This window comes from Caballeronia sp. SL1002, from assembly GCF_057814995.1.
In genome coordinates, this window is record NZ_JBYMUW010000004.1 from 457,751 (window position 1) to 512,340 (window position 54,590).

At 62.6% G+C, this 54,590-nt stretch carries 58 protein-coding genes, 1 pseudogene and 1 CRISPR repeat array (1 of these 60 cut by a window edge); of the genes and pseudogenes, 24 read left to right on the forward strand and 35 right to left on the reverse strand.

Annotation, left to right across the window (positions count from 1 at the left end; translation table 11 throughout):
* The 7 genes from AC3D25_RS23550 to AC3D25_RS23580 all read right to left on the reverse strand — a co-directional run.
* Positions 1 to 2: a 2-nt sliver of a porin gene (locus tag AC3D25_RS23550; RefSeq protein ID WP_488890880.1), read on the reverse strand. It extends 1,141 nt beyond the left edge of the window; only 2 of the gene's 1,143 nt are visible here; only part of the start codon is in view: it crosses the left edge, with 2 bases visible at positions 1 to 2; the stop codon falls past the left edge of the window.
* Between the two features lie 61 nt (positions 3 to 63).
* Positions 64 to 1,308: a 3-(3-hydroxy-phenyl)propionate transporter MhpT gene (gene mhpT / locus AC3D25_RS23555; protein WP_488890881.1), complete on the reverse strand. Its 1,245-nt coding sequence runs from the start codon at positions 1,306 to 1,308 to the stop codon at positions 64 to 66.
* A gap of 97 nt (positions 1,309 to 1,405) precedes the next feature.
* Positions 1,406 to 3,313 (reverse strand): feruloyl-CoA synthase, encoded by a 1,908-nt coding sequence (locus AC3D25_RS23560; protein ID WP_488890882.1) that lies wholly within the window; start codon positions 3,311 to 3,313, stop codon positions 1,406 to 1,408.
* A gap of 11 nt (positions 3,314 to 3,324) precedes the next feature.
* A complete protein-coding gene (locus AC3D25_RS23565; protein ID WP_488890883.1) occupies positions 3,325 to 4,776 on the reverse strand; it encodes an aldehyde dehydrogenase in 1,452 nt (483 codons plus the stop codon).
* Positions 4,777 to 4,816: 40 nt separating this feature from the next.
* Positions 4,817 to 5,647: a p-hydroxycinnamoyl CoA hydratase/lyase gene (locus tag AC3D25_RS23570; protein WP_488890884.1), complete on the reverse strand. Its 831-nt coding sequence runs from the start codon at positions 5,645 to 5,647 to the stop codon at positions 4,817 to 4,819.
* Positions 5,648 to 5,809: 162 nt separating this feature from the next.
* Complete coding sequence (locus AC3D25_RS23575) at positions 5,810 to 6,280, reverse strand: MarR family winged helix-turn-helix transcriptional regulator (protein ID WP_488890885.1); 471 nt, start codon at positions 6,278 to 6,280, stop codon at positions 5,810 to 5,812.
* A 132-nt stretch (positions 6,281 to 6,412) separates the two neighbouring features.
* Positions 6,413 to 6,682 carry a hypothetical protein gene (locus tag AC3D25_RS23580; RefSeq protein WP_488890886.1) on the reverse strand — a complete coding sequence of 90 codons (270 nt, stop codon included), beginning with the start codon at positions 6,680 to 6,682 and terminating at the stop codon, positions 6,413 to 6,415.
* Between AC3D25_RS23580 and flhD (AC3D25_RS23585) the strand changes: the two genes are divergently transcribed.
* Together flhD (AC3D25_RS23585) and flhC (AC3D25_RS23590) are read left to right on the forward strand one after the other, a co-directional pair.
* Entirely contained in the window at positions 6,681 to 6,998 is a 318-nt protein-coding gene (flhD, locus tag AC3D25_RS23585; protein ID WP_488890887.1) for a flagellar transcriptional regulator FlhD, read from the forward strand. The two genes, AC3D25_RS23580 and flhD (AC3D25_RS23585), sit on opposite strands and share 2 nt — an antisense overlap.
* 19 nt (positions 6,999 to 7,017) lie before the next feature.
* Positions 7,018 to 7,647: a flagellar transcriptional regulator FlhC gene (gene flhC, locus AC3D25_RS23590; RefSeq protein WP_488890888.1), complete on the forward strand. Its 630-nt coding sequence runs from the start codon at positions 7,018 to 7,020 to the stop codon at positions 7,645 to 7,647.
* A gap of 13 nt (positions 7,648 to 7,660) precedes the next feature.
* Here flhC (AC3D25_RS23590) and AC3D25_RS23595 read toward each other — a convergent pair whose 3' ends face one another.
* The 3 genes from AC3D25_RS23595 to AC3D25_RS23605 all read right to left on the reverse strand — a co-directional run bounded on the left by AC3D25_RS23595 (position 7,661) and on the right by AC3D25_RS23605 (position 9,909).
* The gene (locus AC3D25_RS23595; RefSeq protein WP_488890889.1) at positions 7,661 to 8,182 is read right to left on the reverse strand and encodes a DUF6622 family protein; all 522 of its coding nucleotides are present in this window, start codon (positions 8,180 to 8,182) and stop codon (positions 7,661 to 7,663) included.
* A gap of 18 nt (positions 8,183 to 8,200) precedes the next feature.
* Positions 8,201 to 8,632: a DUF3293 domain-containing protein gene (locus AC3D25_RS23600; protein ID WP_488890890.1), complete on the reverse strand. Its 432-nt coding sequence runs from the start codon at positions 8,630 to 8,632 to the stop codon at positions 8,201 to 8,203.
* 758 nt (positions 8,633 to 9,390) lie between these two features.
* Positions 9,391 to 9,909 (reverse strand): hypothetical protein, encoded by a 519-nt coding sequence (locus tag AC3D25_RS23605; RefSeq protein WP_488890891.1) that lies wholly within the window; start codon positions 9,907 to 9,909, stop codon positions 9,391 to 9,393.
* Between the two features lie 14 nt (positions 9,910 to 9,923).
* Between AC3D25_RS23605 and AC3D25_RS23610 the strand changes: the two genes are divergently transcribed.
* Entirely contained in the window at positions 9,924 to 10,427 is a 504-nt protein-coding gene (locus AC3D25_RS23610; protein WP_488890892.1) for a RidA family protein, read from the forward strand.
* Positions 10,428 to 10,732: 305 nt separating this feature from the next.
* Positions 10,733 to 12,736, forward strand: a complete 2,004-nt coding sequence (gene pdeR, locus AC3D25_RS23615; RefSeq protein WP_488890893.1) for a cyclic di-GMP phosphodiesterase — start codon at positions 10,733 to 10,735, stop codon at positions 12,734 to 12,736.
* Positions 12,737 to 12,774: 38 nt separating this feature from the next.
* On the opposite strand, the gene AC3D25_RS23620 is transcribed toward pdeR, so the two are convergent.
* From AC3D25_RS23620 to msrB, 4 genes are all read right to left on the reverse strand, one after another.
* Positions 12,775 to 13,641 (reverse strand): crotonase/enoyl-CoA hydratase family protein, encoded by an 867-nt coding sequence (locus AC3D25_RS23620; RefSeq protein WP_488890894.1) that lies wholly within the window; start codon positions 13,639 to 13,641, stop codon positions 12,775 to 12,777.
* A gap of 426 nt (positions 13,642 to 14,067) precedes the next feature.
* Positions 14,068 to 14,775 (reverse strand): peptide-methionine (S)-S-oxide reductase MsrA, encoded by a 708-nt coding sequence (gene msrA / locus AC3D25_RS23625; RefSeq protein ID WP_488891066.1) that lies wholly within the window; start codon positions 14,773 to 14,775, stop codon positions 14,068 to 14,070.
* 65 nt (positions 14,776 to 14,840) lie between these two features.
* Positions 14,841 to 16,640 (reverse strand): cytochrome c biogenesis protein DipZ, encoded by a 1,800-nt coding sequence (locus AC3D25_RS23630; RefSeq protein WP_488890895.1) that lies wholly within the window; start codon positions 16,638 to 16,640, stop codon positions 14,841 to 14,843.
* Between the two features lie 47 nt (positions 16,641 to 16,687).
* Positions 16,688 to 17,209 (reverse strand): peptide-methionine (R)-S-oxide reductase MsrB, encoded by a 522-nt coding sequence (gene msrB, locus AC3D25_RS23635; protein ID WP_488890896.1) that lies wholly within the window; start codon positions 17,207 to 17,209, stop codon positions 16,688 to 16,690.
* Between the two features lie 191 nt (positions 17,210 to 17,400).
* On the opposite strand from msrB, the gene AC3D25_RS23640 reads away from it, so the two are divergent.
* Together AC3D25_RS23640 and AC3D25_RS23645 are read left to right on the forward strand one after the other, a co-directional pair.
* On the forward strand, positions 17,401 to 18,144 hold the full coding sequence (locus AC3D25_RS23640) for a response regulator transcription factor (protein WP_488891067.1): 744 nt from the start codon (positions 17,401 to 17,403) through the stop codon (positions 18,142 to 18,144).
* Positions 18,141 to 19,628, forward strand: a complete 1,488-nt coding sequence (locus AC3D25_RS23645; protein WP_488890897.1) for a sensor histidine kinase — start codon at positions 18,141 to 18,143, stop codon at positions 19,626 to 19,628. The genes AC3D25_RS23640 and AC3D25_RS23645 overlap by 4 nt, the downstream gene beginning before the upstream one ends.
* A 17-nt stretch (positions 19,629 to 19,645) precedes the next feature.
* On the opposite strand, the gene AC3D25_RS23650 is transcribed toward AC3D25_RS23645, so the two are convergent.
* Both AC3D25_RS23650 and AC3D25_RS23655 read right to left on the reverse strand, forming a co-directional pair.
* Positions 19,646 to 20,191: a cysteine hydrolase family protein gene (locus tag AC3D25_RS23650; protein WP_488890898.1), complete on the reverse strand. Its 546-nt coding sequence runs from the start codon at positions 20,189 to 20,191 to the stop codon at positions 19,646 to 19,648.
* Between the two features lie 198 nt (positions 20,192 to 20,389).
* A complete protein-coding gene (locus AC3D25_RS23655; RefSeq protein WP_488890899.1) occupies positions 20,390 to 21,748 on the reverse strand; it encodes a TAXI family TRAP transporter solute-binding subunit in 1,359 nt (452 codons plus the stop codon).
* A 310-nt stretch (positions 21,749 to 22,058) separates the two neighbouring features.
* On the opposite strand from AC3D25_RS23655, the gene AC3D25_RS23660 reads away from it, so the two are divergent.
* The 5 genes from AC3D25_RS23660 (at position 22,059) to AC3D25_RS23680 (ending at position 25,591) form a co-directional block, all read left to right on the forward strand.
* A complete protein-coding gene (locus AC3D25_RS23660) occupies positions 22,059 to 22,799 on the forward strand; it encodes a response regulator (protein ID WP_488890900.1) in 741 nt (246 codons plus the stop codon).
* Positions 22,783 to 24,084 (forward strand): ATP-binding protein, encoded by a 1,302-nt coding sequence (locus AC3D25_RS23665; protein ID WP_488890901.1) that lies wholly within the window; start codon positions 22,783 to 22,785, stop codon positions 24,082 to 24,084. Before AC3D25_RS23660 ends, AC3D25_RS23665 begins: the two co-directional genes overlap by 17 nt.
* Before the next feature lie 64 nt (positions 24,085 to 24,148).
* Positions 24,149 to 24,727, forward strand: a complete 579-nt coding sequence (locus tag AC3D25_RS23670) for a DUF4337 domain-containing protein (protein WP_488890902.1) — start codon at positions 24,149 to 24,151, stop codon at positions 24,725 to 24,727.
* Between the two features lie 306 nt (positions 24,728 to 25,033).
* Positions 25,034 to 25,351, forward strand: coding sequence for a flagellar transcriptional regulator FlhD (flhD, locus tag AC3D25_RS23675; protein WP_488890903.1), 318 nt, complete (start codon positions 25,034 to 25,036; stop codon positions 25,349 to 25,351).
* Between the two features lie 27 nt (positions 25,352 to 25,378).
* Complete coding sequence (locus AC3D25_RS23680; protein ID WP_488890904.1) at positions 25,379 to 25,591, forward strand: hypothetical protein; 213 nt, start codon at positions 25,379 to 25,381, stop codon at positions 25,589 to 25,591.
* 473 nt (positions 25,592 to 26,064) lie between these two features.
* Here the strand turns inward: AC3D25_RS23680 and AC3D25_RS23685 are convergent, their stop codons facing one another.
* Entirely contained in the window at positions 26,065 to 26,529 is a 465-nt protein-coding gene (locus tag AC3D25_RS23685; protein WP_488890905.1) for a hypothetical protein, read from the reverse strand.
* Positions 26,530 to 26,882: 353 nt separating this feature from the next.
* Between AC3D25_RS23685 and AC3D25_RS23690 the strand changes: the two genes are divergently transcribed.
* Entirely contained in the window at positions 26,883 to 29,114 is a 2,232-nt protein-coding gene (locus AC3D25_RS23690; RefSeq protein ID WP_488890906.1) for a TonB-dependent receptor, read from the forward strand.
* Positions 29,115 to 29,160: 46 nt separating this feature from the next.
* Here the strand turns inward: AC3D25_RS23690 and AC3D25_RS23695 are convergent.
* Positions 29,161 to 29,724: pseudogene (locus AC3D25_RS23695) on the reverse strand (superoxide dismutase).
* Between the two features lie 494 nt (positions 29,725 to 30,218).
* On the opposite strand from AC3D25_RS23695, the gene AC3D25_RS23700 reads away from it, so the two are divergent.
* The 3 genes from AC3D25_RS23700 to AC3D25_RS23710 are packed head-to-tail and all read left to right on the forward strand — an operon-like array spanning position 30,219 to position 33,348.
* Positions 30,219 to 30,752, forward strand: a complete 534-nt coding sequence (locus AC3D25_RS23700; RefSeq protein WP_488890907.1) for a DUF3302 domain-containing protein — start codon at positions 30,219 to 30,221, stop codon at positions 30,750 to 30,752.
* Complete coding sequence (locus AC3D25_RS23705) at positions 30,752 to 31,885, forward strand: HlyD family secretion protein (protein WP_488890908.1); 1,134 nt, start codon at positions 30,752 to 30,754, stop codon at positions 31,883 to 31,885. Before AC3D25_RS23700 ends, AC3D25_RS23705 begins: the two co-directional genes overlap by 1 nt.
* A 2-nt stretch (positions 31,886 to 31,887) precedes the next feature.
* On the forward strand, positions 31,888 to 33,348 hold the full coding sequence (locus AC3D25_RS23710) for a TolC family protein (RefSeq protein ID WP_488890909.1): 1,461 nt from the start codon (positions 31,888 to 31,890) through the stop codon (positions 33,346 to 33,348).
* A 53-nt stretch (positions 33,349 to 33,401) separates the two neighbouring features.
* Here the strand turns inward: AC3D25_RS23710 and tatA are convergent, their stop codons facing one another.
* Together tatA and AC3D25_RS23720 are read right to left on the reverse strand one after the other, a co-directional pair.
* Positions 33,402 to 33,569 carry a Sec-independent protein translocase subunit TatA gene (gene tatA / locus AC3D25_RS23715; RefSeq protein ID WP_488891068.1) on the reverse strand — a complete coding sequence of 56 codons (168 nt, stop codon included), beginning with the start codon at positions 33,567 to 33,569 and terminating at the stop codon, positions 33,402 to 33,404.
* 30 nt (positions 33,570 to 33,599) lie between these two features.
* Positions 33,600 to 35,000 carry a glycosyl hydrolase gene (locus AC3D25_RS23720; protein ID WP_488890910.1) on the reverse strand — a complete coding sequence of 467 codons (1,401 nt, stop codon included), beginning with the start codon at positions 34,998 to 35,000 and terminating at the stop codon, positions 33,600 to 33,602.
* A 528-nt stretch (positions 35,001 to 35,528) separates the two neighbouring features.
* Here AC3D25_RS23720 and flhD (AC3D25_RS23725) point away from each other — a divergent pair.
* From flhD (AC3D25_RS23725) to AC3D25_RS23745, 5 genes are all read left to right on the forward strand, one after another.
* Positions 35,529 to 35,846: a flagellar transcriptional regulator FlhD gene (gene flhD, locus AC3D25_RS23725; RefSeq protein ID WP_488886821.1), complete on the forward strand. Its 318-nt coding sequence runs from the start codon at positions 35,529 to 35,531 to the stop codon at positions 35,844 to 35,846.
* Between the two features lie 14 nt (positions 35,847 to 35,860).
* Positions 35,861 to 36,505, forward strand: a complete 645-nt coding sequence (gene flhC, locus AC3D25_RS23730) for a flagellar transcriptional regulator FlhC (RefSeq protein WP_488890911.1) — start codon at positions 35,861 to 35,863, stop codon at positions 36,503 to 36,505.
* A 139-nt stretch (positions 36,506 to 36,644) separates the two neighbouring features.
* Positions 36,645 to 36,887 (forward strand): hypothetical protein, encoded by a 243-nt coding sequence (locus AC3D25_RS23735; RefSeq protein WP_488890912.1) that lies wholly within the window; start codon positions 36,645 to 36,647, stop codon positions 36,885 to 36,887.
* 423 nt (positions 36,888 to 37,310) lie between these two features.
* Entirely contained in the window at positions 37,311 to 37,514 is a 204-nt protein-coding gene (locus tag AC3D25_RS23740; protein WP_488891069.1) for a cold-shock protein, read from the forward strand.
* Positions 37,515 to 37,762: 248 nt separating this feature from the next.
* Positions 37,763 to 38,206 carry a response regulator gene (locus tag AC3D25_RS23745; protein WP_488890913.1) on the forward strand — a complete coding sequence of 148 codons (444 nt, stop codon included), beginning with the start codon at positions 37,763 to 37,765 and terminating at the stop codon, positions 38,204 to 38,206.
* An 18-nt stretch (positions 38,207 to 38,224) separates the two neighbouring features.
* Here AC3D25_RS23745 and AC3D25_RS23750 read toward each other — a convergent pair whose 3' ends face one another.
* A complete protein-coding gene (locus AC3D25_RS23750) occupies positions 38,225 to 39,109 on the reverse strand; it encodes a lipid A biosynthesis lauroyl acyltransferase (protein ID WP_488890914.1) in 885 nt (294 codons plus the stop codon).
* A 149-nt stretch (positions 39,110 to 39,258) separates the two neighbouring features.
* On the opposite strand from AC3D25_RS23750, the gene AC3D25_RS23755 reads away from it, so the two are divergent.
* The 4 genes from AC3D25_RS23755 to AC3D25_RS23770 all read left to right on the forward strand — a co-directional run bounded on the left by AC3D25_RS23755 (position 39,259) and on the right by AC3D25_RS23770 (position 41,137).
* Positions 39,259 to 39,528 carry a hypothetical protein gene (locus tag AC3D25_RS23755; protein ID WP_488890915.1) on the forward strand — a complete coding sequence of 90 codons (270 nt, stop codon included), beginning with the start codon at positions 39,259 to 39,261 and terminating at the stop codon, positions 39,526 to 39,528.
* Positions 39,529 to 39,610: 82 nt separating this feature from the next.
* Entirely contained in the window at positions 39,611 to 39,796 is a 186-nt protein-coding gene (locus tag AC3D25_RS23760) for a hypothetical protein (protein ID WP_488890916.1), read from the forward strand.
* Positions 39,797 to 40,063: a DUF1488 family protein gene (locus tag AC3D25_RS23765; protein ID WP_488890917.1), complete on the forward strand. Its 267-nt coding sequence runs from the start codon at positions 39,797 to 39,799 to the stop codon at positions 40,061 to 40,063.
* A gap of 639 nt (positions 40,064 to 40,702) precedes the next feature.
* The gene (locus tag AC3D25_RS23770) at positions 40,703 to 41,137 is read left to right on the forward strand and encodes a phasin family protein (protein ID WP_488891070.1); all 435 of its coding nucleotides are present in this window, start codon (positions 40,703 to 40,705) and stop codon (positions 41,135 to 41,137) included.
* Positions 41,138 to 41,146: 9 nt separating this feature from the next.
* Here AC3D25_RS23770 and ccmI read toward each other — a convergent pair whose 3' ends face one another.
* From ccmI to AC3D25_RS23840, 14 genes are all read right to left on the reverse strand, one after another.
* Positions 41,147 to 42,028 (reverse strand): c-type cytochrome biogenesis protein CcmI, encoded by an 882-nt coding sequence (gene ccmI / locus AC3D25_RS23775; protein WP_488890918.1) that lies wholly within the window; start codon positions 42,026 to 42,028, stop codon positions 41,147 to 41,149.
* A complete protein-coding gene (locus tag AC3D25_RS23780; protein WP_488890919.1) occupies positions 42,025 to 42,645 on the reverse strand; it encodes a cytochrome c-type biogenesis protein in 621 nt (206 codons plus the stop codon). The genes ccmI and AC3D25_RS23780 overlap by 4 nt, the downstream gene beginning before the upstream one ends.
* The gene (locus AC3D25_RS23785; protein ID WP_488890920.1) at positions 42,642 to 43,187 is read right to left on the reverse strand and encodes a DsbE family thiol:disulfide interchange protein; all 546 of its coding nucleotides are present in this window, start codon (positions 43,185 to 43,187) and stop codon (positions 42,642 to 42,644) included. The genes AC3D25_RS23780 and AC3D25_RS23785 overlap by 4 nt, the downstream gene beginning before the upstream one ends.
* Complete coding sequence (locus AC3D25_RS23790) at positions 43,184 to 45,178, reverse strand: heme lyase CcmF/NrfE family subunit (RefSeq protein WP_488890921.1); 1,995 nt, start codon at positions 45,176 to 45,178, stop codon at positions 43,184 to 43,186. The genes AC3D25_RS23785 and AC3D25_RS23790 overlap by 4 nt, the downstream gene beginning before the upstream one ends.
* A complete protein-coding gene (gene ccmE, locus AC3D25_RS23795; protein ID WP_488890922.1) occupies positions 45,175 to 45,642 on the reverse strand; it encodes a cytochrome c maturation protein CcmE in 468 nt (155 codons plus the stop codon). Before ccmE ends, AC3D25_RS23790 begins: the two co-directional genes overlap by 4 nt.
* A complete protein-coding gene (gene ccmD, locus AC3D25_RS23800) occupies positions 45,632 to 45,838 on the reverse strand; it encodes a heme exporter protein CcmD (RefSeq protein WP_488890923.1) in 207 nt (68 codons plus the stop codon). The genes ccmE and ccmD overlap by 11 nt, the downstream gene beginning before the upstream one ends.
* A complete protein-coding gene (gene ccmC / locus AC3D25_RS23805; protein WP_488890924.1) occupies positions 45,835 to 46,575 on the reverse strand; it encodes a heme ABC transporter permease CcmC in 741 nt (246 codons plus the stop codon). Before ccmC ends, ccmD begins: the two co-directional genes overlap by 4 nt.
* A complete protein-coding gene (gene ccmB, locus AC3D25_RS23810; RefSeq protein ID WP_488890925.1) occupies positions 46,572 to 47,240 on the reverse strand; it encodes a heme exporter protein CcmB in 669 nt (222 codons plus the stop codon). Before ccmB ends, ccmC begins: the two co-directional genes overlap by 4 nt.
* The gene (gene ccmA, locus AC3D25_RS23815) at positions 47,228 to 47,908 is read right to left on the reverse strand and encodes a heme ABC exporter ATP-binding protein CcmA (RefSeq protein WP_488890926.1); all 681 of its coding nucleotides are present in this window, start codon (positions 47,906 to 47,908) and stop codon (positions 47,228 to 47,230) included. The genes ccmB and ccmA overlap by 13 nt, the downstream gene beginning before the upstream one ends.
* The gene (locus tag AC3D25_RS23820) at positions 47,905 to 48,519 is read right to left on the reverse strand and encodes a NapC/NirT family cytochrome c (protein WP_488890927.1); all 615 of its coding nucleotides are present in this window, start codon (positions 48,517 to 48,519) and stop codon (positions 47,905 to 47,907) included. Before AC3D25_RS23820 ends, ccmA begins: the two co-directional genes overlap by 4 nt.
* 9 nt (positions 48,520 to 48,528) lie before the next feature.
* Complete coding sequence (locus AC3D25_RS23825) at positions 48,529 to 49,032, reverse strand: nitrate reductase cytochrome c-type subunit (protein ID WP_488890928.1); 504 nt, start codon at positions 49,030 to 49,032, stop codon at positions 48,529 to 48,531.
* A gap of 10 nt (positions 49,033 to 49,042) precedes the next feature.
* On the reverse strand, positions 49,043 to 51,553 hold the full coding sequence (napA, locus tag AC3D25_RS23830) for a periplasmic nitrate reductase subunit alpha (RefSeq protein WP_488890929.1): 2,511 nt from the start codon (positions 51,551 to 51,553) through the stop codon (positions 49,043 to 49,045).
* The gene (locus tag AC3D25_RS23835; RefSeq protein ID WP_488890930.1) at positions 51,525 to 51,860 is read right to left on the reverse strand and encodes a chaperone NapD; all 336 of its coding nucleotides are present in this window, start codon (positions 51,858 to 51,860) and stop codon (positions 51,525 to 51,527) included. Before AC3D25_RS23835 ends, napA begins: the two co-directional genes overlap by 29 nt.
* A gap of 73 nt (positions 51,861 to 51,933) precedes the next feature.
* On the reverse strand, positions 51,934 to 52,110 hold the full coding sequence (locus AC3D25_RS23840; protein ID WP_488890931.1) for a periplasmic nitrate reductase, NapE protein: 177 nt from the start codon (positions 52,108 to 52,110) through the stop codon (positions 51,934 to 51,936).
* A 481-nt stretch (positions 52,111 to 52,591) separates the two neighbouring features.
* A CRISPR array of direct repeats spans positions 52,592 to 54,450; the repeat unit is 28 nt; unit sequence GGTCTATCTCCGCGTGCGCGGAGGAACC.
* Positions 54,451 to 54,590: the final 140 nt, after the last annotated feature.

Consider the following 54,590-nt stretch of genomic DNA (forward strand, 5'->3'; position numbering starts at 1 on the left):
ATTGCGGAGTCTCCAGACCGTTTTGTTTGTGTGTTTGTTTTTATGAAAGTGTTGGCGAGGCCGTCAGTCGTTTGCGCGCGGCCTGCGGATCAGCAGCAACGCGGCGGCCGCCGCAATGAGCGTCACCGGAATGCTTGCGCCGATCACCACCGACGAACTGCGGCCCATCGCGAGCAACTGGCCGGCCGCGAGCGGACCGACCACCGAGCCGATGCGCCCGACCGCGACTGCTGCGCCCACACCGGTGCCGCGCATCGCGGTGGGATAGAACGCGGCGGACAGCGCATACAGCACCGATTGCCCGCCGATCACGAACATGCCCGCGAAGAACGCGGACGCCGCAAGCGCGCCGAAGCCGGGCGCGACCGAGAGCGCCGCGAGCGACGCGATGATCCCCGCGTACATGCCGGCGACGACCAGCGCCGAGCGCATCCGGTCCATCAACATGCCGATGCAGAGCGCGCCCAATCCGCCGCCGACGTTGAACGCGATCTGCACCAAGCCGACTTGAGGCCGCGTAAGACCGCGCGCGGCCATGAGCGAAGGAAGCCAGTTCAGGAGGAAGTACAGGACGATCAGCGTGCAGAAATAGCTGACCCAGATTTGCACGGTGGACAGCCCGCGCGTGCCGCCGAACAGCACGTGCCCGACGGGTGCGGGCGTCACGCTGCCGTCTCGCGAGGCCTGCGAAAACGCCTTCGATTCAGGCAGAAACGCGAACAACAGCGGCACGAGAATCAGCGGGCCCGCGCCGCCGACATAGAAAATATGCCGCCAGTCGGTGTCGCCCGCGCTCATCACGCCGATCACCGAGGCGATCACGCCGCCGAACGGAATCCCGCAATACATCACGCTCACTGCCGTGCTGCGCGCACGCGGCGAGACCGACTCGGACGACAGCGCGATCAGGTTCGGCAACGCGCCGCCGAGTCCGATACCCGTCAAAACACGCACGATCACCAGCGTGTGAAAGTCGCTGACGAGCGCGGTCGCGATCGAGAGCAGGCCGAACAGGCACGCCGACAGAATCAGCACGCGCTTTCTTCCGATGCGATCCGCAAGCCGTCCGCCGAACATTGCGCCGGGCAAGAGGCCGAACGTCCCCGCGCTGAACGCCAAGCCCATTTGCGCGACGGAAAGACCGAATTCGCGCGCCATGCGCGGCGCGGCGACGCCCACCGATTGCAGGTCGAGCCCTTCCAGCAGCGCGACCGCGAAACACAATCCGAGGGTGATCGCCGCATTGGTGCGGGCGGGCGATCCGAGGGCCACGGTGTCTCCCGCCGAGCCGGTTTCGAGTGATTTCATATCAGGCATCCTGATTAAGAGGGCGAGTTTCGACGTCCATTTCCACACAGATGACACGCAGATGCCACGCAGATGGAAACGGCGGCGAGGTTTTCTTTTAGTTGCGGAGTGCTGCGATGACGCGTGGATCGGCTGGGTCGGGCGCGTGCATCGCGTCGATCAGCCCGTCGCGATGCTTCTGCACCGCGCGCTGATTGATCGAGCCTTTGTCGGTGATTTCACCGAGATCGAGCGATGGAGGCGTGTCGAGCAGCAGCAGGCGCGCGACGTAACTTGCGCTTCCCGTGGCCTCCCGATTCAGGCGCGTCAGCAAATCGCGGAAAAACGCGACGACCGGCGCGGCCTGCAGCACGTCCTCGATGCTTGTGTCCTTCGGCAACGCGGCGAGACGCCGGCAATCGTCGATACGCGGGAACACGAGCAAGCCGATCTCCGCACGGTTGATGCCGGTCACGACCGCGTCCTGCACGAACGGCGCGCCCGCCGACACCACGCGTGCGCGCAGCGGCCCGACGCTCACGAACGTGCCGGAACCGAGCTTGAAGTCCTCGGTGGTGCGGCCATCGAATTGCAGGCCGAGTTCGGGGCGTTCGGGATCGACGAAGATGGCGGCGTCGCCGCTGCAATAGAAGCCTTCTTCGTCGAACGCGGGCTCGGCGCATTCGTCGCGTCGCCAGTAGCCGCGCATTACGTTCGGGCCGCGAAAGCGAAGTTCGTGCTTGCCGTCGACGGGCGCGAGCTTCGTCTCGCAGCCCGGTGCGGGCAGGCCGATATAACCGGCGCGCATGATCGGCCCGGTCGTGAACAGACACGACGGCGAGGTTTCCGTCATGCCGAGTCCCGCCATGATGCGAATCCGCTCGCCGCAGTGCGCTTCCGTCACGCGTTCCAGCCGGTCCCACGCTGCTTGCGAAAGCCCCGCGCCGCCGAAGAAATAGAGCTTCACGCGAGCGAAGAAAGTCTGCCGGAGAGGCGCATCCGTTTCGAGCGCGATGGCGAGTTCTTCCCAGCCCTTTGGCACGTTGAAGTACGCGGTCGGCGAGATTTCGCGGAGATTGCGCAGCGTTTCCTCGAACTTGCCGGCGACCGGTTTGCCGTCGTCGATATAGAGAGAGCCGCCGTTATACAGCGCAATGCCGACGTTGTGACTGCCACCATACGTGTGATTCCAAGGCAACCAGTCGACGAGCACCGGCGGCTCCTTCGCGAATTCCGGGAAAGTCTGCAGCAGCATCTGCTGGTTGCTGCACAGCATGCGGTGCGTGGTCGGCACGGCTTTCGGCAGCTTGGTCGAGCCTGACGTGAAGAGAATCTTCGCGATGGTGTCGGCGTGGACGTTCGCGTGCGCCGCGTCGAGGTCGCGCGGCGCATGCGTGAGCAGCGTGTCGAAAGCGATCGAGCGATGCGTGGCTTCGTTCGTTACCACGGTCGTATCGCGCGGTACGACGGCGTCGATTGCGCGCGAAAACGCAACGTGATCGCCCGCATAAACAAGGCCCGGGCGCAGCAGATCGAGCATGTAGCGCAGCTTGCCGAAATCGCTGGAAACAAGCGAATACGCGGGCGATAGCGGCGCGAACGGCACGCCCGCGAGCATCGCGCCGAACGACAACTGCAGATGTTCGAGATCGTTGCCCGAGAGAATCGCGAGCGGCCGGGACGCGGACAGGCCGAGGTCCAGCAGCGCCTGTCCGATTGCGCGCGCGCGTTCGAGCATCTGCGAATACGTGATCTCGATCCACGCGCCGTCAGCGCCCCGACGCGCGATCAGCACGCGGTCCGGATGCGCGGCGGCACCGCTCACGAGCCGGTCCGTGAGCCGCGATGGATAGTCGCGCAACGGCTCTTGCGAGCGCAGATACCAGGTGTTGCCTTCTTTCACGATATCGGTCGCGGCCGTGCTGACGGCCACGTCCCGATAGCGCGCGCCCACAGTGGGATTAACGCTTGTCACGTTGTTGTCTCCTGCAAACCTGATGGCGGCCGCGCCTTTCTGCGAAGGCATCGGCCGTGACGCTAGACCGGGTAATGGCGCGGCGTAGTCTGGATCGTGATCCAGCGCAAGTCGGTGAATTCCGCTATCGACGCCTTGCTGCCGAAGCGTCCGTAACCGCTGCTTTTCACGCCGCCGAACGGCATTTGCGCTTCGTCGTGGACGGTCGGGCCGTTGATATGGCAGATGCCCGATTCGATGCGTTTCGCGACGGCGAGCGCGCGCGAGATATCGCGGCTGAAGACGGCGGCCGAGAGACCGAACTCGCTGTCGTTCGCGACGGCGATGGCTTCGTCGTCGTTGTCCACGCGCTGCACGGTGACCACCGGCCCGAACGATTCCTCGCGATAGAGCCGCATTTCGGGCGTGATGCCGTCGACGATGGCCGGCTGCATGATCGCGCCCGACGTCGTGCAACCGGCGGGAAGCCGCGCGCCTTTTTCGTGGGCATCCGCGATGAGCGCCGCCACGCGTTCGACCGCGCGCGTGTCGATCATCGCGCCGAGCACGCTTGCCGGATCGAGCGGATTGCCCGCGACAAGCGAACGCGCCTTTGCCGTGAGCTTGTCCACGAAAACTTCCGCGATCCCGCGCGCGACGATCACGCGCTCCGTCGACATGCAGATCTGCCCTTGATTGAAGAACGCGCTGAACGCGACGCCATCGACGGCGGCGTCGAGATCGGCGTCGTCGAGCACGATCACGGGCGCCTTGCCGCCGAGTTCCAGCAGCACCGGCTTGAGATGTTCCGCCGCGAGCTTCGCGATGATCCGTCCGACGTGGGTCGAACCCGTGAAGTTCACGCGCCGCACATGGCGATGCGCGATCAGCCGCTCGACAATCGCGGGCGCATCGTCGGGCGCGTTCGTCACGATATTCACGACGCCGTCGCCGAGGCCCGCTTCGTGCAGCACATCGCCGATCATCGCGTGGACAGCCGGGCATTGCTCCGACGCCTTGAGCACCACCGTATTGCCGCACGCGAGCGGCATGGCGACGGCGCGCGTCGCGAGGATCACCGGCGCATTCCACGGCGCGATGCCGAGCACGACGCCGCACGGCTGACGCACGGCCATCGCCAGGTTGCCGGGCACATCGGACGGAATCACGCTGCCGTCGATCTGCGTGGTCATCGCGGCGGCTTCGCGCAACATATTTGCAGCGAGCATCACGTTGAAGCCGTACCAGTTCGGCATCGCGCCCGTCTCGGCGACGCCCGCGGCGATGAAGTCGGCGGTGCGCGCATCCATCAGATCAGCCGCTTTCAAAAGGCGCTTGCGGCGCTCGGTCGGCGCAAGTGCGGCCCAAGCGGGAAACGCGGCGTGGGCGGCGTCCACGGCGGCATCGGCATCCGCTACGCTCGCGGCGGCGGCCCGCGTCGCGATTTCGCCGCTCACCGGATTGCGCCGTTCGTACGTCGCGTGTCCGGCGGCCTTCTGCTTTTGGCCGTTGATCAACAGGTCAATCTCGTTCATCGGCGTGTCTCCTCTGATATCAATCGATCGAGCCGTCAATTTAGCGCTTGTACGCCTGGAGGCCCGGCTTGATCGACTTGTCGTCGAGGAATTGCTTGAGGCCTTGTTCGCGGCCGCGTTCCGGGTCGCGCAATTGCGCTTGATCGAGTTTGGCGTACAGGTAGTCCTCGCTCTGTTCCCACGTCAGTTCGCGTGAACGCTTGAAGCCGTGCTTCGCGGCGCGCAGGACGACCGGGTTCTTTTCGAGCAGCTTGGCGGCGAGGGCGAGCGTTTCGTCCCGCAGACGTTCAAGCGGCACGCTGCTGTTGACGAGGCCCATGTCGGCCGCTTCGACGCCCGTGAAGGTGTCGCCCGTCATGATGTAATGCAGCGCGCGGCGATGGCCGACCGTGTCCGCCATCGCTTTGCTCACCAGATTGCCGGGCGGAATGCCCCAGTTGATTTCGGAGAGGCCGAACACGGCTTCGTCGGCGGCGATCGCCAGATCGCACGCGACGAGCGGCGAGAATCCGCCGCCGAAACACCAGCCGTTCACCATCGCGATGGTCGGCTTGGCATACATGCGCAGCCGTCGCCATTGCCATTCGGAAGCATCGCGGCGAATCTTTTCCTGCAGGATTTCCGGGCCTGCATCGACTTCGCGGAAGTATTCCTTCAGGTCCATGCCCGCAGTCCAAGCCGAGCCAGCGCCGGTCAGGACCAGCACTTTCGCGGCGTCGTCGAGTTCGACGGCGTCGAGTACCTGCAGCATTTCCGCGTTGAGCGTCGGACTCATCGCGTTGCGCTTTTCCGGACGATTCAGCGTCACCCATGCAATGCCGCTCTCGACTTTCACGTCCACGGTCTTCCAACGGCCTTCGTAAGTGCTCATGTCAATTCCCTGATGTTCCCTGATGATTTAGCCGGAATGGCGGCGATGGAAACCTTCGTTCATCACCCGCCGACGACTTCATTTAATATCAGGTAGCCTGATAAAGCAAGCGTACGCGATTGAGTGAAAACACCTAGTTCGCGTTGGGAAGGCCGGGAGAAATCAGTCGCGCAGATTGCGGACGAAGAGTTCGAGGTGGTGCTGAACCGTGGCGGCCGTGTCGGCGCCGATGCCGGCGAGCATCTGTTCTTCGAGTGCGCGCACGGCCTTTTCGCATTGACGCAGGACCTGGCGGCCGTCGTCGGTGAGTTTTAGCAGCAGGATGCGGCCATGCGAGGGATCGGGTTCGCGCACGATCCAGCCGCGCGAGGCCATGACGTTCATTACCTCGTTGGCCGATTGCGGCGTGATGAACGAGCGTTCGGCGAGTTGCGCGTTCGACGCCTGACCGCGCGCGTCGAGCACGGAAAGCGCTGTGAATTGCGCGAGCGTCAGACCCGACGGCGCGAGTGCCTCCGTCATCCGGCGGCGCAAAATGCGGTCGAGACTGCCGATCACATAAGTAAGCCGCGAACGGGAAGCGCGCTTTTTCGCGGGCGCGTCGGGGAGGGCCGAATCGGGTTTTGCGGTCATCGTGGGAGCGTGGTCGTGTTTATGCCGAATCTTAACGTGCGCGCCGTGCGGCGCGCGGCGCAGCTGACTTGGAGTAAATTTGACCGGGCGTGCGGATCGGAGCGATGCTTGGCTGTCGGCTCCAAGTTTTCCTCAAGAGTGCCAAATAATGTTGTTTTTCTGCGCTGCTTTTGGATCGAAAACGCCCGTACTTTCAAATACACAGAAGAATTGAGTGAATCTTTTACCGTTGTTTTTTTTCAACCTCCGAAATAATTTCTGACACCCATTGATCCAGTTATCACCAATCGTTACAATCCGTTTCACAGTGTTGTTACGAGTTGTAACGATCTGAGGCAAACGTAAAAATACATCGGCAAAAAATGCCGAAAACGTTCGGGGTTTTATCGGAAGCTGGAACATGAACGGTCGTGAAACGCTGGATTCGATCCGCGAAATCAATTTGTCGTACATCATGCTCGCTCAGCGCATGCTGCGCGAAGACCGCGCCGTCGGCATGTTTCGGCTCGGTTTGTCGGCGGAACTGGCCGACTTGCTTTCCGGCTTGACGCTGGCTCAGGTCGTGAAGCTCGCCGGTTCCGATCAACTGCTGTGCTTTTTCCGCTTCAACGATCACTCGATGCTGTCCGCTCTCACGCAGCCCGCGAAACACGCGAATATCGCGTCGACGCACGCCGCAATTCTGCTGGCCGGCCAACCCGCCGAACAGTTCGCTTAAGAGAGAGACGGAGCGAGCCATGTTGAAGAAAAGCCTCACCGAAGACGCACAAGAAGTGTTTCGCGCCATCGCCCTGATCGAACTGGGCGCGCGGATGCAGGTGCTCGAAAGCGAATTGACGCTGTCGCGCGACCGGATGATCCGGCTGTATCGCGAGGTGAAGGGCATGTCGCCGCCCAAGGGCATGCTGCCGTTTTCGGCCGACTGGTACATGACGTGGCTGGCGAACATCCACGCATCGCTGTTTTACAACACGTATGTGTTTCTGAAGAAAGAGGCGGGCTGTTCGCACCTCGATGCTTTGACTAAAGGGTATCGGCTGTATCTCGAACACTGCACGCATAGCGGTGTCGAGGCGGTACTCGATTTGACGCGGGCCTGGACCTTAGTGCGCTTTTTCGACGCCGACATGTTGCAGATGACGCGGTGCTGCCGCTGCACCGGCAAGTTCGTGGCGCACAAACATGATTTGCAGAACAACGTGGTGTGCGGGGCCTGCCAGCCGCCGTCACGCGCGGGGAAGACCAAGAAAGCGGCGGCCGCCCGTGAGGCTGCGGCGCTGGAACTCGTCGCCGATCAACCGGTTGACGTCGCGCTGCTGGCGAGCGTGGCTCATGCGCATCCGGGCGGCATCGGGCTTGCTGCCTGACAATCGGTTCGCACTACACCGAGTTGCCCAAGCCGGTTTCGGACGCGCTCCGAAACCGCTTCACATAGATTAAAAACCGGCCGGCGAAGATTCCCGCTACCGCGCCTGAAATCAGACCGTCGAAAATGACGATCGGCGAATCGATCCCGAGTCCGCTCGATGTCGCCAGTTTGAGTCCCACATAAAATTTCGACGCGAAGGTCACGACGATCAGGATCATCGGCACGATCGATCCCGGCAGCGTGACGGTTTTCTGTGCGGGATCGACCGTGAAGCGCGTTCTCGCCGCGATCGCGATGCCCGCGAGAATGCCGAACGCCGCGCCGATCGTCCAGGCGAGCGCCGTCTTCCATCCGGCGGCGAGTTCGCGCACGAGATGCATGATTCCCCAGACCGCGAAGACGACGGGGATGATCGCCAGTTTCGACAACGGCGCGGTGCCGCCCTGCATCGCCTTGATGCCGCGCGAAAGCAGATAGATCAGAAGTATCCAGACCCACACCGGCGTACCGCGCAAGATCGCTTCGATTGACATCGTCGCTGCTCCTATCGATCACCGTAGAAGTACGAGTTGCGCCACTGCGTCGGCGCCGGACCAGAGTATTGCGTTCTGCGCATATCGCTGGCCGAGTGCCTTGGCCGCTTCGAGCGTCGGTCCGAGAACGAGAAAGCTCGGTTCCCCCGGCCAGTCGTTGGCTGGATGCTGGCCGATTCCATCGTAGAACAGTAGCCCGCGTTGGGTCAGGTCGAGCGCGAGTGCATGCTGACGCCGCACGTTCGACGATGCGTCGGATGCCTGCTCGCCGAGCGGATTGCACGCCGTCACGAACGCGCTCGACGCAACGCCGGATTGCTTGTGAAGCGCAGCGAGCGGCGCATTGAATTCGTCGATCCTGAGCACGATCGGCGGGGTCGTGTAGACGTGGTACAGCGTTTCCCGATAAGCCCGGATCGTGTCCGCCGGAATGGCCGATACAAATGACAAGACGTTCTCCGGCCGTGCAATGTCATCGAATGATAAGGCTGCAGGGCGGCGTTCGCCAAGCGCGCTCCCGGGCATCAAAATCACGGCTACGCTAGCGCACGAGTAAGAAACGGAAAGACGTCGAGACGACGAATTTCGGGCACGATCTAGCGCCGAAAAAACGTCGAATCCAGCTTGGATTTAGTAAGTTTTGCGATCCATTGAGAACAGAGGCAGTCCTTATGGACCGGGCAGTTGCACTGATCGAAAGTGCTGGCTTACGCGTGCTTACAGGCCCGGTTTAGCGCGCTTTAGCCCCGATGCGCCGAGACCCGGCCGGATTAAATATTCTTCCTGTGCTGCCGTTAATCGCGTTGAAACCTGCAGATTGTGGGTTTATTGGTGCGCTGGACTGCTCGAATGCGGTACTCGGAGCAGTTCGTTCAGGCGCGCTCCTCATCGCCATTCAATAAAAGCTAACCACCAAGATGATCAAGTATTCCGCTTCGCTCACGTCGCTGGCTATCGCAGCATTGTTCTCGCTGAGCGCGATCGCCGCGTTTGCCGCGCCCGTTTCGTCTTCGTCGTCTTTGCCGTCCGCGCCGGTTGCCGCGAACTTGCCCGCGCTGCCTGGCTTGCAATCGGGCCAAGCAATCTGCGCGCAGACAGAAACGGATGGCCGCTGCTTGCTCGGTCGCTAAGCGGCTTGTCCGTCGATATCTTGCAATGGGCGCGCGCCTAAAGCTTCGCCCTTAGGGCATCGCCGTAAGCGCCGCGGCTTAGTGGCCGCCGTCGACGCTTGCGCCTGCGGGCGCACGACCGTTCGCAACATCGCGAGCGTAATCGACGAGAATGCACCAGGCTTTCTCGGCCGTGTCGGCGGGACGGATCCAGGTCGGTTTGAAGGTGGCGCGGGTCGGTTCCCATTCCGCGATTTTCGTCAACACGACCTGACCGACATAGCCACTTCGCGCACTGCGCTCGACATAGACCTGAACCACAACGCGGTCATACAAGAAGGTGTTGCCGGTCATCTTCTGCTTCATAGTCAGTCCTCCATTCTCTAGATCTATTCGACGCGCCGCCGCGACCGACCGCGCCGCGCTCCTCTTTGGCCTGGCACGCGCGCGCCGCGTGCGCACGCCGCTCAGCCGACCGTGATAGAACGGACGGCCGGCCGCGAATATTCCTGACGCACGATGAATTATTTTTTGCGGCCGGCGTTGTCGAATAGCATTCGTCTTAACGAAGGCTTTGCCGGCATCGATATCGCGTGCCGTCCATTCAACGTATTTCAAAGGAGCCAAGCTGCATGAACCGACCGTTCGATTCTTCCAATCCCGATTTCGAATTCGACACGCCCGCGAAGCGTCTGCATGCACTCGGCCTCGTGCTGCCGCAAGTGCCGCCGCCGCGCGGCGCGTTCAAGCCGTTTTCCCGCGCGGGATCGATCGTGTATCTGGCCGGTCAGATCTGCGAGTGGGAGGGCGAGGTCCGCTATGCGGGACGGGTCGGCGAGGTCCATGACCTGCAGAGCGGCCAGCGCGCGGCCGAATTGTGCGGGCTGAATCTGCTCGCGGCGCTGCAACTCGCGCTCGATGGTGATTTGGACCGTGTCGTGTGCTGTCATCGGATGGGCGGATTCGTGCATTGCACGCCGGGCTACCCGGATGTACCGAAGGTGATCAACGGTGCGTCCGATCTGATGGCGGCGGTGTTCGGCGAGCGCGGACGGCATGCGCGCACAGCGGTCGGTGTAGCGTCGCTGCCGGCGGGCGCGAGCGTCGAAGTCGATGCCATTTTCGAGGTGCGCTGAGATAAAGAAGAAGGCTGCATTAGCGGTTGCATAAGCGGCCCCCCAAACACCGCCCCGAATTCAAGATCGCGGATTTGCGGCCGTTATACATGGGCATACCTGGGGCGAGAAAGGCGCGCGCGGTTCGATGACACGGACGGTTCGCGCATATAAATCAAGGCTCTGCGGTATGATGTGAAGGAATGTAAGGATGGGTTTACAGCGCGATCGAGACGCTAGGAAAAACCCACTGGGAGGCCGACGTTCGACTTGTAACCGCTGTGCCGGTCCGCTGACCGGCAGACTTTTTCCGTGGCGTTTCGCTGATGATCGACGATCCTGACTTCTCTGTCCTGCAAGCGCACTTCGGTACCGCCAGCCCGTGCTGGCGTCTGCCGAACGACAGCAATGCGCTCGAACTGGCCGCTGTGCGCGGCCCGGCGACGGTCAGTGTCGAACTCGATTCGGCGCAGGCGGCGCTCGTCAGGAAGCTGACCGGCGTGACTTCGCACATGGTGCTGCGCATCGGCATCTTCGGAACGCCGCTCAAACTTCACCTCGTCGGCAAGAAAATCAACGGCAGCGAATGGGCGGGCACGGCGTCCGCTTACGCCGATACGCCGTCGGTCGCGCGCGATCTCGTCAACGGTCTGGCGTTCGCCGAGCAGGTCGTGTCGGAAGTGAACTCGCTGGTCGTCATTCTCGACGGGCGTGGCCGGGTTCAGCGTTTCAACCGGCTTTGCGAAGAAGTGACGGGCATGCGCGAAGAAGACGTGATCGGCAAGAGCGCTTATGCGCTATTCATGTCGGAAGGCGAGGGAACGGCGTCGCGCAGCAATGTCGATACGTTTTTTTCCAGCGGCCAGCCGTATCAGGTCGAACGGTATATCAACACGGTCAAAGGTCCGCGTCTTTTTCTGTTCCGCAACAAGTTCGTGCAGAGCGGCAGCGGGATCGACGAGCGCTTTCTGATTTGTTCGGGGACGGATATTACCGAGGAGCGCCGCGCGCAGACGCTCCTGGTCGAACAGGCGAATACCGACACCCTGACGGGTCTGCTCAATCGCAAGGCCATTCACGAAGAGATCGAAGCGGCCATTGCAGCGGACGGCGACAGTGACGATCACCTCGGTATCCTGTTCCTCGATCTCGACAACTTCAAGACGGTGAACGATCACTACGGTCATGTGGTCGGCGACCGGCTCATCAAGGAAGTGTCCGCGCATATCAAGAGTTGCCTCGCGCCCACGGATACACTCGCGCGCCTCGGCGGCGACGAATTCCTGATCGTGTCGCGGCGGTCCACCGTGGCCTCGCTGGAGGCGACCGCGCAGCGCATTCTCGACAGCTTGCGCATGCCGTTCGATTTCGGACTGATCCAGCTCTATACGGGATGCTCGATCGGCATCGCGCTTTATCCCGACCACGGCGACCGGCTTGAAACGCTGATCCGCAGCGCCGATACGGCCATGTACGTCGCGAAGGACGCGGGCAAGCACACGTACCGCGTGTTCGCCGCGGAGATGAACAAGCGCGTGGCCGAGTACATGTGGCTCGATACGAATTTGCGCCGCGCGCTCGAAGAAGACCAGTTGCTGCTGCTTTATCAGCCGAAAGTCTGCGTCAAGACCGGCGTGGTGGAGAGCGTCGAGGCGCTGATTCGCTGGAAATCGCCGGAGCGCGGCATGGTGTCGCCGATGGAATTCATCCCCTATGCGGAAGAATCCGGCCTGATCGGCCCGCTTGGCCGCTGGGTCATGCGCGCGGCGGCTGAGCAAGCAGTGCGGTGGAAAAAGCAGGGCGCGAATATTCGTATCGCGATCAACGTGTCGGCGCGTCAATTGCGCTATCCGGACATCGTCACGCATTTCGCGGAGACGTTGGCGGACGCGGGACTCGATCCTTGCGTGATCGATATCGAGTTGACGGAAAGCTGTTTGATCGAAGACGAAGCGGCGGCGCTTGCGCTTATCAAGCAGTTCCGGATGGTCGGCGCGGAAGTGCATCTGGACGATTTCGGCACCGGTTATTCGTCGCTATCGCAGCTAGCGCGCATTCCGCTCGATGCCATCAAGCTGGACCGGAGTTTCATCAAGGGCATCGACACCAATACGCGCTCGCAGGCGCTGGTCCGCTCCATGGTGGCGATTGCGCAGGAACTGGATCTGGATGTCGTGGCGGAAGGCGTCGAAAGCGACGCTGAGGCGAATTTCCTTAAGGGCGTCGGCGTCGATTACGTACAAGGGTTTTATTACGCGCGTCCAATGGCGGCCGATGATCTTGGCCCTTGGCTCGATGCCGCTAAAGGAAAGCTCAGGCGCATTGCCTGAACTTTCGCATCCGCTAAGCTGCTGCGGGACTTAAGCCTTTAGCCGACGGCTCTGAACTTCGAGACGCGCCGGTTTTGCAAAACCACCAGCCGTTCCATGAACGCGAGATCCTTTTCCTCAATGGTAAAGGCCGCGCGAACCCAGTCTTCGGTAATTTCCATCAGCTCGGTGCGTGAAAGTCCCACCACGCGCTGACGCGCCTTGACCATCGCGCGAATGCCGTTCAGCTTGGGCCGCATACCGTCGATAAACGTGCGCGTTGCGAGGAACGCGTCGCCCGCCGAGAAGGTCCGCTCGACGATGCCATGATGCGCATACCATTCGCCGGTATGCGATTCGCCGGTGCTGATGAGTTCTTCCGCAATTTTCATCGACGACTTCCTCTCGATCAGCGAATAGCCGCCCATGCCCGGGAACAGGTTGAACGCGATCTCGGGGAAGCCCATCTTGATGTCGTTTTGCGCGAGCACGAAGTGGTGCGCGAGTGCCGCTTCAAAGCCGCCACCAAGCGCCGTTCCTTCCACCATCGCAATGGAAATGGCGCCGGTGCCGAAGCCCGTATAGATCTCGTGCAGACCGTCGATACAGGATCGCGCATAGGCCATCAGATGGTCGCGGCGTCCCGAGCGGATGACATCGACAAAGAAGCTCAAGTCACCGCCGACGTTGAAGATTTCCGGCACGAGCGAACCCGTTACCCAGAAATCGAAACGCAAGCCCGATTCTCGCGCGGCGCGCGCGAGATCGATAATGTCGCTGACGAGTTCCTGCGTAAAGCAGGGACGCGGGCGGGACCGAAGCATCATCCACATGATGTGGCGTTCTTCCTCGTAGTAAGCGGAAATTTGCGAAAGCTCACCGGCTTCGGTGAACGGGCGGCAAGCGGGGTGATTGAAAATAGTCATGGCCTTAATCCTCGAAAAAATTTAATTGATGTGGTCTTGGTGAAGCCATGACAGGCTAAAGCAGGTTATTAAAAAACAGCACGGGGCTTAAGACACACACAACACGCTTTTTCGAAAATAAAGATCGTCTAGAAGAGAGTTTCTATAGCGCTCTGCTAGCCAGGCATTTTGACCCGAATGGAAATCGTGCTAAGTGCTTTAGCGCGGTTAAAGAGACGCGCGCGTTTGCATCTGCTTGGTGCGATCCAGAACAGAGCGGTTTTATCTTTTGGTTTCTATCTTTTGAGCCGTGCTGCGCTCGAAGAAGGGCAGAAGACGGCGAGCGATGCAAGAGGCGCGCGACCCGGAGCGGGTCGCGGCAAGGCGGGAATTGTGTCGGTAAAACTTGCTAGGAGGAGAACGCTTAGACGGCTGATCCGCTAAGCGTCATAAAGCAGCGGTCTTAACCAGCACCGGATCGTTGCGATACACATCGGGGAACATCTTCTTCAGGTAGTCCACCTTTGGCATGTCGTTGATCACGATATACGGCTGACCCGGATGCCGCACCAGAAAGTCCTGGTGATAAGTCTCCGCCGGATAAAAGCCCTTGAAGTCCTCTACCCGCGTGACGACCTTGGCCGGATAGACGTGCGCGTGATCGAGTTGCGCGATATACGCCACGGCGACAGTGCGCTGTTCTGGATTGATGGGGAACACAGCCGACCGATACTGCGTGCCGTGATCCGGACCCTGGTAGTTCAACTGCGTCGGATTGTGCGCGACGGAGAAGAAAATCTGCAGGAGATGGCCGTAGGTGATCTGAGCCGGATCGAAGGTGATTTGCACCGATTCTGCGTGGCCCGTGTCGCCGCCGCTCACGGTTTCGTATTGCGCGGTCCCGGCCGCGCCGCCGGTGTATCCCGAGGTGACGAGCTTCACGCCGCGCACATGTTCGAACACGCCCTGCACGCCCCAGAAGCAGCCGCCCGCGAACACGGCGGTTTCGCTGTGCGTCGCGCCCACTTTCTCGTCCTGCGCCGGCGGCGGAATCTTGGTGGCCTCTTCGGCCGAATTGGCGACGCGATGCCACGCCGCCGCGCTCACCGCGAGCGCGACGCAGCCCGCGATTCTGGTCGTCGATGAACGGTTCAGGCCGAACAAGTTGCCGATGGAATGCTTGGTCACGATGGTCATCCTATGGAGTGCTTTGAGCGATTTCAGCCGAACGTGAAGGCATAAGCCTCGACGCCCGGGTCCAGGAATTCGATGGCGAAGGTCCGGTCGCGCACCTCGCCGGTTTGGCGCACCAGTTGATACAGTCGCTGCCCGTTGACGACGCCGCTGCCATCGGCGGCGATGTCGGTGCCGTGCGCCTCGCCGGGCGCGGCCCCGTCGACGCTCACGCGAAATCGCACCGGCCGTCCGTCGGCGCCCGGACCGAGCACGAGATGCAGGTCGCGCGCGTGAAAGCGATACACGATGCGCCCCGACTCGCTCGCGAGCGTGGCGTGCTCCGCGCCGACTTTCCAGGTTCCGGCGAGGCCCCAGTCGTTGACCGCCGGTTTCGCGGGCGCGGCGTAGGTATGCACCGCGTCTTCCGCTTCACCGCCCAGCGAGGCGAAATTTTCCGCGCGCTGGTAGCCGATATACGTTTCCGGCGACTTCACGTCGGCTTTGTCGGCGGCCATCTGCACGCCTTGTGCGCTCACGTTCATCATGCCGCCCGAGCCAGCCGCGGCTTTTGCGGCATCCGGATGACCTGCTTCGGCGAGCAACTGCTGAATGACCTTTTCCGATTCGGCATAGTCGCCCTCGCCAAAATGGTGATAACGGATCTGGCCTCGCGCATCGACGAAATAGTGCGCCGGCCAGTACTGGTTATTCAGCGCGCGCCAGAGCGCGAAGTTGTTGTCGATCGCCACCGGGTAGTCGATGCCGAGATCGTGCGTCGCCTTCTTCACATTGTCGATATTGCGCTCGAACGCGAATTCCGGCGCGTGGACGCCGATCACGACCAGTCCCTGATCCCGGTATTTCTGCGACCACGCCTTCACATAAGGCAGCGAACGCAGGCAGTTGATGCACGAATACGTCCAGAAATCGACCAGCACGACCTTGCCCCGCAGATCCTGTGCGGTCAGCGGCGGCGAGTTCAGCCATTGCACCGCGCCGGTCAACGGCGGCAGCACGCCTTCGACGGGCAGCGGCGCGGTGGCATCGTCGGGCGTTTTTTGCGCGGTGCGCATCATCGCGCCGGCCGGAGCGACGTTGGCTTCCGGTGCGGGACGCGCGCCGGGTGACAAACGCGCCACCAGCTTTTCCTCGATCCCGCTCGTCGCCACGGTTGAAACGCGAGCGAGCACACCGGTGTCAAAGCCGAGCGTGATCGCCGCGACGCCGCACAACATGGCCGCGCCGACCCCGCGACGCACCCATTCGCCCGCGCCGAGCGAGCGCTTCATCGCCGCGAACACCCGCCCGCCGATCAGGAGCGCCACTGCGAGCGAAGTCGCCGCGCCGGCTGCATAGGCGATCAAAAGCAGCGTCGTGCCGACGCTCGCGCCGCGCAACGCAGCGCCCGTCAACACGAGGCCAAGAATCGGGCCGGCGCACGGCGCCCACAGCAAACCGGTCGCGACGCCGAGCACGAACGACGCGGCGGGGCGGCCTTGACGGCCGTCATCGCGGGCGAAATCCGAAAGCCGGTTGCCCGCGTTCACGAGCGGGCGCATCAGGTGTTCGGCGAATTTCGGCAGCAGCAGCGTCAGCCCGAATACGCCGAGCAGCGCGATCGCGAGCCAGCGTCCGTACTGGTTCGCCTGCGCGACCCAGCCGCCGCCGACCGCCGCGAGCGTCGCCACGGCGGCGAAGGTCAGTCCCATGCCCGCGAGCAGCGGCAGGCCGCTGCGCACGAACGGCTGATCGGCGCGGGCGAACACGAATGGCAGCACCGGCAAGATGCACGGACTGAGGATGGTGAGCGCGCCGCCCAGGTAGGCAAGAACGATGAGTAACATGATTTTTTCCGGCGTCTATAAGGAGTGGTTCGCGAGAGGGCGATGCGTCAGGCGGCGGCGGGCGCGAAGCTCATCGCGAGGCCGTTCATGCAGTAGCGCAGGCCGGTCGGCTTCGGGCCGTCGTCGAAGACGTGGCCGAGATGGCCGCCGCATCGCACGCAGTGCACTTCGGTGCGGGTCACGCCAAACGATCCGTCCACGCGCGTCGCGACGGCGCGATCGAGCGGCGCCCAGAAGCTCGGCCAGCCGGTGTGGCTGTCGAATTTGGTGCGCGAGGCGAACAGGTCGAGCCGGCATCCGGCGCACGAAAAGATGCCCGCGCGATGCTCTTCGTTGAGCGGGCTGCTGTACGGCCGTTCCGTGCCTTCGTCGCGCAGGACGGTGTACTGTGCCGGAGTCAGCAAGCGCCGCCAGTCGGCGTCGGAATGGCTGACCGCGAAGACGGGCGTAGCTTTCGCGTCGCTCGCGGGCGTCGCGGCGAACGCGCTCCAGCGGCCCGTGGCGGCGGCGGTAGCGACCGCCGCGACCGCCGCGCCGCCGGAAAAGAGAAATCGTCTGCGGTTCTGCATGGTGAGCTCCTTGCTGCCGACGGGCAGGATGTGGAGGCATCGTAGGGCGCGCGCGGTGTCGAAGTCCTCACGAAAAGTTAAATTAAATGTGATAACTCGTTCGCCGGAAATTTTGCAGAATGATCAAAATGACGAATCCGCCGTTCGGCTTCCACCTTCAACCCGCGACCCGATCGCGCACGACACCTCACATGGATCATCCGAAGCGCGTTTTGATCGTTGAAGACGATGTAGACATAGCCAATGTCCTGAGCCTGCATTTGCGCGACGAGCGCTATGAAGTCGTACACAGCGCCGATGGCAACGAAGGTCTGCGTCTTTTGGAGCAGGGCGGCTGGGACGCGCTGATCCTGGATCTGATGCTGCCCGGCGTCGACGGTCTGGAGATTTGCCGCCGCGCCCGCGCGATGACCCGTTACACGCCGATCATCATCACGAGCGCGCGTTCCAGCGAGGTGCACCGTATTCTCGGCCTCGAACTGGGTGCGGACGATTATCTCGCCAAGCCGTTCTCGGTCCTCGAACTGGTCGCGCGTGTGAAAGCGCTGCTGCGGCGCGTCGATGCGCTCGCGAAGGATTCGCGGATCGACGCGGGAACGCTCGAAATCGGCGGCCTGACGATTGATCCGCTGACGCGCGAGGCGACCGTGGAAGGGCGCCGGATCGAACTGACGCCGCGCGAATTCGACCTGCTGATTTTCTTCGCGCAGCATCCGGGCAAGGTTTATTCGCGGATGGATCTGCTTAATGCCGTGTGGGGCTACAGCCACGAGGGTTACGAGCACACGGTGAACACCCACATCAACCGGCTGCGCGCGAAAATCGAGGCCGATCCGGCGCAGCCCGTGCGCATCCTGACCGTGTGGGGACACGGCTACAAGTTCGCGCCGCCGGGTGCGTCGTCCGATCAGCCGTTGAAAAAGGATCCGACGTGAACCTGACGCTCACACAGCGCTTGTCGATCGTGTTCGCCGTGCTGCTGCTGGCGTGCTGCGGCGCGTCGGCGTGGCTTCAGGTCCGTTCGAGCGATCTGCACGAAAAAGAAGTCGTTCAGGGCTTGTCGCGCGGGCTCGCCGCGCATATCGCGCGCACCGCGACGCTGATGGACACGAATGGCTTGCGGCCCGACGCCGTGCGCCGATTATTCGGCCAGTTGATGGTCGTGAACCCGAGCGTCGAGGTTTATTTGCTCGATAACGACGGACGGATCGAAGGCGACGACGCGCCGCAAGGCCATTTGAAGCGCGAACGCGTGGACCTCGCGCCGGTGCGGCGGTTTATCGCGGGCGACGCATTGCCGATTCTCGGCGACGACCCGCGCAGCGCGAGCGCGCGCAAGGTGTTCAGCGCCGCGCCGTTGCGCGCGAACGGCGGCGTGCCGTCCGGTTATATCTACGTGGTGCTGCTCGGCGAAGAGCACGACGCGTTCGCGGCGCGCGCCGCGGCGACGTCCGTATTGCGCACGACGTTATGGTCGATGGCGCTCGTCGCGCTGCTCGGACTGGTGGCCGGTCTGGTGGCGTTTCGGCTGATTACGCGGCCGTTGCGCCGTCTCACCGAGGCCATGCGCCGCTTCGACGCCGACGGCGCGCCGGACACGCAACCCGAAGTGCCGCGTTCGTCGCCGGCGGGTCAGCGCGACGAAATCGCCGTGCTCGAAACGGCGTTCGCGCAAATGGCGGGGCGGATCGGCGAGCAATGGCGCGCGTTGTCCAAGCAGGATCAGCAGCGGCGCGAACTCGTCGCGAATATTTCGCACGATCTGCGCACGCCGCTGACGTCGTTGCATGGCTACCTCGAAACGTTATCGCTGAAAGCCGACACGCTCGGCGAGACGGAGCGGAAGCGCTACCTCGCGATCGCGCTGGCGCAGAGCGTCAAGGTCGGGCGGCTCGCGCAGGCGCTGTTCGAACTGGCGCGGCTCGAACATGGAATCGTTCAGCCGGTGCTGGAGGATTTTTCGCTGGTCGATCTATTGCAGGACGTGTTCCAGAAATTCGAGTTGTCGGCGGAGGCGCGCCACGTGCATCTGCGGGCGAATATTCCGCCGCGCCTGCCGAACGTCGCGGCCGATCTTGGGATGATCGAACGTGTTCTGACGAACCTGCTCGATAACGCGATCCGCCATACGCCCGCCGAAGGTTTTATCGACGTCGATCTCGCGCAGCGCGATGGCAAGATAGCCGTGACGATCAGCGATACCGGTCCCGGCATTCCGGCCAACCTGCGCGATGTGCTGTTCCAGCGCCCGTTCAGTTCCGGCGGCGCGCATCGCGGCGGCGGCCTGGGCTTGCTGATCGTGCAGCGGATGCTGCAGTTGCATCACAGCCAGATACGGCTCGTCGATCGCGCGGAAACCGGCACGACGTTCTGCTTCGAACTCGCGCCGGCCGTTGCGATGACGGCGAACGGGGCTTAACGACGCTTGAGCGATGCTCAATGAAACGCGCAATCCGCCGCGTTCAGAAGCGTCGCGAACGGGCCGCTCAGCGTCAGGTTGTGATGCTCGATAATCGCCTTCGCGGAGAGCACCGCCGAGTCCATGCTGGTGTGTGCATCCGCGATCAGGATCGGCCGGATGCCGAGATCGGCGGCGGCGCGGCAGGTCGTGTCGATGCAATACTCGGTCTTCATTCCCGCGATCACCAACTCGCCAATTCCCGCTTCCACGAGCCACGCTTGCAAGCCAGTGCCGTGAAAGCAATTGGGGCGGGTTTTATCGAACACGATATCCGTTGCGGCGTTCACGGCGAGTTCGGGCAGCAATTGACTGAGCGGGCTGCCCGGCTCGATCGGCGAGCCTTTCGGGCCGGTATGGCGAGCCGCGAAAATGGGCGCTCCTGCGTCGCGCGCGCGGGCGATCAGATGGTTGATATTGTCGATGATACGGCCGCCTTCATGAGGCGCGACCGGACCGCCGAACATGCCGCGCTGCATGTCGATCACCAACAGCGCGCGACGCGGGGAATGACGCTCTGACATGATGCTTCTCCTGAAATGCCGGCAACGGACGGAGAAACATCAAGGCCCCGTCCATCGCTGGCGGGGCCTTGGGGAAATACGCTTGACGCTAGCTCACGTATCGACCTCACGACCCGCCATAAGCGGTTGTCGTGGTGGTAGCCGTGGTGAGTGCGATCGGGTTCATGTGAAGCATGATGCGTGATGCTTTTCAACGCGTCAAGCGTGTGCTCGTCCGCTCGTGCGCGCCGCTTCGCTCAGACGCGTCCGCACGAAGCCCACATGCTCGCGCAATACGTAGAACGCGTCGGCGTGCGCGAGCGGCATGCGCAGCGTGTTCAGCGAAGTCTCGATATGGTCGAGTTCGGCGAAGAGGATCTGGCGCTCGGCGTCGGTCGGATGCGCGAGCGCATCGCGCTCTATCGCGATCAACGCGCCGTAGTAGCGGTAAATGCGCGATCTGACGCGCCACTGATACAGCGCCGGGACCACGCGCAGCGCGGGAAACAACAGCACCGCAACCGGCACGAGCAGAAAAAGCAGCCGGTCGCCGAGACTCGCAATCCAGAACGGCAGCGTCCGGTAAAGCAGACCTTTGCCGGACTTGTAGTAACGCGCGGCGTCGTCGCTGATACGGTATTCGTGCGGCATCGGGCTCGGAAACTGGCCGCCGTGCTGCAAGAGTCCCGGCTTGCGATGAACCTCCTGCGCCGCTTCGATCAGCAAATCCGAGATCGCCGGATGCAGGTTGGACCGCGCGATGATCTCGACGGTCGGACTGATCAGATGCACGGTCTCGGGCGGTATCTTGCGGCCGAGATCGAGCACGCCGGGCGGCAGGTCGATTTCGTCGAGGTACGGGAACTGGCGCGTGTAGGCGCTCGCCTCGGTAAAGTCCATCACCGATACACCCGGCACGCGAAGCAGCCGCAGCATCAGCGCGCGCGTGGCCGAATCGCCATTGAGCATGGCCGCGTCCACTTCGCCCGCGACCAGTTGCGTCGCCGCCTGCAAGCCGTCGCTCGGAAGCAGCGTAGTGCTGCCGCCCGGCTCGATCCCGTTTGCTTCCAGCAGCTTGAGCGCGAGCACGCGCGTGCCGCTGCCTTCGCGGCCGATCGCGATGCGCTTGCCCGCGAATTGCGACAGGCGCGTCATGCCGCGTCCGCGATAGAACACTACGACCGGCACGTAGAACACGTTGCCGAGCGACATCAGCGAATCGGACGCGGCGCCTGCGGACACACCGCCCTGCACGAAGGCAAGATCGACGTGCTGCTTCGGATCGAGCAGACGCTGCAGGTTTTGCGCCGATCCATCCGACGCGAGCACGTTGAGCGTGATGCCGTTGCGCGCGAGGATCTTCCGGTATTCCTCGGCGGTCAGCCACAGCGAACTGTCGGGCGGACCCGCGCTCATCGTGATGGTGCGCGGCGGCGCGGGATCCACGAGCCACACGACGAGCGCGATCGCCACTGCGAAAACAAACACGAACGGCCCGAACGTCAGCGTCAGGTCGCGCAGCGCGGTCGCGAAGTGATCGCGGTGAAGGTGCAGGCGCGGCGGGCGAGGTTGCTTCATCGGAGATCCATTCAGATAAGCCGGAAACGGCGCATGAATTTCCATTCCCTCGCGGCGGACGGCCGCCTTACAACGCCCTTAATTCGCCCGGCGCGCTGGGAATGGACGCCGCAGCGCCTTCATTCCACAGATACCACTTGTCGGAACGAATCCCAAGCCCGATGCACGTCAGCGTTCAGCCCGCGGTCTTGCTCAAGCCACCATCCCGCCGCCCGAAATAACGGTTAAGACGCCGTAACACGTATCGATCTGCGATCGTTTATAGTCAGTCGATCCCAGTCCCTTACTCGCTTGCGCGAGCGTCCAAGTCATGTCCCAAGGCGGCACCCGCATCCTGATAGTCGACGACGACGCCGCGCTGCGCGATCTCCTGCGCGTCTTTTTCGAGGAGCACGGGTTCGCGGTCCTGCTCGAACGCGATGGACGCAACGTGACCGCGGTGGCGGCGCGCGAGCGGCCGTCGATCATCGTGCTCGATCTCATGATGCCCAACGTCGACGGGCTCGCCGCGCTCGCGAATCTGCGCGCGAACGACGACACCACGCCGGTGATCATGCTGACCGCGCGCGCCGACGATATCGACCGCGTGATCGGACTGGAGATGGGCGCCGACGACTATCTGGGCAAGCCGTTCATGCCGCGCGAACTGCTCGCGCGCATCAACGCCGTGTTGCGCCGGCAAGGTCCGGCTGCAGCGGCCGGGCCGGGCGTGCCACGCGCGGAAACGGCGCGTTTCGGTCATTTCGAACTCGATTTCGATACGCGCACGCTGACGCGCGACGGCGAACCGCAGCGCCTCAGCAACAGCGAATTCGGCCTGCTCAACGTGTTCGTGCGGCATCCAATGGAAACGCTTTCGCGTTCGCGCCTCCTCACGCTCTGGCATGGCGCGCACGCCGACCTGACCGAACGCGGGATCGACGTGCCGATCTGGCGGCTGCGTCGTCTGATCGAAGACAATCCGTCGCAACCGCGCATCATCCAGACGATGCGCGGCATCGGCTATATGTTCGTGCCGCCCAAAGCCACCGACGATGCCCCCGATTCGTAAGCTGTTCGCGCCGCTCAACACGATTTTCGGCAGGCTGGCGCTGCTTTCGGTCGGCTTGCTGGTCATGACGCAACTGACTTCGCTGGTCATTATCGGGCGCGAGCGCGGGCTGATCGAAGCGGATCACGTCGGCCGCCTGGTGCGTCTCGCGCTCGATACGCCGCCCGGCGCGGCGGGGCGCGCGGCGAGCGAGCACATCGCGGGCGTGCTCGGACTGCGTTTTATCGACGTCGCGCCGCTCGCCTCGCCGGATAGCTGTCCGGCGCCGTGCATGAACACGAGCGGGCCGTTTGAAGTCGCGCTGCGCGCGGGTTTGCCGCCGCAAAGCCGCGTCGTGTTTTCGCCGGCGGCCAACGCGGTGTGGGTCCGCTACGGGCCGTCGCCGCGCTGGATCGTCGTCCCGGCGAGCGCGCCGCGCGTGAGCAGGATGGTCGGCGCGAACCTTTCCATGCTGTTCTTCGCGATCACCATCGCGCTTTTTGGCGCGTGGCAAATTCAGAAACCGGTGCGCCGTCTCGCGCGCGCGGCGCGTGAGTTCCGGCTCGGGCATCATCCGCCGGATGTTCGGGCGGACGGTCCGGCCGAAGTGAAAAGCCTGATCGGCGATTTCAACGAAATGGCGCGCGCGCTGTCCGACGCCGAGCAGGAGCGCGCGGTCATGCTCGCGGGCGTCGCGCACGATCTGCGCGCGCCGATCACCCGCATCCAGATGCGCGCGGATCTCGTGACGGACGCAGCCGCGCGCACGGGCTTTCTCCACGACGCCGAATCGCTCGCGCAAATCGTCACGCAGTTCCTCGATTTCGCCCGCGATACCGACGCCGACGCGAACGCGCCGTGGGTTTCGGTCGATGCGTTCTGCCGCGCGCACTACGCGGACAACGAAGCGCATGCCGAGGGCGAGGTGCTTTTCGAGCTCGATCTCCACGCGGGCGATGCGTTCCGGCTGCCCGCCATCGAGCTGGACCGCATCCTGTCCAACCTCGTGGAAAACGCGTTCACCTACGGTGCACCGCCGCTGCGCATCGCGACGTCACGCGAACACGGGCGCGACCGGTTGAGCGTCCGCGATCACGGCGCGGGCATGCCCGAGGCGCAATTCGCCCGCGCGCTGAAACCGTTCGTGCGTCTCGATCCGGCGCGCGGCGGCGACGCACATTGCGGCCTTGGACTCACGATCGTGCGCCGTCTCGCGCGCCGCTATAACGGCGACCTTTCGATGCACAACGCCGAAGGCGGCGGCCTCGCCGTCGTGCTCGATTTTCCGGCGCAGCGCGATTTGTAATCGGTGCAGAGGCGGCGTGCTACCGAGCTAAGTTATGCTGCTGGCTTTTTGCCGAAGAACGCCTATGTCCGACGAATTCGAAGTACACGGCCCTCACGACCACGCCGTTGAACATGCCGGCGCGCACGGCGCCGATCCAAGCGCCGCGTCGATCGCCGTGATGACCGCGATTCTCGCGTCCATCGGCGCGATCTCCTCGTATCAGAGCGGCGCGAACGAGAATCTGGCGCTGTTCTACAAGAACGAAGCCGCGATCCACAAGACAGAAGCCGCCAACCAGTGGGCCTACTATCAGGCGAAGGGCGAAAAGCAGAATCTCGCGGAACTGGGCGCGGCGCTGAGCGAATCGTCGCCGCCGCTGCACGCGCGTTTCACCGCCGATGCCGCCCGCTATAAATCCGACAAAGAACCGATCCGCGCGCACGCCGAGGCCGTCGAGAGGGAAGTCGAGAAGGACAACGCGCAAAGTGAAGCGTTGCTTCATCAGCACCACCGCTGGGCGCAGGCGACCACGCTGATCCAGATTTCCATCGCGCTCGCCGCCATTACGCTGCTGACGCGAAAGCGCTGGCTGCGGCGCGTGGCGATCGGTGCGGCGACTTTGGGTGTTGTTACCTGCGCCGCTGCTTTTCTCGGGATGTAACCGGAAGCGGAGCGCACCAAAAAGCTATAAGGGCCGGTCCACGTGAAAGCGTCGACCGGCCCTTTTTGCTTTTTGCGCACGACCGGACAGTTTCAGAACTGCGCGCAACCAATATCCATAAGGGTTTGCGCGGTTTCTGCGACATTTGGGGCGAATTGGGGAATTGTTACCGGCACGTGTTTTCACCAAGTAAAAAAAGTCGAAAACATGGTTGTCAATCGTTTGCGCGCGTTCTAAACTTGTTGCAATTTGTTACTAAACGTAACGCAGAAATTACCGAATCACTTGAAGGAAGTCGGAGCAGCCATGGAAAACGTTGACACGCAAGACTCGATCCGCGAAATCAATTTGTCGTACATCATGCTGGCGCAGCGCCTGTTGCGCGAAGACCGCGCGGTGGGCATGTTCCGTCTGGGTCTTTCCGGCGCGATTGCCGATATCCTGGCGAATCTGACGCTGGCGCAGGTCGTGAAACTGGCTGCATCGGACCAGTTGCTGTGCTTTTTCCGCTTCAACGATCACACGATGCTCGGCGCGCTCACACAGCCTTCGAAGCGTTCGGATGTTGCGCCGACGCACGCAGCGATTATCATGGCGGGATTGCCGGCGGCCCAGTTCGCCTGAAACCCCGTAGCAGCAACCCGAGTTTTGATGGACGACGAACACGCACTTCGACAAATCGACCCCGCGCTCTATGAAGACGCGCGCGCGGTCGCGGCCGGTGTAGCCGCAATCCGACGATTGCAGAACAAGTCGTTGCCGCGTGATTTCGCGCCGGGAACGCCCGCGTGGGAGGCGGCGGCGCTTGAGTTCGCCACCGATCTGCAGCGCGCGCTCGACGCCCATCCTCCTCTGCGCTCCTGAATATCTCCGTGCTGCGCTCTGCAGCATCGCTTTAGTTACCGTTAAACCGAAAAAAAAGCCCCGTCGCGGATTTACCGCGACGGGGCAGTGCTTCGCATTACTGCTGGCAACTACATGGTACTTCGTCGATGGGTACTGCGTTCCGGCCACAGCGGGACTACACGGGTTACTGCGTTACGTCGCTACCTGCATCTACCTCGGTACGTCTTTGCATCTGTACGTCTTTATTTCTTTACTCGACACGCTACGGCTTACTGCGAGAAACCATTCCACACCACAAGCGGCACTTCGGTACTTCAACTTCATCACGGTACTCAATTGCACATCACAAGGGTCCAGCGGGTAAATCAAATCTGTGTCGCGGGCAATGCGTCGTTCTGCATCACGGAAACCATTTTATCCATCATCGCCGTCATGCAATCCGTCGATCAGACCCGCTGCGCGCAGGCTTTTCGAGCAATTGCGCGGAGGCTTTAAGCGCGCTTCTTTTGCGGCGCGCGGTAGCGCTGGCCGGTCCTGAAACAATCCAGCCGATCGCTCGCGACGGCCAGCGCCGAGACCGGAGCGGCGTGAAGCTGGGCGTCGTGCAGATTCGCGATCGCGGCGAAGCGCACGAAACTCGGCTCATCGAGACGCCATTCGCCGGTGCTGTTGCCCGCGTCGAATACGGTGGAAATCGCCTGTTCGGCCATCACGCGCTCCTCGTCCGACATTTCGCCGTAACCCGCGTCGACGAGAAAACCCGTCAGCAGCAGCATTTCGGTGAGCGTCTGCGCGGCTTCGAGATAACCCCGGCCCGTGCGCATGAGTTCGAGTGCGCAGCGGTAATGCGTCGCCAGTAAATCGGCTTCGCAGGCGGGCATCGGAAGCAGCCAGGTTTTAGCGGCGCGCGCACGCGAGGCTTGGGCATTACGCAAAATCGGAATCGGACGTGCCATTCGGATTAATTTCGAAGGGTGAATAAAACGATGTTTACTGGTTATCGAACCGGCGGCGCGTTTCTGAAGGGCTTTTTTTTAATTCGCGCAAACGATTCACACGGCCCTGCGGATTTCGGCGCTCGAATCGGTCATGGTCAGGACCTAGCACCTGCAATTAAAAAAGTGTTTACACGTTGATTGCGCACCCTTACACTTCGATCCTCAAACGCGAATGCAAGTGATTCGCATTACGAGGTGCTGCTGCGGGATCTTGAGCAGTGCCCCGAGCCGTGTCCTTAAGCCGTGCCGCCGTGTTCGCATTTCATCCGCGACCGGTTTCTTTTTCTCGCCTGTCCACGCCAATCGAACTTATGTCTGCTCTTCTCAAGACGCGGACGCGTCTGCTCGCGTCCGTCGGTGCCCTCTATTGCGCAAGTTTCGCAATGTCGACTCACGCATTCGCCCAAGCCGCGCCCGCTGCGGCGTCCGGCGCGAGTCCCGCGGCTGCCGACGCGACGCTGCCTGCCGTGGTGATCAATGCGTCGCCTTCGGACATGCAGACCACAGCGCTGCCGTCGTACAAATTCACCGCGCCGCTCATCGACACGCCGCGTTCAGTCACGGTCATTCCCGAAGAATTGATCAAGCAAACCAACGCGACGACCTTCGCCGATGCGCTGAAGACCGTTCCCGGCATCACGTTCCTCGGCGGCGACGCGGCGGCAAATCCGTCAGCGGACCGGCCAGTGATTCGCGGTTTCGAGTCGCGCAACTCGATTTTCGTCGACGGCATGCGCGACTCCGGCGTCCAGAACCGGGAGACCTTCGATGTCCAGCAGATCAGCGTCATCAAGGGCCCGGACTCCGTCTATGCGGGACGCGGCGCGGTGGGCGGGAGTATCGACATCGAAACGAAAGTGCCGACGAACGAAGACTTCATCAACGGCAGCGTCGGCGTGGGCACGGACAGCTACAAGCGGATCACGCTCGACGCGAACCGCAAGCTGAGCGACACGTCGGCGGTGCGCCTGAACGTGATGGGCCACGACGCCGATCAGGCCGGCCGCACGGATATCTATAGCCGCCGCTGGGGCGTGGCGCCGTCGATCGCGTTCGGCCTGAACAGTCCGACCACGGTCACGGTTAGCTACTACCACCTAAATTCCTACGACATGCCGGACTTCAGCGTGCCGTTCCGCGCGAGCGGCGGCACGCCGGCAAGCTCGAATCGCGGCCAGTTCTACGGGCTGAATAATCGCGATTACCGCTACGGACAAACCGACACGGGCGAAGTGCGCGTCGAGCATCGGCTGAATAACGAGTGGAAGATCAAGAACACGACGATGTTCGGCCGCTCCACGCTCGACTACATCGCGACGAATCCGCAGTTTCTCAACGCGAACTCGAACATCCTGAGCCTGCAGGCGAAAAGCGGCAAATACGCGACCAACAGTATTGCCAACCAGACCGAACTGACGGGCAAGGCGAGTCTCTTCGGGATGCAGAACACGATGACGGCGGGCGCGGAATTCAGTCACGAAAAGAGCCGCTACGAAGGCTATCTGGTCGCCGACAGCGCGGGCAACAACATCCGTACGGGCGGTCCGTGCACGATCGCGTACAACTGCACGACGCTCAACGGCGGGTGGAATCCGGACAATCCGTGGACCGGCAGCGTCCTCCTGAACGGCGACAAGAGCTTCCCGGGCGCGGCGACCAACACGCAGACGAACGTGGCATCGGCGTATCTTTTCGATAGCGTAAAGATCACCGATCAATGGATTTTCAACGCGGGCGTTCGCTTCGACCGCTACGACGTCACGTCGATCCAGGCCGGCGCGCGCGATCTCACGAACAATTCGAACCTGTTCAGCTATCAGCTCGGGCTCGTCTTCAAGCCGGTGCGTACCGTGAGCCTGTACACGTCGTATGGCACGTCGGCCAATCCGCCCGGCGCGAACGCCGGTCTCGGCGGCGGCACGGACCAGATTACCGCGACCAACCAGAATCTGTCGCCCGAGCGCAGCCGCAATATCGAAGTGGGCGCGAAGTGGGATGTGCTCGATCAGCGGCTTTCGCTGACGTCCGCGCTTTTCCAGACGGACAAGACCAACGCGCGCGTAAGCGACGGACTCGGCGGCGTGGTCAACGCGGGCGAGCAGCGCGTGCGCGGCGTGGAAATCGGTGCGGCGGGCAATATCACGAACAAGTGGAGCGTGTTCGGCGGCTATTCGTATCTGGACGCGATCACCGTGGATGCGGGTCCGACGAGCCCGGCCTCGTCGGGATTGCCGATGGTCATGGTGCCGAAGCACAACTTCACGCTGTGGACTTACTACGATGTGTTGCCGAAACTTTCCATCGGCGGCGGCGCGACGATTTCGAGCATGACGTATGCATCGGTGTCGCCGACGGTTCGCAAGTGGATTCCGGGCTACGCGCGATTCGACGCGGCGGCGACGTATCGCGTGTCGAAAACGATCGACTTGCAGTTGAACGTGCAGAACATCTTCGACAAGAAGTATTTCTCGACCGCGTATCCGATTTACGCGACCTGGGCGCCGGGCCGTTCCGCGATGCTGACGCTCAATTTCTATCAGTAATGTTGTGCTGAAACAAAAAGGCGGCCGTGAAACGGCCGCTTTTCTATTACGCCCGCGCGGACGCGTATCGCCGCGCTACTTCGGGCCAGTCGATCACGTTATAAAACGCGGCGATATACTCCGGCCGGCGGTTTTCGTACTTCAGATAGTACGCATGCTCCCAGACGTCGAGACCGAGAATTGGCGTGCTGCCGGACATCGGTCCCGTCATGAGCGGGCTGTCCTGATTGCCGGTGTTCTCCACCGGCAAATTTCCTTCCCGATTCACGCAAAGCCACGCCCAGCCGCTGCCGAAGCGCGTCAACGCCGCTTCCGTGAACGCGTCGAAACCGCCCAGATCCGCTTCGATCGCGCGCCCGATCGAAGCGCCGGCCGGCTGGCCACCGCCATCGGGTGACATGACGGTCCAGAACAAACTGTGATTCGCGCGGCAGCGCCATTGTTGCGCACCGGGGTTCGCAATGCCTCGGGCAACGATTCGATTTGCGCGATCAGCGCCTCGACCGTCAAATCCTGATACTCGAGTGATGAATCTCCATCGTGCGAGCGTCGATGTGCGGTCGAGCGCGTCGTGTGCATAAGGCAGTTCCGAAGGATTGGTCTGACGCAGAAACGCACCGCTCTTGCGTGATTGAATTCATTCCCATTTGCGGAGTGCAGCGCCATTTAGAAGACGAAGAGCTGAATAACCGGCCAATGCCTCAATGAAATCGAACGCATAAACGGATTAAAGATTTCGCAACGATTTTTCACAACGGAAAATAACGTCGCCGCGCGGTATTTTCGACTAATCGAGTCGATGGGATATTTCCATTTAGCTCGGAACAGCTAATTCTGACGAAAAGTATCATTTTCGAATCAACCAAAGGATGGTCGATCGCCTATGATGTCGATCTTGGCGTCTTATTCGCCTAGTCCTTATCCTGTATAGCTTGCCGTCGGTTCAATCCTGCTACGCGCGATTAACTCGCCTGCATGCGGGTGCCATCGCGAATTCGTTTGTATGTGCGTTTGCCTTTATGAACATTCGGCAACCGCGCTTTCGCCAAAAATGGCGAATTCGTCGCCGTTGATTTAAATCCATCTGCCAGGAGGTTTCGCCCGATGAAAGCGAGATCCGCATGCCTTGCCATTTTATGGCTCGCGATTCCGCACGCCGCTTTTGCGCACGCATCCGGCGAGACCATCGATACGATCGCCGACTGGCTGGCGATTTTCGTCATTTGTGTCGTCCCGGTCGCGGGCATCGCGGCCATCTTGATGGTCCACGTGTTGCCGGAAAAAATCGCCGAGCACAATCATCATCCGCAAAAAGCGGCGATCCAGACGCTCTGTTTCCTGTCCCTCGTGTTCGGTGGTCTTTTATGGCCGCTCGCGTGGCTTTGGGTGTTCCTCAAACCGCTCGGCTACCGAATGGCCTACGGCACCGACAAGCACGACGACTTCTTTATCGAAGCGAGCGAGAAGGCCAAAAAGGGCGAACTTGCCGCCGACGAACTCGGCTACATCCTCAGCGAGCTCAACGGCATTGCCACGAAGCGCATTCTGCCGCCCGAACTGCAACGCGTGCGCGACGAGCTCCTGATATTACAAAGCCGCGCGCCGGCTGCCGCAGCTAAAAGCCAGGGAGCCCACTGATGGAACTGTTGCTCGTCGGAATTTATGCGTTCTTCGCGTGGCTCATTTTCTCGAAATTCAAATGGTTGCCGTGGAATATCGTCACGGGTTCCATCACCATCGTTCTCCCGATCGTGGCGCTGACGGTGCTCGTGCTCACGCTCAACGTGATAGCGCCGGCGTCCGAAGACGTCCGCGTGATCCGTTATGTGGTGCAGGTCGTGCCGCAGGTGCGCGGGCGGGTGATCGAAGTGCCGATCAACGGCAATAGCGTGATCCACAAGGGCGACGTCCTGTTCAAGATCGATCCGACGCCTTTTGCGCTGCAGGTCAAGGTGCTTGAGGCGCAGCTTGTGAACGCGCAGGGTTCCGCGCAGAAACGCAACGAAGATCTCGTGGCCGCGAGCGCGAAGAGCAGCGCGGTGCGCTCGCAAATCGATCTCGCCAAAAAGCGCGTGGAGGAAAACAGCGAATTGGTCGCGCACGGCGCGGGCGACCGCTTCGCGCTGGAACAGGCGCAGACGAGCCTCAAGTCTTTTCAAGCCGATCTGGCGGGCGCGAAGGCGCAGGAAGCACAGATCCGCGCGCTGCTCGACGCAACCGTGGGCGACGAACAGGCCGATGTCGCGCAGATCCGCGCGCAGCTTGAAAACGCGAAGTGGGAGTTGTCGCAAACCACCGTGTACGCGCCGGCGAACGGCGTGGTGATCAACCTGCAATTGCGCCCGGGCTCCATCGTCACGCCGCTTCTGCAGAACCCGGCGATGAGTTTTGTCGAGAACGATTATCAGGTCGTCGCGTTGTTCGAGCAAAACGAACTGCGCATGGTCGCGCCAGGCGATGAAGCCGAAATTGCGCTCAAGACCATTCCGGGCCGCGTGTTGAAGGCGAAAGTGCTGTCGATTGTCTGGGCACAGGGACAAGGCCAGTTGACGCCGACTGGCCAGTTGCCGCTGACAGGCGCCGAGCCCACGCCGCCGGGACGTTTCGCCGTCAAGCTGCAAATCGTCCCCGAGCAGCGCGAATTGTTCCTCGCGGCCGGAGCGCGAGGGCACGCGGCGATTTATACGGACCACCTGGAGGAAATCCAGATTCTGCGGAAGGTCATTATTCGCGTGAATTCGTACATCAATTACCTCGTGCTGAAGATCTGATCATGGGCGCTTCACGTAACTGGGTTTGGCCTCTCCTCGTTCCGGCGTTGCTAGTTGCCGGCTGTGCACTCAAAGAGCCGCCGAGCGCGGCGGATCTGAAGCGCGACAGTCTCGGGAATGTTCGCGTTCCGTCTGCCTGGACGGCGGACGCAAATGCGGCGGGCGCGGTGCAAACGGGCTGGCTCGACTCATTTCAGGACCCGGCCTTGCGCGCGCTCGTCGATGAAGCCATCGCATACAACTCGGATCTGCGGCTTGCCGCGGCGCGGGTCGAGCGGGCCGCCGCCTACGTGCGGGTCGCGGGCGGCGAGCTTTATCCGGCGGCGAGTTTCCTCGCGCGGCCGGGCGGCAAACTGGGCGGCGATGGCTCGGGGCTGAAGGGCTGGGGAATTTCCGCGTCGTGGGAAGTAGACTTGTGGGGCCGCGTTCGCTACGGCGCGCGAGCCGCGGAAGACCAATACGCATCGGCGGAAGCGGATGCGCAATACGCTCGGCAGTCGGTCGCCGCGCTGGTGGTCAAGGCGTGGTTCGGCGCAATCGAGGCGCAGCAGCAATATGCACTGGCGCTCGATATGACGCGCTATTCGGACGAACTGCGCCAGATTGCGCAGCATCGGCTGAGAATTGGGGGGGGAACTGAAATCGACGTCGCGAGCGCTGAATCAGTCACGCAAACTTATCGCGATACCGCGCGGCAACTTCAACTCGCACGCGATCAATCGTTGCGCGCGCTCGAATTGCTGCTTGGGCGATATCCGTCGGCGGAGCTTGCGGTGCCGACGCAGTTTGGCGCGCTGCCTGACATGTTGCCGTCGGGCGTGCCGTCCGACTTGCTGGAGCGGCGTCCGGACGTTCGCGCCGCCGAGCGGCGGATCGCGTCGGCGTTTTACCTCGCAAAGCAAGCCGATGCAGCGCGGCTTCCACGCGTCACATTGACTGCGGGGCTGCTCAGTGTATCGAGTGGATTGTTTTTGCTGACCGATCGGGACAACCCCACCTGGAGCGTGGGCGCCGGCATTCTGATGCCGCTTTTTCAGGGCGGTGCGCTCAAGGCGCAGGCGGATGTCCGCTCGGCCGAGCAGGACGAGGCGTTGGCGCTTTACGGGAAGATCGTGTTGCAGGCCTTCGGCGAAGTCGAAGGCGCGCTGTCCGCTGAAGCGTCGTTGCGCGATCGCGAAATCCTGCTCACGCGCGCAACGTCGGAAAATCGGGCGATGATCGCAATGCAGACAACCCGCTATCAAGTCGGATCGGGCGATCTGCGCGCGGTGAAGCAACAGGAACTGGCCTACGCATCGTCGCGCTCGACGCTGCTACGCGTGCAAAGCGAACGGCGGATGCAGCTCGCGAACCTGTATCTCGCGGTGGGCGGCGCGGTCGAAGCGCCTTCCGCTCAGTCAGTCAGCGATGCATCGGACAGGAACGGCATCGCGACGCCGGTTTCGCGCTCAATTTCGCGCTGATCGTCACATAATTGAAGCCACTGCTTGGCTGGCTTCACTTGGCGAGGCGCGCGTCAGACGCCGCCTTGCTTTTCCGCCGGGGCGTCGTCCTTCACGCCCGCCTTGAACGCGCTAAGCGCGCCGCCCAGATCGCCGCCGATATTGCGCAGCTTCTTGGTGCCGAAGATCAACGCCACGGCCAGCAGCACGATCAACCAATGTCCGATACTCAATGAACCCATCATGACGTGTCTCTCTCTAAAATTTAAAACTCAAACCGGGTTAGCGGCGACGAAGCTCTTGTACGCGGCGTAGGCCGGGTTCTTGGTCTTGCCGTCGGCCTGGATCAAGCCGTAGGCTTTGTCGATGATGCAATACATCATGATCGATTCGACGTCGTACTTGTCCTTGATCGAGTGATACTGCGTGAGCGCTTTGGTGAGATACGCCGCGCCCGTGTCGGGCGTGTCTTGCGAGCCCGACCAGCCGAATTCCGTGATCCAGATCGGCACGCCGAACGAGTCCTTCAGAATCTGCAGCACGTTGATGCTGCCCGTCGGGCCCGCCCCTTCGATGTTGTAGTAGCTCTTGTACCAGTGGCACGTCGTGTAATCCCAGCGCACCAGCGCCGCGCCCGACGCACCCGCCGACGTGCCGTTGGGCGTAATGCCGTTCCACAGCATCTGCTGGGCGCGATAAGCGAGCGGAATGCCCACGTTCACACCAACCTTGATGGTCGGATCGATCGCCTTCACCCCGTCGATCATGCCGCGAATCACGCCGCGAAACGACGGCCACAGCGCCGGGCTCCAGTCGGTCGTCTGACTGCCGTTGCCGGCGATCTTCAAGCCGACCGTATCGAGTTCGTTGCCGCATTCGATGTGCGTGACAAGACCTTTAAGCACCTTCGTGCAGTTCACCGCGAGGTTGTAGCCGAGCGTGTAAGCAGCCGATTCCGAGCTGGTCGGGTCCCAGTGCGCCGAGCGCGGGTTGAGCACCGGCATGATCGCGACGCCGCTGTTCTTGAACGGGCCGTTCAGCGCGTCGGCGAGCACTTGCGACATGCCGTCGCTGGCCACGTCGCAACGGTAGTTGGTGACGCCCAGGTCTTGCAGCATCGCGAGTTGGGTGGCGACCGGCGTCGTGTTGTAGATGCCGCTGTTGTAGGCCATGTGGCCGTTCATGCCGTAAAAAATCTTCTTGGCGCTCGAGGACGACGTGGCGGCCACTGCCTTACGCGGGTCCGTACACTTGGTCCAGGTGCTGCCGGTCCAGTAATAGAACTGGCTGTTGGTGCCTTCCTGATAAATTTTGCTGTTCATCCACAGCAGCAGCGTCACGCTGTGGGTGCTGCCCGCTTTCGCGCCGTTCTTGTAGACCACGCCGCCGACCACGGTCCAGACCGCGCCGCTCGCATCGGTAATGGAGGCCGCCGGCGGGATCGCCGTGCCGTCTGCCGACGCGGTTTTGCTGGCTTTGGCGGTGGCTGCATCGGCGCTGGCCGAGAGCGCATCGGCTTCGCTGCCGCCGCCGCAGGCGGCCAGCGCGATCGAGCCTGCGCCGGCGGCGAGGGCGCCGAGGAAGTGGCGCCGGGGGGCGACGGTGCCCGCGGTCAGGTCGGAAGCGGTATTCGGTACAATTTGCTTGAGAGCGAAACGTTTGCGGGCGGTCATGGAGTAGAAGTTACGTAATTACTTGGAAGCCCGAAGTATATGCGTAGCATTCCTACCGATCGACCCGTTTGAATCGGAAAAAATGAAAGTAAGAAAATTTTCCTTTATACCTATGGTATGAGCAGGATCATTTGCCGATTCTTTCCAAGTATTACGGGCAAACGTTTGGCTAATGAGCAAAAATTACGGATCGATCATCCCTGGTTCCTGTAGGGTCTTTCGCTGCGATAGATTTTTTTACCGTATCCAGGACGTTCGTCTCTTTCCGCCCCGGCCTTATAGGACGGTCGTTCGGCGCTTGTTACCGAAACGGCATTCTTTACCGTGGCGTTAACCAAACAGTGAAAAAAAGCGCTTTTCCGTATTGATCTGTCCAATGGGACTCCTTAGAATCCATTTCGAGATGTAACGCAGCGTAATACTTTCGCGTAACAACTCCCATGCTCTGAGAGGCATCGGCGAACGCATAAGAGATAACCGGCAAAAAATGCCGTCAACGTTCGGGGATTTATCTGGAAACGCTGGAACATGAACGGTCGTGAAACGCTGGACTCCATCCGCGAAATCAATCTGTCGTATCTGATGTTGGCGCAGCGCGTGCTGCGCGAAGACCGCGCCATCGGCATGTTCCGGCTCGGTTTGTCGGCCGAACTCGCCGACTTGCTCTCGGGCCTGACGCTCGCTCAGGTCGTGAAGCTCGCCGCCTCCGATCAACTGTTGTGCTTCTTCCGCTTTAACGACCACTCGATGCTCTGCGCGCTCACGCAGCCGGCGAAGCACGCGGACATCGCGCCGACCCACGCCGCGATCCTGCTGGCCGGCCGTCAAGCCGAACAATTCGCTTAAATCGGGAGCACGCCATGTTGAAGAAAAGCCTGACCGAAGACGCACAAGAAGTGTTTCGCGCGATCGCCCTGATCGAGCTGGGCGCGCGCATGCAGGTGCTCGAAAGCGAATTGACGCTCTCGCGCGACCGGATGATCCGGATTTATCGTGAAGTGAAAGGCATGTCGCCGCCGAAGGGCATGCTGCCGTTCTCGGCCGACTGGTATATGACGTGGATGGCCAATATCCACGCATCGTTGTTTTACAACACGTATGTGTTCTTGAAGAAAGAGGCGGGCTGCTCGCACCTCGATGCGTTGACCAAGGGCTATCGGCTGTATCTCGAACATTGCACGCACAGCGAAGTCGAGCCGGTACTCGATCTGACGCGCGCGTGGACATTGGTCCGTTTCTTCGATGCCGGCATGCTGCAGATGACGCCGTGCTGCCGTTGCACGGGCAAGTTCGTCGCGCACAAGCACGACTTGCAGAACAACGTGGTGTGCGGCGCGTGCCAGCCGCCTTCGCGGGCAGGCAAAACCAAGAAGGCAGCCGCCGCGCGCGAAGCGGCGCTGGCGGCGGCGGTTATGGTGGAAGAAGCAGGGCAAGAACCAGAGTTTCCTCTGCATGCCGTGGTGCCACAGCCATCGAGCGCGGGCGCTATCGGGCTGGCCGCCTGAGACGGCTCCTCTAATAGATAGCGCCGAGAGCGCGATTGAACACGCTCGCCGAAAAAAGGATACATTCGACTGTCCTCGCCGTTCGGCCGCGCGCGTTCGCAAACATTCAACCTGCCGCAGCAATAAAAGGAACTCGATCGTGAAAGTAATCAGACTGGCTTCGATCTTTGCGATGCTCCTGTGCGCGGCGAATTTCGCCGCGGCGCAAAGCGGCGGCGGCAACGGTAACGGTGGATCGGGCGGCGGCAATGCGCACGGCGCGGCAACCTCGCAGCCGACCCACGGAGGCGACAACGTTTCCACGCCAGGAAGCACGCATTCCGGTGGATTTCACTTCAAGCACAAGAAAAAAGCGAAGCCCGTTACGCCGCCGGCAGAGTAATTCGCCGACGTTTCGACACGTTCGCTCGCGGAAATCGAGTGCGGTTCTCAGTCGCCTTTTAAAAAACGCGCTGCCGCGACAATTAATTTCGCGGCGTTCTGGGTCATGAGAATGACGCACGCGCTGCGTCGAGAACGGCTGGAGCCCAAGCTGGGAAAGGCTTTCGCGCCGGCACGAATGCGCACGCGCCACGGACGCGCCGGGTCATGCGGACGTCGGCGGGAGAAGTGTTCTCGAATCTGGACTCGAAATTGCTAGCGTAAAACGCGCGGGCTTTGAGTCTCGGGGGAGCGTTGCGCCACACACCCGGTGTTCGTGCCGATTGGCACCTTTATTACAACCGTGGTAAAACTCGTCTTCCGCAGCTCACGGCTCGGCAGGCTCGCAGATTTTCAGGCGACATTACTTTGTTTCGGAGAGAAGATGGCAACCGGTATTGTGAAGTGGTTCAACGACGCGAAGGGTTTCGGATTCATTACGCCGGATGATGGCGGGGAAGACCTTTTCGCCCATTTTTCCGAAATTCGTTCGGAAGGGTTCAAGAGTCTTCAGGAGAATCAGAAGGTAAGTTTTGAAGTCAAGCAAGGTCCGAAGGGCAAGCAGGCGTCGAACATCCAGCCGCTTTAAATAGGTAGCACGTCCTTCGAAAGTTCGGGAAACGCCCACGTTTCGGGTTTTTCCGCACCGGGCCGGGCGGTGGACATCATGTTCATCGCCCGGCCTTCGTCTTGGGCGACGTATCGCGCGTCGTCGGGTGCAAAAACTCGAGTGCAAAACTCGGGTGAAAAACGATAACGCCACGAATCTGTACCGCTGCAAAGGGGTTGATCGACGGGGCTTTCGCGCGATGCGCGAGGCGCCGACCGGAGATTCAGATGGCGTTCCACCGCTGCAGTTCCAATCCTCCCTGCGAGATCTGGACTAACCGCAAAGGTTTTATCGATGGCGGCCGCCGCGTGCTGGTCGTCGACGATTACGAAGACGTCGCCGACGCCATCTGCGTCATTCTGGCGATGATCGGCTACGAAACCCGAATCGAATGCCGTGGTGACACGGCGGCGGCCGCTATCGCGTCATGGCGTCCGGGCGCGCTGCTGCTCGATATCGCGGTGCCCGGCTTAGCGGAATTCGCTGTCGCAGGTCGCGTGCGCAAAACGCTGCTGGCTGGCGAAATGTTGTTGATCGGCCATTCGCCGATGCCGTCCGAGCGTGATCTGGAGGACGCCAAAGCGGCCGGTTTCGATGCGTTTTGCTCAAAACCGGCCGATCCGCTGCATATCGGCTCGATCCTCAGCCACTTCGGCAGCGTCCTGCATTAGCGTCAAGCCGATCGAAATTCAATAAAACGACGGCTGGCCTTCCGGACGCGTCTTGAAACGCTTGTGGACCCAGTAATACTGTTCCGGAATGTGGCGGATCTGTTCTTCCAGAAAAAGATTCATGCGCCGGGCATCCGCGACGTCATCGCCGGTCGGATAGTTTTGCCATGGCCGAAAGACCTTCAGCCGGTAGCCTTTGTAATTCGGCAAAACCTCGCCGATAAACGGCACCACTTGCGCGTGACCCGTTTTCGCCAGCCGTCCCACGGCGGTCAGCGTACACGTCGGAATGCCGAAAAACGGCACGAATGCCGAGTTGCGCAGGCCGTAATCCATGTCGGCGCCGAGCATCACGGGCTTCCGGTCGCGTAGCCAGCGCAGCACGATACGCGCGCTGTCGGCACGGCTCGCCATGTCTGAACCGAAACGGCCGCGCTGAGTGCGCGCGACCAGATCGAGCGTCTCATTCGACATCGGCTGATACAACGCGCCGCATTGTCGCCCAAGCGCGTGGTTGATAAACACCGACCCCGCTTCGATACCCACGAAATGCGCGCCAAGCAACAAGGTGGGCGGCATGTCGGGATCGGAAAGATCGATTTCGCTATCCACCTGAACCAGTTTCTCGAGCTTCTTCGCCGAGCCGAACCATTGCACGCTGCGCTCGACGTAGCTGCGGATCGCGTGGCGGAAATGCTTTTGCGCGATATCTTCGAGCTGCTCGGCGCTCCATTCCGGAAAGCACAGCGCGAGATTGATATGCACGATGCGTTTGCGCCGGCTCGGAATCTGGTAGAGCAGCCAGCCAAGACCGTCGCCGAATCGCGCGGTCAGTCCATACGGGAGAAGCGCCAGGAGCTTTAGAAAGCCGAGGGCTATTGCAATTGCGACGCGGCCTAGCATGCGCACGCCCAATCGCGGGCCAACCGCCGAATCGAGGCGCGGGCGCGGGCGCGGCAAGCGGAAGATGAAGACACGGGCAATTTTCGGTCGAACAAGCGGGCCGCCTTATTAGGGGAATCGTCGTGGCGCAATGGTAGGCTATTTTCAAGATGAACGAAAACTTCGGTCGCGCGTTACGCGGCTTGATCGGCGTGCCGATGCGGCTGGGCGTCGGGCGATTACGCTTGCTTTGCCCGGGGTTAGCGCGCATTGTGGGGATGTTCGAGCCACGCCTGTCGATAGTCGAATTCCGAATATTTCGTGCAGTTTGGGCTCGCGCACTCATCATCTCCTCTTCTTCGCGTCGTTTTTTTGCGATGCTTTACGCGTTACGCCACCTGAATGTGGCGAATCAACGCCCGCTTCAGCGGACCGATTGACGCGTCTTTTGCCCGTTTCGCCGGCTTATCTTCGGAGTCGCCGTCGAACTTGCGGGCCTACCATTTCTATACGGGAACAACTATGCGAGCGCAAACCAAGGTAATTCCGGCAACGGCTGGCCGGCAGAGCGAATACATGGTCGCGCAAAAATCGCGTGCATCGGCGCTCGCCGACGCCGACGATCTTCGCGCGCAGAAGCGCCTCGAGAGCGATGCGCGGATCGATGTGAACGCGAGCAAGTGGCGTTACGTGTGTCCGGGTGCCTAGATGGGTAAAAGCACGGCGGCGCTCAGCTTTCCCAATCCGAGCCGCAGCTACGATGCATCGCGGCACTGCGTTTGCTTCTGGGGCTACGATAATTCGCGCGAGATAGCGTTTCTCGTCGACGATGCGATGTTGACGCGGATGAATCCCGAAATGGGATCGGGCGAGGCCGAACTGCTCGCCGCGTTCGATCGGAATCGTGAACGGATTCTGGTGCTCGCGAAGGGGATGTATAGCTGTGGGCCGCAGAACAGGTATTTGATTGTGTAAGGTAAGCGGCGTAAATCAGCACGTCGCAATGTAATAGAGGGGGCGTCGCGCGGAGGTCGGCATGGCTATTCGTCGGCGCCCGAGCGCGGGATCGGCTCCTGTGTCACCGACATGTGTTGCTTGATCTCCGGCTTCCCCAGCGCAATGCCGTTCAACATCGCTCCTTCCAAACGCGGCGAGCCGAAGGCTCCGGTAGGTTCGACACTCGTCCCTATCACGCTCGTACTTGAGATGGCACTCTCAGTCGGATAAATATCCCGCTGAAAACTCGTCACGGCGATACATCATCCCGCGATACCGCGGATCGGTTTTGCTTTCTCTCGCCATCGGCCCGCCCATAAGAAAGCCGCCCTTACGGAGCAACAAATGCTGGTTGCCCGAAGGCCGAGCAGTCAACGCAGCGTATTAATCGTGACCAATCGTGCGGTACGCGAGCGCGAGCCGATACCCGATTTGTCTGATAGTTCGTTAGCGAGATTGAGCAAACCGGCGAGACCGGTCCCAGCCCAACACCTCCCCGTCCGCCGTAGACCCGATTCGCGCGGCATGGTATTGGTGATCTTCTCGGTTCCTCCGCGCAAGCGGAGACAAAACCCTGATCCCGCCCGCAGTCCCTACAAGCTTTCAAGGAGACGCAACATGTCAACGCCCTCGAATCCGTTCGCCGACTTCAGCAAGATGTTGGAGCAGTTCAAGTTGCCGGGCGTCGATATGACGTCGGTCATGGATGCGCGCCGCAAGGATATCGACGCGATCACCGAGGCCAACCGGCTTGCCTATGAAGGCATGCAGGCGCTGGTCCAGAAGCAGACCGAAATGTTGAGCAAGACCATGCAGGAACTGCAGGTCGCCGCGAGCCAAATGAACGCGAGCGGCGATCCGTCGCAAGTCATGGCCAAGCAAGGCGCTTTCGTGCAGCAGACGTTCCAGAAAGCGTTCGAAAATATGCGCGAACTCGCCGAAATGGCGCAAAAATCCCAAGCCGACGCCCTGGCGGCGATCACCAAGCGCGCCGAACAAAACGTCGAGGAGGCCAAGACGCTCCTTCAGCGCGGCGGCCGCACTTCAACGTAATTTGCGTCTTCACCGCGCCGCGTCCGGCGTTGTCACGCGCTGCGCGAGCATCGAGCGCGCTTCGTCGATATTCCTGCGCGCCTCGGCTGCAGCCGGCGTGCCGGGCGCGAGCGCGTCGCTGAGCCGCTGCCAGTACCCGAGCGCAGCGGCGTAATCGCGCTTGTCGCTCGCGGCCGATCCGGCCAGCGCAAGCGCCTTCGGATTCGCGGGATCGAGACGCAGCGCCGCCTCGATTTCTCGCGCCGCGTCATGGCCGAACGCGCCACCGTTCGCGCTCGCGATCGCATCGGCGTAATCGGCATGCAATTGCGCGTCGTCGGGCGACATAGCGACCGCGCGCGCGAACGCCGCTGCGGCATCGGCCGGACGATCTAGCGTGAAATACGAGCGCGCGAGCATCGTCCAGCTTTGAGCGTCGCCTGGCTGGTCGCGCAGACGGATCGCCAGCCGCGTCACCATCATTTCGATCGACATATCCTTGCCGTCCGTGCGGTCGAGCGTCAACGCGGCAGGCTCCCCCAGATGCAGGTACATCGCGAACGCGCCCGCCGGAATCAGTGCGATCAGCAGCGCGGCCGTGCCGGCGCGCGTTGCGATACTGCCTGCCGATCCGCCCGGTCTGGCCGCGCGCGCATCCATCGACGCCACGTCGTCCAGCAATTGCGCGTCGAGATCGCGACGCGCCGCCGCGTGCAGATCGCCGGACAACGTGCCCGCGCGAAACTCGGCGTCGGTCTGCGCGAGTTCCTGCTGGTAGAGCGAGACGAGCAGCGCGCGGGTCGTCGGCGCGCCGCGTTCGCTGTGTTCGCCGTGGCGGCGCATGAGCGGAACCGCGACGCACGAGAGCGCGCCCAGCAGCATCGCCCCGGCGATCAGCCAGAATTGCGTCATCGCGCGAGGTCCTTCGGTGTGTGGCGGAGCAGCGCGTCGATCCTGCGGCGTTCGGCATCGGTCAGCGGCGGCGTGTGCATTGCGCGGCGCTGCCGGACGATCCGCAGCAGCGCGAACGCGCCCGCCCCGAGCAGCGCGAACGGACCGAGCCAGAGCAGCCAGGTGAGCGGCTTGAACGGTGGATCGTAGAGCACGAAATCGCCGTAACGCCGCACCATATACTCGCGAACCTGCGCATCGGTCGCGCCGCGTTCGAGCTGATCGACGATCTTGCCGCGCAGATCGGCGGCGAGCTCGGCGGTGGAATCGGCGAGCGTTTCGTTCTGGCAGGCGAGGCAGCGGAAGCGCTCCGCGAGCTTTTGAGCGTGGGCGGCCACGGCGGCGTCGGGCGCGCTCGGCGCATTGGCCACGTTCGCGCCAATAGCGACGGCGGTAACGGCTTCCGGCGGGTTTGCCACGCGCGCGGCGACTGCAACATCGTCAGACCGCTTTGCAACGTGCGCCGCATCGGCAACAGCGGCGTCAACGCCACGCGGGTTCGCCGCGCGCGCAGTCTGGACGGCGTGCAAGCCGCAACAAAGCGCGAAAACGGCCATCGTGCGGGCAAATGGCTTCACGGCGTGCGCTCGCTTTGCAGCCGGCGCACGAGCGGCACGATTTCCGCGTCGAGCGCTGCCGTGGTCAGCGGCCCCGCGTGCCGGTATCGAACGACACCGTTCCGGTCGATCACGAACGTCTCCGGCACGCCGTACACGCCGTAATCGACGCCCGCCTGTCCCGTGCGATCGACGATGGACGCCGCGTACGGATCGCCCGCGTGCGCGATCCAGGCGCGCGCGTCGGCGGGATCGTCCTTGTAGTTCAGCCCGAAAACGGGCGCGACATTCCGGCGCGCGAACGCGACGAGCAACGCATGCTCGTCGCGGCACGACTCGCACCACGACGCCCACACGTTCAGCAGCCATACCTTGCCCCGCAGTTCGCCCGGTGACAAACGCGCGCCGTTCGCCTGCAATTGCGGCAGATCGAAGCCGGGCGCGGGCTTGCCGATCAACGCGGACGGCAAGTTGCGCGGATCGTGCGACAGCGCCGCCGCGAGAAAGAAACTCAGCGTGGCGAAGACGGCCAGAGCGGCGAGCGGGACGAGAACGCGTTTCATCGGCCAGTTTCGCGGATAGACGCTGGCGGATGAGGCTGCACCTGAACACGCCGCTCGCGCGCCGCCAGCCGATAACGCCGGTCAGTGGCGGCAAGCGCGCCGCCGAGCGCCATCAGCAGACAGCCGGCCCAGATCCAGTTCACGAACGGCTTGATATGGATGCGCCACGTCCACGCGCCGCCGCCGCCCACTTGTTCGCCCATCGCGACGTACAGGTCGCGAAAGACGCCACGGTCGATGGCGGCTTCGGTCATCGGCGTCTGCTGGACGATAAAAAAGCGCTTTTCCGGATACAGCGTCGTCACGTTCCGCTCGCCGCGCGCGACCGAAAGCGTCCCGCGAACGGCGCGGTAATTCGGGCCGTCCACCGGGCGCGTGCCGTCGAAGCGGAACGTATAGCCGCCTTCGGTGACGGACTGACCCGGGTCCAGCCGCACATCGCGCTCGGTCTCATAGCCTTTCACGAACGTCACGCCGACGATAAACACACCGATCCCCACATGCGCCAGCAACATGCCGCAAAACGCGCGCGGCAAACGCAACAGGCGTTCGGTCAGCGGACCGCGCTGCGCGCCGAGCCGCTCATGCAGCGCGACGGCCGACGCGCCGATACTCCACGCCGCAAGCAGCACGCCGAGCCCGACGAGCGGCTTCCATCCGCCGACCACCCACGGCAGCGCAAGCGCCGCGACGACCGCAGCCGCCGCCGCCCAGCGCAGCCGCACCGCGAGTTCGGGCAGGCGTGCGGACTTCCATCGCGCGATAGGGCCGATGCCCATCAGAAAGACGGCGGGCGTCATCAGCGGTACGAAGATGCTGTCGAAATACGGCGGCCCGACCGAGATCTTGCCGAGTCCGAGCACGTCGAGACAAAGCGGATAGAGCGTGCCGGTCAGCACGGAGGCGGCCGCGACCATCAGCAGGACGTTGTTCGACAGCAGCAGCGTTTCCCGCGATACCGCGGCGAAGCCCGCGCCCAGGCCGATCTTCGGGGCGCGCCACGCGAACAGCATCAGCGCGCCGCCGGTCACGACCGCAAGGAACACGAGAATGAAGATGCCGCGCGCGGGATCGGCGGCGAACGAGTGTACCGACGTAATCACGCCCGAGCGCACGAGGAACGTGCCGAGCAGGCTGAACGAGAACGCGCAGATCGCGAGCAGCACCGTCCACGCGCGGAATGCGCCGCGCTTTTCGGTCACCGCGAGCGAATGGATCAGCGCGGTGCCCGCGAGCCACGGCATGAACGACGCGTTTTCCACCGGATCCCAGAACCACCAGCCGCCCCAGCCGAGTTCGTAATACGCCCAGCCGCTGCCGAGCATGATGCCGAGCGTGAGGAAAATCCACGCGGCAACCGTCCATGGACGCGACCAGCGCGCCCACGCCGCGTTCAGTTCCCCCGACAGCAACGCCGCGATGGCGAACGCGAACGCCACCGCGAAGCCGACATAGCCCATATAGAGAATCGGCGGATGCGAAACCATGCCGGGGTCTTGCAGCAACGGATTGAGATCGCGGCCGTCCATCGCGGGCGGCAAGAGGCGTTCGAACGGATTCGAGGTGAACAGCATGAAGAGCAGGAAGCCCGCCGCGATCCAGCTCATCACCGCGAGCACGCGCGCGACCATCGCGGCCGGCAACTGGCGGCTGAATATCGAAACCGCCGCCATCCACAGCGTGAGCAACCACGTCCAGAGCAGCAGCGAGCCTTCGTGGCCGCCCCAGACGGCGGTGAATCGATAGATCGCGGGCAGCATCGAATTCGAATGGTTCGCCACGTAGAGGACCGAGAAGTCGTCGCGCTGGAACGACGCGGCGAGGCAGCCGAACGCGATCGCCACGAAGACGCATTGCGCGCGCGCGACAGGCCACGCCATCCGCATCCAGCCCGGCACGCCCAGCGTCGCGCCGGCGAGCGGCAGGACGCCGTTCACGAGCGCCAGCATGAGCGCGACGATCAGCGCGAAGTGGCCGGCTTCGGGGATCATCGGCGAGTCTCCGGCTGCGCACGATCCGCGACACGCAGCGGCTTTTTCGCGCGCTCGATGGCGTCGGCGGTCGCGGGCGGCACGTAGTTTTCGTCGTGCTTCGCGAGCACCTGATCAGCGACGAACGTGCCGTCCGGCATCAGCGTGCCTTGCGCCACAACGCCTTTGCCCTCGCGAAATAGATCGGGCAGCAAGCCGCGATAGGTCACCGGAATCGCGCGCGCGGTATCGGTGACGAGAAAGCGCACCGTCAGTCCTTCGGCATCGCGGTGGAGCGAGCCTTTCTCGACCAGCCCGCCGATCCGCAGATGCGTGCCGCTCGCCAAGCGCCCTTCGATTACCTGGGTCGGACTCACGAAAAACATCACGTTCGAGCGGAACGCGTTGAGCACGAGCGCCGACGACGCACCCAGCGCCGCCAGACCGGCGACGACCCACGCGAGACGCCGCGATCTAGCCTTCACGACGATGCTCTCCAAGCGGATTCGACGAGACCGCGCGCAACGAAGACGCCGCGCGGCGCGGCGGCGCACGGCGTTCGTCCGCGGTTTTCCGTCCCGCGCGCCACACGGTCAACGTTTCGACGGCAAGCAGCACGAACGCGCCGCCGAACGCCGCCCAGACGAACGGTCCGTAGGCGAGAACCGGCGCGGCGTTCATGGCGCGACACCTTCCGGCGCGAATGGGTAGGTCCGCGCGCGCTCGCGGATGATCCCGCGTACGCGCGCGAGCACGATGGCCGCTGTATAGGACCACAGCGCGAGCGTCATCACGACGATGCCCCAGACCATCGCGGCGGTCATCGATACGCCGCTGCCGAAGCTCAGCGACGCACCCTGATGCAGCGTGTACCACCACTGCACGGAAAAGTAGATGACCGGAATATTCACGACACCCGCGAGCGCCAGCACGGCGCACGCGCGATCGGCGCGGCGCGGGTCGTCGATGGCCGAATGAAGCGCGATGAAGCCGAGATAGAGGAAAAGCAGGATCAGTTCGGAGGTGAGCCGCGCGTCCCAGACCCACCACGCGCCCCAGGTCGGGCGGCCCCACAGCGCGCCGGTCGCGAGCGCAACGAACGTGAAGAGCGCGCCGGTGGGCGCGAGCGCGCGCGCCATCATCGCGGAAAGCCGCGCGTTGAAGATCAGGCCGAGGGCCGCGTAAGCCGCCATCACGAGATAGATCAGCATCGACATCCAAGCAGCCGGAACGTGGATGAACATGATGCGGTACACGTCGCCCTGCACGGCATCGGCGGGCGCGACGGCGAGGCCGATATACAGCCCGAGCGCGGCCAGCACGACCGCCGCGAGCGCGAAGCCGCCGATCAGCCGCCCGGCGAGCGCATAAAACGTCGCGGGCGAGGCGTAGCGAAACCAGTGTCGGCGCGTGTTCATTCGGCGGCGATCCTCAAGGCGGCGGCGGTCGCGCCCGGACACAGCGCGAGCGCCGCGATCAGTCCCGCGCACAGCAACGAAAAGTTGGCGGCGCGCCATGCCGTTTCGCGTATCGGATCGGCTGCGCCCACGCCGAAGATCAGCACGGGAAGTTCCAGCGGCAACACAAGCACCGCGAGCAGCACGCCGCTGCCGCGCACGCCGAGCGTGAGCGCCGCGCCCAGCGCACCGATCAGCGACAGCACCGGCGTGCCGAGCAAAAGCGAGGCCGTGAGCAGGACGACGGCATCGACGGGAAGGTCGTATTGCAGCGCGATCACCGGCGTGAGCAGCGCCAGCGCGAAACCGCTCGTCAGCCAGTGCGCGGCGATTTTCGCGGCAGTCGTCGCGATGAGCGGCTGCGGTGACAGCAGCATCTGATCGAGCGAACCGTCGTCGAAATCCTGAGCGAAAAGACGGGTGAGCGAGAGCGTGGTCGCGAGCAGCGCGGTGACCCACAGCACGCCCGGCGCGATGGCGTGCAGCAAGGCGGGATCGGCGCCGACGGCCACCGGAAACAGACTCGCCGCGATCACGAAAAACAGCAGGCAGCCGAGCGCGTCGCTGCGCCGCCGCCACGTCAGCGCGAGTTCGCGACGCACCACGCACGCCATCAGCGCAAGCATGACGCAGCCCGTTCGAGCGAAAAATAGCGCGTCGCGGCGCGCGCGGTCGCGATCGGCCGGTGCGTGGTCAGTACGGCGATACCGCCGCGCGCGACGTGTTCGTCGATACACGTTTCGATCAGCCGCGCCGATTCGTGATCGAGCGACGCGGCGGGTTCGTCGAGCAGCCAGACCGGCTTGGGCGCGAGCAGCAGACGCGCGATCGCGATGCGCCGCTGCTGTCCCGCCGACAACGCCCCCGCGAGCCGCGCTTCGCAGGTATCGAGCCCGAGCGTCGCGAGCGCGCGTTCTTCCGCCGCGGCGTCGATGTCGTCGCGGGCGATCGCCGCGCCCAGATGCGCCGCGAAGCGCAGATTCTGCGCGACGCTCAAATCGCGCGTCACGGCGTTCGCGTGGCCGACATACGCGAGCGAACCCCGCCACGTCTGCGCGCTCTTGCGGGTGTCGGCGCCGCACCAGAAAACGGTGCCCGCGAGCGGACGAAGCAGGCCCGCGAGCACGCGCAGCAGCGTGGTCTTGCCGCTGCCGTTCGCGCCGTGGATCTGCAGCACCTCGCCGCGCCGCGCCTCGAAACTGACGTCGCTGAAAATGGTGTCGCCGGCGCGTCCGAACGCGAGTGCATCGACGGACAGGCACTCGCCGGTAGTGTCGAAGGGCGCGTCCATCATCTGACCTCCGCCTGACGCGCCTGCTCGTCGCGCATCGCTTGCGACATGTCCGGCAGATGATGCGCGATGCCCTTATGGCAATCGATACACGTCTTTTCGCCCGTACCCAGAAACCGCTGATGCGCGTTCTGCGCACGCGGACTCTGCCGCGTGAAGTCCATCGATTCGAACGAGTGGCAATTGCGGCACTCCAGCGAATCGTTCGCCTTCAGACGCGTCCATTCGTGTTCGGCGAGTTCCAGCCGTTTATCGAGAAACTTCTCGCGCGTGTCGATCGAACCGAACACCTTCGCCCAGACTTCCTTCGACGCCTGCATCTTGCGCGCCATCTTGTCGGTCCAGTTATGCGGCACGTGACAATCCGAGCACTTCGCGCGCACGCCGCTGCGGTTGCTGAAATGGATCGTGGTTTTCAGTTCCGCGAACGTGTTGTCGCGCATTTCGTGGCAGCCCGTGCAGAACGCCTCGGTGCTGCTGAATTCCAGCGCGGTGTTGAACGCGCCCCAGAACACCACGCCCGCGATAAAGCCGCCCAGCGTGAGAAAGCCGAGGCTGAAATAGGCGCTTGGCCGGTTGATCGTGCGCCAGTAGCGCTTCACCAGGTCGAGCATCGCGCGCCCCTAGTTTTTGCGAGTCTGAACCGGCTTCGGACCCGGTGCGACGCGGATATCCTCGAGGTCCGTGAACGTGTTGCTGACAAGCGGTTTCGTGTCGGCCTGCGGCACATGGCACTGCGTGCAGAAATAGCGGCGCGACGAGACGCTGCCGAGTGTCGCACCGCCGCGATCGGTGTAATGCGAGACGCCGATCGGCACCGCGCCGCTTTCCGCCGCGCGGCTCCTCGCATGGCACGAGAGACAGCGGTTCGCGTTCTTGTCGACCTGATAACCGTCGATCTTGTGCGGGATTGTCGGCGGCTGTTGTGCGTAGGCGCGTCCACGGGTCACGTCCTTGTTTTCGGTCGGGAAAATGAGCGGCGGCGTGGCTTCTTCGTCGAGCGGCGTCATGCCGCGCAGGGTGTCATGGAACGGGACGGCGGGCACCGTGGGCACGGTCGATTGTGTCCACGCAGCGCCCGGACCGAGCAGCAGGACGGAGGCGGCAAGCAGGATCCACTGGCGCATGACGGCCCCTTCAGGTTTTAACGATCTTGACCGCGCACTTCTTGTAATCCGTCTGGAACGAGATCGGATCGGTTGCATCGAGCGTCACCTTGTTGATCAACTGGCTCGCGTCGAACCACGGCACGAACACCAGGCCGCGCGGCGGCTTGTCGCGTCCGCGCGTCTCCACGCGCGTCTGGATATAGCCGCGCCGCGACATCACCTTCACCTCGACCCCGCGCCGCAATCCGAGCGCTTTTGCGTCGTCGGGATGCATGTAGCAGACAGCGTTCGGGAACGCCCGATAAAGCTCGGGCACGCGCCGCGTCATCGATCCGGAATGCCAGTGTTCGAGTACGCGCCCGGTCGATAACCAGAACGGGAACTCCTTGTCCGGCACCTCGGGCGGCGGCTCGTAGGGCAGCGCCCAGATCACCGCGCGGCCGTCCGGGTTGCCGTAGAACTGCCAGCCCGTGCCGGCTTTAACATAAGGATCGGAGCCTTCCTTGTAGCGCCAGCGCGTTTCCTTTCCATCGACCACCGGCCAGCGCAGGCCGCGCGCCTTGTGGTAATCGTCGAAGGGCGCGAGGTCGTGGCCGTGGCCGCGCCCGAAGGTCGCGTACTCCTCGAACAGACCTTTCTGGATATAGAAGCCGACCGACTTCGCGTCGTCGTTGCGATACGCGGTGTCGATGTTCGCCAGGGGAAATTTATCCACGTTGCCGTTGCGATACAGCACGTCGTAAAGCGTCTTGCCCTTCAGTTCCGGTTTCTTCGCGATCAGATCCGCCGGCCAGACGTCCTCGACCTTGAAGCGCTTCGAAAATTCGACAAGTTGCCAGAGATCCGAGCGCGCCCCGTCCGGCGGCGGCACGAGCTGATGCCAGAACTGCGTGCGGCGCTCGGCGTTGCCATACGCGCCTTCCTTTTCGACCCACATCGCGGTCGGGAGAATCAGGTCGGCGGCCACGCAGGTCGCGGTCGGATACACGTCCGACACCACCACGAAGTTATCCGGATTGCGATAACCGGGCAGCGTTTCCTGCAAGAGGTTCGCGGCGGCCTGCACGTTGTTGTTGCACATCACCCAGTACGCGTTGAGCTTGCTGTCCTTCAGCATCCGGTTCTGCGCGACCGCGTGGAAGCCGGGTTTGTCGGGAATCGTGCCGGGCGGAACCCGCCAGATTTCCTCCGCGTGCTTGCGATGCTCCGGGTTCGCGACGAGCATGTCCGCCGGCAGCCGATGCGAAAACGTCCCGACCTCGCGCGCCGTGCCGCACGCCGACGGCTGGCCGGTCAGCGAGAACGGACTATTGCCGGGCGTCGAAATCTTGCCGGTCAGCAAGTGCAGGTTGTAGACCATGTTGTTGGCCCACGTGCCGCGCGTGTGCTGGTTGAAACCCATGGTCCAGAACGAGACGACCTTGATGCTCGGGTCCGCGTAAAGCTCCGCCAGTTGATCGAGTTTGGTCTTCGAGATGCCCGAAAGTTTGGTCACGTAATCCGCGTCGTACTTCGAGACGAATTTGGCGAACGCGTCGTAGTCCATCGGCTTGGAGCCGGCGGCATCGTTGGCGTTTTTCGCGGATTTTTGCAACGGATGATCCGGCCGAAGTCCGTAGCCGATATCCGTGTTGCCTTCCTTGAACACCGTGTGCTTCGTCACGAAGTCGCGGTTCACGCGCTTCGTCTTGATGATGTAATTCGCGATGTAGTTCAGGATCGCGAGGTCCGATTGCGGCGTGAAGATGAGCTGCTGGTCGGCGAGATCGAAGCTGCGATGTTCGAAGGTCGAGAGCACCGCCACCTTCGTTTTCGGCGCGGAGAGCTTGCGGTCCGTCACGCGCGTCCACAGGATCGGGTGCATTTCCGCCATGTTCGATCCCCACAGCACGAAGGCGTCCGTCTGCTCGATGTCGTCGTAGCAACCCATCGGCTCGTCCATGCCGAACGAGCGCATGAAACCCGTCACCGCCGACGCCATACAGTGGCGCGCGTTCGGATCGATATTGTTGGTGCGAAAGCCCGCCTTCATTAGTTTCACGGCTGCGTAGCCTTCGAAGACGGTCCACTGGCCCGAACCGAACATGCCGACCGCGGTCGGCCCCTTCGCCTTCAGCACACGCTTGAACTGTTCGGCCATCACGTCGAACGACTGATCCCACGAGACCGGCGTGAACTCCCCGTTCTTGTCGTACTTGCCGTCCTTCATGCGCAAGAGCGGCGTGGTCAGCCGGTCGCCGCCGTACATGATCTTCGAGAGGAAATAGCCTTTCACGCAGTTCAGCCCGCGATTCACTTCTGCTTGCGGATCGCCTTGCGTCGCGACCACTTTGCCCGCTTTCACGCCGACGCTCACGCCGCAGCCCGTCCCGCAAAACCGGCACGGCGCTTTCGACCAGATCAGGTCGTCGCCGCCCGCGCCTTTGGCGGGCGCCGGGCCAGCCGCGAAAGCGGGGAGAGCAGGGAGCGCGACGCCGGCGGCGGACGCTGCGGTGGCCGCCGCGGTTTGCCTAATGAACGCACGACGCGTCAGGTTCATCTCCGATCTCCTGGTCCATCGATTCGGCGTCTTCGTGATGCTGATAGACGAGCGCCGCCGAATAAACGCCGGGTAAGGCGTGAATGGCGCCGAGCTGATCGACGATTACCGCCGAATGCGCCGCTTCCAAAGTCACTACTATTTTTCCCGCTGAACTGACTGCATGGATTTCCGCGCCGGGGAGAATTGAAATGGCTTCGCGGACTGAATTGATTTTCGTCGCACTAACATGAACGACGATGCCGGCAATATGGGTTTCTATTGGGTCTGCGCTATTTTCAGGGCGCTCGTGCGCTTGAATTCGCATATTTTGGCCGTGATTCGATTTAATCTAGAAGCGCTTAATTGCGCTGCCTGTGGATAGGTGAATTGTTAATAATTCAGTGCGGTGGGCCGCCGACCAGTATCTGGTAAAACCACACGGTGAAGCCATATCCGGCAATGAAGAGCAGGGTGAGAACGGGGACCATGACTACGGTCAGGAACAGGAAACTACGGATTTCCTCGGTTTTACGGCGAGGGTCGATGGAATTTGCTTCGGCATTCGCTTCTGTCATGTTTGTGCCGTCCGTGGTCGGAATGGCGGGGTCGTGGGTTTGCGTGACGGGCTTTGTTATTTTCTGAAGGGGATGAAGAATATTATTGTCGGGAGAGTGGGGTTGGTCAAGGGGATTTGTTTATGGATATGTATTTGAATAATCGGAGGGATAGTTTCGGAATGGGGTATGGGCTTTATTTGGCGGGGGATATTTTCGCGTTATGGAGTTTGAATGGGTTTTGTGGCGGGAGATTAAATTAGGTGCGGGGTTGGCTCGCTTTTTAAGGCGCGACGGTTTGTCTTCGCTTGCGCGCAGGAATCCGCTTCCGGCTGCTGCCGTGCTGCCGTGCTGCCGTGCTGCCGTGCTGCTTGCGCCGGGTCTATCTCCGCATAGGCGGAGGAACCTCGGCGGCCGTGTTCATGCCGTCACGCGTCGAATGTGTATCTCCGGTTATGCGGAGGAATCCTTGGCTGGCCTGATCCACGCTGCCTGTTTCGGGGGGCTTTCTCCGCGTGCGCGGAGGAACCGGCCCTTCACGGTCCAGAAAGGCCGCCCGTTGAGGTCTATCTCCGCGTGCGCGGAGGAACCCGATTCCCCGCACGAAAGCGTTTGTCGTAGACGGGTCTATCTCCGCGTGCGCGGAGGAACCTGCCGCTGCGATGACACCGCGCGACGCCACCGGGGTCTATCTCCGCGTGCGCGGAGGAACCTTCGCCAGCTCGGGATCTTTCGACCGGGGATGGCGTCTATCTCCGCGTGCGCGGAGGAACCGCGCTGAGCCAGACTCAGACCATCGACGCCCTGGGTCTATCTCCGCATGCGCGGAGGAACCCGATCGACGCCGATCGTCGCCTCATATTTTTTGGGTCTATCTCCGCGTGCGCGGAGGAACCGAATTTTCGAGCGCTGGCACTTCGCGCTAAGGCGGTCTATCTCCGCGTGCGCGGAGGAACCCCGATGCGCGGCGCGACTCGAATATTTCGTTGCGGTCTATCTCCGCGTGCGCGGAGGAACCTATCAAGGGCCGCTGCGCTGCCGTCCTCGCCCGGGTCTATCTCCGCGTGCGCGGAGGAACCTCAATCGGCGATCTCAGCATGATCGAGGCGTCGGGTCTATCTCCGCGTGCGCGGCGGAACCACCCGCTTGCCGTCGCGGAATCGCGCTTAACGCGGTCTATCTCCGCGTGCGCGGAGGAACCGTAATTTTCCCGAGCGACCGGTGCGGGCGGCGGGGTCTATCTCCGCATGCGCGGAGGAACCTGCAGCGCGTGGGGCTTTGAAAATAACGGCGCGGGTCTATCTCCGCGTGCGCGGAGGAACCAGGCAACTTCTTCATTCGTGCGCGACATCTTCGGGTCTATCTCCGCGTGCGCGGAGGAACCGATTTGCTCACATCGTCGTTGACGTTCAGCGCGGGTCTATCTCCGCGTGCGCGGAGGAACCGCACGCTAAAGCTCTTAACCTCTCGGTAGTTCGGGTCTATCTCCGCGTGCGCGGAGGAACCTCGCGCCTCGCCTTGACCGCTCCCACATCCGGCGGTCTATCTCCGCGTGCGCGGAGGAACCCACGTCTTACAGTCATCGCTCGGCGGCTACACGGGTCTATCTCCGCGTGCGCGGAGGAACCTTTGCCACGCGAATCGCCATTCCATCGTCAAAAGGTCTATCTCCGCGTGCGCGGAGGAACCTCGCTGTGCGGAATATCGCCGTAAGCTGTCGCGGGTCTATCTCCGCGTGCGCGGAGGAACCAAGCGCTCCCCCGCCTACTCACTCGAGGATACGGGTCTATCTCCGCGTGCGCGGAGGAACCCGCACGTCGAGGTCCGCAATAGCGGCGTGATCGGGTCTATCTCCGCGTGCGCGGAGGAACCGGTGTCGGCGCGAAGATCATTCCCGCCGGCGGGGGTCTATCTCCGCGTGCGCGGAGGAACCAACGCGGTGTCCACGGCGGCCGGCGCGTATCAGGGTCTATCTCCGCGTGCGCGGAGGAACCTTTCTCAGGATCTATACGGATATGCTGACCCTGGGTCTATCTCCGCGTGCGCGGAGGAACCTCGTAAAAAAAAAGCTCGACGCAGCGGGCGGGCGGTCTATCTCCGCGTGCGCGGAGGAACCCGCGTTCGGCTGCGTGAAGTCGAGCAAAATCAGGGTCTATCTCCGCGTGCGCGGAGGAACCCATCATGGCCGCGCCGAAACGCTTCCAGAAATGGGTCTATCTCCGCGTGCGCGGAGGAACCATCTATGGCAATGACGGGTAAAGCGACGCCGCGGGTCTATCTCCGCGTGCGCGGAGGAACCCGGCATATAGCCGGAACTCACGCTCGACCTGAGGGTCTATCTCCGCGTGCGCGGAGGAACCGACCAGACGGGCGGTTATCCGCCGATGGAGTGGGGTCTATCTCGCGTGCGCGGAGGAACCCGCGCGGTAGTGCCCTTTCTCGATGCGCGTGTGGGTCTATCTCCGCGTGCGCGGAGGAACCTTTCCCCGTGCGCCGGAAAT

What these genes read in the sequence shown, in the direction of transcription:
- AC3D25_RS23750 (WP_488890914.1), bottom strand. Translation starts at nt 39,109, where the DNA reads ATGCTAGGCCGCGTCGCAATTGCAATAGCCCTCGGCTTTCTAAAGCTC.
- AC3D25_RS23835 (WP_488890930.1), bottom strand. Translation starts at nt 51,860, where the DNA reads ATGCGAATTCAAGCGCACGAGCGCCCTGAAAATAGCGCAGACCCAATA.
- AC3D25_RS23630 (WP_488890895.1), bottom strand. Translation starts at nt 16,640, where the DNA reads ATGTTACTCATCGTTCTTGCCTACCTGGGCGGCGCGCTCACCATCCTC.
- AC3D25_RS23770 (WP_488891070.1), top strand. Translation starts at nt 40,703, where the DNA reads ATGTCAACGCCCTCGAATCCGTTCGCCGACTTCAGCAAGATGTTGGAG.
- AC3D25_RS23755 (WP_488890915.1), top strand. Translation starts at nt 39,259, where the DNA reads ATGAACGAAAACTTCGGTCGCGCGTTACGCGGCTTGATCGGCGTGCCG.
- AC3D25_RS23740 (WP_488891069.1), top strand. Translation starts at nt 37,311, where the DNA reads ATGGCAACCGGTATTGTGAAGTGGTTCAACGACGCGAAGGGTTTCGGA.
- AC3D25_RS23680 (WP_488890904.1), top strand. Translation starts at nt 25,379, where the DNA reads ATGGACGACGAACACGCACTTCGACAAATCGACCCCGCGCTCTATGAA.
- AC3D25_RS23655 (WP_488890899.1), bottom strand. Translation starts at nt 21,748, where the DNA reads ATGAAGCAACCTCGCCCGCCGCGCCTGCACCTTCACCGCGATCACTTC.
- ccmI (WP_488890918.1), bottom strand. Translation starts at nt 42,028, where the DNA reads ATGACGCAATTCTGGCTGATCGCCGGGGCGATGCTGCTGGGCGCGCTC.
- napA (WP_488890929.1), bottom strand. Translation starts at nt 51,553, where the DNA reads ATGAACCTGACGCGTCGTGCGTTCATTAGGCAAACCGCGGCGGCCACC.
- AC3D25_RS23785 (WP_488890920.1), bottom strand. Translation starts at nt 43,187, where the DNA reads ATGAAACGCGTTCTCGTCCCGCTCGCCGCTCTGGCCGTCTTCGCCACG.
- AC3D25_RS23660 (WP_488890900.1), top strand. Translation starts at nt 22,059, where the DNA reads ATGTCCCAAGGCGGCACCCGCATCCTGATAGTCGACGACGACGCCGCG.
- ccmA (WP_488890926.1), bottom strand. Translation starts at nt 47,908, where the DNA reads ATGATGGACGCGCCCTTCGACACTACCGGCGAGTGCCTGTCCGTCGAT.
- AC3D25_RS23575 (WP_488890885.1), bottom strand. Translation starts at nt 6,280, where the DNA reads ATGACCGCAAAACCCGATTCGGCCCTCCCCGACGCGCCCGCGAAAAAG.
- AC3D25_RS23710 (WP_488890909.1), top strand. Translation starts at nt 31,888, where the DNA reads ATGGGCGCTTCACGTAACTGGGTTTGGCCTCTCCTCGTTCCGGCGTTG.
- AC3D25_RS23705 (WP_488890908.1), top strand. Translation starts at nt 30,752, where the DNA reads ATGGAACTGTTGCTCGTCGGAATTTATGCGTTCTTCGCGTGGCTCATT.
- AC3D25_RS23620 (WP_488890894.1), bottom strand. Translation starts at nt 13,641, where the DNA reads ATGACTATTTTCAATCACCCCGCTTGCCGCCCGTTCACCGAAGCCGGT.
- tatA (WP_488891068.1), bottom strand. Translation starts at nt 33,569, where the DNA reads ATGGGTTCATTGAGTATCGGACATTGGTTGATCGTGCTGCTGGCCGTG.
- AC3D25_RS23765 (WP_488890917.1), top strand. Translation starts at nt 39,797, where the DNA reads ATGGGTAAAAGCACGGCGGCGCTCAGCTTTCCCAATCCGAGCCGCAGC.
- mhpT (WP_488890881.1), bottom strand. Translation starts at nt 1,308, where the DNA reads ATGAAATCACTCGAAACCGGCTCGGCGGGAGACACCGTGGCCCTCGGA.
- AC3D25_RS23700 (WP_488890907.1), top strand. Translation starts at nt 30,219, where the DNA reads ATGAAAGCGAGATCCGCATGCCTTGCCATTTTATGGCTCGCGATTCCG.
- AC3D25_RS23840 (WP_488890931.1), bottom strand. Translation starts at nt 52,110, where the DNA reads ATGACAGAAGCGAATGCCGAAGCAAATTCCATCGACCCTCGCCGTAAA.
- pdeR (WP_488890893.1), top strand. Translation starts at nt 10,733, where the DNA reads ATGATCGACGATCCTGACTTCTCTGTCCTGCAAGCGCACTTCGGTACC.
- AC3D25_RS23565 (WP_488890883.1), bottom strand. Translation starts at nt 4,776, where the DNA reads ATGAACGAGATTGACCTGTTGATCAACGGCCAAAAGCAGAAGGCCGCC.
- AC3D25_RS23685 (WP_488890905.1), bottom strand. Translation starts at nt 26,529, where the DNA reads ATGGCACGTCCGATTCCGATTTTGCGTAATGCCCAAGCCTCGCGTGCG.
- msrB (WP_488890896.1), bottom strand. Translation starts at nt 17,209, where the DNA reads ATGCAGAACCGCAGACGATTTCTCTTTTCCGGCGGCGCGGCGGTCGCG.
- AC3D25_RS23790 (WP_488890921.1), bottom strand. Translation starts at nt 45,178, where the DNA reads ATGATCCCCGAAGCCGGCCACTTCGCGCTGATCGTCGCGCTCATGCTG.
- flhC (WP_488890911.1), top strand. Translation starts at nt 35,861, where the DNA reads ATGTTGAAGAAAAGCCTGACCGAAGACGCACAAGAAGTGTTTCGCGCG.
- AC3D25_RS23760 (WP_488890916.1), top strand. Translation starts at nt 39,611, where the DNA reads ATGCGAGCGCAAACCAAGGTAATTCCGGCAACGGCTGGCCGGCAGAGC.
- AC3D25_RS23610 (WP_488890892.1), top strand. Translation starts at nt 9,924, where the DNA reads ATGAACCGACCGTTCGATTCTTCCAATCCCGATTTCGAATTCGACACG.
- ccmC (WP_488890924.1), bottom strand. Translation starts at nt 46,575, where the DNA reads ATGAACACGCGCCGACACTGGTTTCGCTACGCCTCGCCCGCGACGTTT.
- AC3D25_RS23580 (WP_488890886.1), bottom strand. Translation starts at nt 6,682, where the DNA reads ATGTTCCAGCTTCCGATAAAACCCCGAACGTTTTCGGCATTTTTTGCC.
- AC3D25_RS23820 (WP_488890927.1), bottom strand. Translation starts at nt 48,519, where the DNA reads ATGCTCGACCTGGTGAAGCGCTACTGGCGCACGATCAACCGGCCAAGC.
- AC3D25_RS23690 (WP_488890906.1), top strand. Translation starts at nt 26,883, where the DNA reads ATGTCTGCTCTTCTCAAGACGCGGACGCGTCTGCTCGCGTCCGTCGGT.
- AC3D25_RS23665 (WP_488890901.1), top strand. Translation starts at nt 22,783, where the DNA reads ATGCCCCCGATTCGTAAGCTGTTCGCGCCGCTCAACACGATTTTCGGC.
- flhD (WP_488886821.1), top strand. Translation starts at nt 35,529, where the DNA reads ATGAACGGTCGTGAAACGCTGGACTCCATCCGCGAAATCAATCTGTCG.
- flhD (WP_488890887.1), top strand. Translation starts at nt 6,681, where the DNA reads ATGAACGGTCGTGAAACGCTGGATTCGATCCGCGAAATCAATTTGTCG.
- AC3D25_RS23640 (WP_488891067.1), top strand. Translation starts at nt 17,401, where the DNA reads ATGGATCATCCGAAGCGCGTTTTGATCGTTGAAGACGATGTAGACATA.
- flhC (WP_488890888.1), top strand. Translation starts at nt 7,018, where the DNA reads ATGTTGAAGAAAAGCCTCACCGAAGACGCACAAGAAGTGTTTCGCGCC.
- ccmD (WP_488890923.1), bottom strand. Translation starts at nt 45,838, where the DNA reads ATGAACGCCGCGCCGGTTCTCGCCTACGGACCGTTCGTCTGGGCGGCG.
- AC3D25_RS23670 (WP_488890902.1), top strand. Translation starts at nt 24,149, where the DNA reads ATGTCCGACGAATTCGAAGTACACGGCCCTCACGACCACGCCGTTGAA.
- AC3D25_RS23560 (WP_488890882.1), bottom strand. Translation starts at nt 3,313, where the DNA reads ATGCCTTCGCAGAAAGGCGCGGCCGCCATCAGGTTTGCAGGAGACAAC.
- AC3D25_RS23720 (WP_488890910.1), bottom strand. Translation starts at nt 35,000, where the DNA reads ATGACCGCCCGCAAACGTTTCGCTCTCAAGCAAATTGTACCGAATACC.
- AC3D25_RS23595 (WP_488890889.1), bottom strand. Translation starts at nt 8,182, where the DNA reads ATGTCAATCGAAGCGATCTTGCGCGGTACGCCGGTGTGGGTCTGGATA.
- AC3D25_RS23745 (WP_488890913.1), top strand. Translation starts at nt 37,763, where the DNA reads ATGGCGTTCCACCGCTGCAGTTCCAATCCTCCCTGCGAGATCTGGACT.
- AC3D25_RS23825 (WP_488890928.1), bottom strand. Translation starts at nt 49,032, where the DNA reads ATGCGCCAGTGGATCCTGCTTGCCGCCTCCGTCCTGCTGCTCGGTCCG.
- ccmB (WP_488890925.1), bottom strand. Translation starts at nt 47,240, where the DNA reads ATGCTTGCGCTGATGGCGTGCGTGGTGCGTCGCGAACTCGCGCTGACG.
- AC3D25_RS23650 (WP_488890898.1), bottom strand. Translation starts at nt 20,191, where the DNA reads ATGTCAGAGCGTCATTCCCCGCGTCGCGCGCTGTTGGTGATCGACATG.
- flhD (WP_488890903.1), top strand. Translation starts at nt 25,034, where the DNA reads ATGGAAAACGTTGACACGCAAGACTCGATCCGCGAAATCAATTTGTCG.
- AC3D25_RS23570 (WP_488890884.1), bottom strand. Translation starts at nt 5,647, where the DNA reads ATGAGCACTTACGAAGGCCGTTGGAAGACCGTGGACGTGAAAGTCGAG.